Annotated in this window: 42 protein-coding genes (1 of these 42 running past the window's edge); 22 read left to right on the top strand and 20 right to left on the bottom strand. The window is 72.5% G+C overall.

Annotation, left to right across the window (positions count from 1 at the left end):
* The coding region (locus ABZ860_RS22260) for a hypothetical protein (protein ID WP_357222984.1) at nt 1-210 on the top strand (210 nt) is incomplete at its 5' end.
* A gap of 79 nt (nt 211-289) precedes the next feature.
* On the opposite strand, the gene ABZ860_RS22255 is transcribed toward ABZ860_RS22260, so the two are convergent.
* The gene (locus tag ABZ860_RS22255) at nt 290-610 is read right to left on the bottom strand and encodes a hypothetical protein (RefSeq protein ID WP_357222982.1); all 321 of its coding nucleotides are present in this window, start codon (nt 608-610) and stop codon (nt 290-292) included.
* Nucleotides 611-780: 170 nt separating this feature from the next.
* Between ABZ860_RS22255 and ABZ860_RS22250 the strand changes: the two genes are divergently transcribed.
* The 4 genes from ABZ860_RS22250 to ABZ860_RS22235 all read left to right on the top strand — a co-directional run bounded on the left by ABZ860_RS22250 (nt 781) and on the right by ABZ860_RS22235 (nt 4,171).
* Nucleotides 781-1,065 carry a hypothetical protein gene (locus tag ABZ860_RS22250; protein WP_357222979.1) on the top strand — a complete coding sequence of 95 codons (285 nt, stop codon included), beginning with the start codon at nt 781-783 and terminating at the stop codon, nt 1,063-1,065.
* Between the two features lie 109 nt (nt 1,066-1,174).
* Nucleotides 1,175-1,645, top strand: coding sequence for a MarR family transcriptional regulator (locus ABZ860_RS22245; protein WP_357222976.1), 471 nt, complete (start codon nt 1,175-1,177; stop codon nt 1,643-1,645).
* 139 nt (nt 1,646-1,784) lie between these two features.
* Nucleotides 1,785-2,618, top strand: a complete 834-nt coding sequence (locus ABZ860_RS22240) for an alpha/beta hydrolase (RefSeq protein ID WP_357222973.1) — start codon at nt 1,785-1,787, stop codon at nt 2,616-2,618.
* A 131-nt stretch (nt 2,619-2,749) separates the two neighbouring features.
* Entirely contained in the window at nt 2,750-4,171 is a 1,422-nt protein-coding gene (locus ABZ860_RS22235; protein ID WP_357222970.1) for an alkaline phosphatase PhoX, read from the top strand.
* Nucleotides 4,172-4,390: 219 nt separating this feature from the next.
* Here the strand turns inward: ABZ860_RS22235 and crcB (ABZ860_RS22230) are convergent, their stop codons facing one another.
* Genes crcB (ABZ860_RS22230) through crcB (ABZ860_RS22220) form a run of 3 tightly spaced genes read right to left on the bottom strand, consistent with a single transcriptional unit; the run spans nt 4,391 to nt 5,639 of the window.
* The gene (crcB, locus tag ABZ860_RS22230) at nt 4,391-4,762 is read right to left on the bottom strand and encodes a fluoride efflux transporter CrcB (protein ID WP_357222967.1); all 372 of its coding nucleotides are present in this window, start codon (nt 4,760-4,762) and stop codon (nt 4,391-4,393) included.
* Nucleotides 4,759-5,112, bottom strand: a complete 354-nt coding sequence (locus ABZ860_RS22225) for a DUF190 domain-containing protein (protein WP_357222965.1) — start codon at nt 5,110-5,112, stop codon at nt 4,759-4,761. The genes crcB (ABZ860_RS22230) and ABZ860_RS22225 overlap by 4 nt, the downstream gene beginning before the upstream one ends.
* Nucleotides 5,109-5,639, bottom strand: coding sequence for a fluoride efflux transporter CrcB (gene crcB, locus ABZ860_RS22220; protein ID WP_357222962.1), 531 nt, complete (start codon nt 5,637-5,639; stop codon nt 5,109-5,111). Before crcB (ABZ860_RS22220) ends, ABZ860_RS22225 begins: the two co-directional genes overlap by 4 nt.
* 477 nt (nt 5,640-6,116) lie before the next feature.
* Between crcB (ABZ860_RS22220) and ABZ860_RS22215 the strand changes: the two genes are divergently transcribed.
* From ABZ860_RS22215 to ABZ860_RS22185, 7 genes are all read left to right on the top strand, one after another.
* Nucleotides 6,117-7,268: a hypothetical protein gene (locus ABZ860_RS22215; protein WP_357222959.1), complete on the top strand. Its 1,152-nt coding sequence runs from the start codon at nt 6,117-6,119 to the stop codon at nt 7,266-7,268.
* Nucleotides 7,269-7,306: 38 nt separating this feature from the next.
* Entirely contained in the window at nt 7,307-9,112 is a 1,806-nt protein-coding gene (locus ABZ860_RS22210; RefSeq protein ID WP_357222956.1) for a BTAD domain-containing putative transcriptional regulator, read from the top strand.
* 218 nt (nt 9,113-9,330) lie between these two features.
* Nucleotides 9,331-9,543: an aroma-sacti cluster domain-containing protein gene (locus ABZ860_RS22205; protein WP_357222953.1), complete on the top strand. Its 213-nt coding sequence runs from the start codon at nt 9,331-9,333 to the stop codon at nt 9,541-9,543.
* Nucleotides 9,540-12,629: an adenylate/guanylate cyclase domain-containing protein gene (locus tag ABZ860_RS22200; protein WP_357222951.1), complete on the top strand. Its 3,090-nt coding sequence runs from the start codon at nt 9,540-9,542 to the stop codon at nt 12,627-12,629. Before ABZ860_RS22205 ends, ABZ860_RS22200 begins: the two co-directional genes overlap by 4 nt.
* Nucleotides 12,626-13,543, top strand: a complete 918-nt coding sequence (locus tag ABZ860_RS22195; protein ID WP_357222947.1) for a S8 family serine peptidase — start codon at nt 12,626-12,628, stop codon at nt 13,541-13,543. The genes ABZ860_RS22200 and ABZ860_RS22195 overlap by 4 nt, the downstream gene beginning before the upstream one ends.
* Nucleotides 13,530-14,153, top strand: coding sequence for a GAF domain-containing protein (locus ABZ860_RS22190; RefSeq protein WP_357222944.1), 624 nt, complete (start codon nt 13,530-13,532; stop codon nt 14,151-14,153). Before ABZ860_RS22195 ends, ABZ860_RS22190 begins: the two co-directional genes overlap by 14 nt.
* Nucleotides 14,154-14,264: 111 nt before the next feature.
* Nucleotides 14,265-14,549: a DUF1540 domain-containing protein gene (locus ABZ860_RS22185; RefSeq protein WP_357222941.1), complete on the top strand. Its 285-nt coding sequence runs from the start codon at nt 14,265-14,267 to the stop codon at nt 14,547-14,549.
* 7 nt (nt 14,550-14,556) lie between these two features.
* Here the strand turns inward: ABZ860_RS22185 and ABZ860_RS22180 are convergent, their stop codons facing one another.
* The 5 genes from ABZ860_RS22180 to ABZ860_RS22160 form a co-directional block, all read right to left on the bottom strand.
* Nucleotides 14,557-16,341, bottom strand: coding sequence for an IucA/IucC family siderophore biosynthesis protein (locus tag ABZ860_RS22180; protein WP_357222939.1), 1,785 nt, complete (start codon nt 16,339-16,341; stop codon nt 14,557-14,559).
* A complete protein-coding gene (locus ABZ860_RS22175; protein ID WP_357222937.1) occupies nt 16,338-16,910 on the bottom strand; it encodes a GNAT family N-acetyltransferase in 573 nt (190 codons plus the stop codon). The genes ABZ860_RS22180 and ABZ860_RS22175 overlap by 4 nt, the downstream gene beginning before the upstream one ends.
* Nucleotides 16,907-18,202 (bottom strand): SidA/IucD/PvdA family monooxygenase, encoded by a 1,296-nt coding sequence (locus tag ABZ860_RS22170; protein ID WP_357222934.1) that lies wholly within the window; start codon nt 18,200-18,202, stop codon nt 16,907-16,909. The genes ABZ860_RS22175 and ABZ860_RS22170 overlap by 4 nt, the downstream gene beginning before the upstream one ends.
* Nucleotides 18,189-19,628 carry an aspartate aminotransferase family protein gene (locus ABZ860_RS22165; protein ID WP_357223007.1) on the bottom strand — a complete coding sequence of 480 codons (1,440 nt, stop codon included), beginning with the start codon at nt 19,626-19,628 and terminating at the stop codon, nt 18,189-18,191. Before ABZ860_RS22165 ends, ABZ860_RS22170 begins: the two co-directional genes overlap by 14 nt.
* Nucleotides 19,629-19,790: 162 nt before the next feature.
* Nucleotides 19,791-20,816, bottom strand: a complete 1,026-nt coding sequence (locus ABZ860_RS22160; protein WP_357222931.1) for an ABC transporter substrate-binding protein — start codon at nt 20,814-20,816, stop codon at nt 19,791-19,793.
* 193 nt (nt 20,817-21,009) lie between these two features.
* Here ABZ860_RS22160 and ABZ860_RS22155 point away from each other — a divergent pair, with 193 nt between their 5' ends.
* Genes ABZ860_RS22155 through ABZ860_RS22130 form a run of 6 tightly spaced genes read left to right on the top strand, consistent with a single transcriptional unit; the run spans nt 21,010 to nt 27,455 of the window.
* Nucleotides 21,010-21,993: an iron chelate uptake ABC transporter family permease subunit gene (locus tag ABZ860_RS22155; protein ID WP_357222928.1), complete on the top strand. Its 984-nt coding sequence runs from the start codon at nt 21,010-21,012 to the stop codon at nt 21,991-21,993.
* Entirely contained in the window at nt 21,990-23,027 is a 1,038-nt protein-coding gene (locus ABZ860_RS22150) for an iron chelate uptake ABC transporter family permease subunit (protein ID WP_357222925.1), read from the top strand. Before ABZ860_RS22155 ends, ABZ860_RS22150 begins: the two co-directional genes overlap by 4 nt.
* A gap of 50 nt (nt 23,028-23,077) precedes the next feature.
* Entirely contained in the window at nt 23,078-23,905 is an 828-nt protein-coding gene (locus tag ABZ860_RS22145; protein ID WP_357223005.1) for an ABC transporter ATP-binding protein, read from the top strand.
* Nucleotides 23,906-23,939: 34 nt separating this feature from the next.
* Nucleotides 23,940-26,153 carry a penicillin acylase family protein gene (locus ABZ860_RS22140; protein ID WP_357222922.1) on the top strand — a complete coding sequence of 738 codons (2,214 nt, stop codon included), beginning with the start codon at nt 23,940-23,942 and terminating at the stop codon, nt 26,151-26,153.
* Nucleotides 26,150-26,731 carry a GNAT family N-acetyltransferase gene (locus ABZ860_RS22135; RefSeq protein WP_357222920.1) on the top strand — a complete coding sequence of 194 codons (582 nt, stop codon included), beginning with the start codon at nt 26,150-26,152 and terminating at the stop codon, nt 26,729-26,731. Before ABZ860_RS22140 ends, ABZ860_RS22135 begins: the two co-directional genes overlap by 4 nt.
* Before the next feature lie 16 nt (nt 26,732-26,747).
* Nucleotides 26,748-27,455, top strand: coding sequence for a (2Fe-2S)-binding protein (locus ABZ860_RS22130; RefSeq protein WP_357222917.1), 708 nt, complete (start codon nt 26,748-26,750; stop codon nt 27,453-27,455).
* A gap of 43 nt (nt 27,456-27,498) precedes the next feature.
* On the opposite strand, the gene ABZ860_RS22125 is transcribed toward ABZ860_RS22130, so the two are convergent.
* The 9 genes from ABZ860_RS22125 to ABZ860_RS22085 all read right to left on the bottom strand — a co-directional run bounded on the left by ABZ860_RS22125 (nt 27,499) and on the right by ABZ860_RS22085 (nt 38,018).
* The gene (locus tag ABZ860_RS22125) at nt 27,499-28,416 is read right to left on the bottom strand and encodes an RNA polymerase sigma-70 factor (protein ID WP_357222914.1); all 918 of its coding nucleotides are present in this window, start codon (nt 28,414-28,416) and stop codon (nt 27,499-27,501) included.
* On the bottom strand, nt 28,416-29,618 hold the full coding sequence (locus tag ABZ860_RS22120) for an FAD-dependent oxidoreductase (RefSeq protein WP_357222912.1): 1,203 nt from the start codon (nt 29,616-29,618) through the stop codon (nt 28,416-28,418). Before ABZ860_RS22120 ends, ABZ860_RS22125 begins: the two co-directional genes overlap by 1 nt.
* 117 nt (nt 29,619-29,735) lie before the next feature.
* Nucleotides 29,736-29,948: a hypothetical protein gene (locus tag ABZ860_RS22115; RefSeq protein WP_357222909.1), complete on the bottom strand. Its 213-nt coding sequence runs from the start codon at nt 29,946-29,948 to the stop codon at nt 29,736-29,738.
* Between the two features lie 43 nt (nt 29,949-29,991).
* On the bottom strand, nt 29,992-30,660 hold the full coding sequence (locus ABZ860_RS22110) for a response regulator (RefSeq protein WP_357222907.1): 669 nt from the start codon (nt 30,658-30,660) through the stop codon (nt 29,992-29,994).
* Nucleotides 30,657-33,257: a sensor histidine kinase KdpD gene (locus ABZ860_RS22105; protein ID WP_357222904.1), complete on the bottom strand. Its 2,601-nt coding sequence runs from the start codon at nt 33,255-33,257 to the stop codon at nt 30,657-30,659. The genes ABZ860_RS22110 and ABZ860_RS22105 overlap by 4 nt, the downstream gene beginning before the upstream one ends.
* A gap of 6 nt (nt 33,258-33,263) precedes the next feature.
* Nucleotides 33,264-34,127: a potassium-transporting ATPase subunit C gene (locus tag ABZ860_RS22100; RefSeq protein WP_357223002.1), complete on the bottom strand. Its 864-nt coding sequence runs from the start codon at nt 34,125-34,127 to the stop codon at nt 33,264-33,266.
* 14 nt (nt 34,128-34,141) lie between these two features.
* Nucleotides 34,142-36,265: a potassium-transporting ATPase subunit KdpB gene (gene kdpB, locus ABZ860_RS22095; protein WP_357222901.1), complete on the bottom strand. Its 2,124-nt coding sequence runs from the start codon at nt 36,263-36,265 to the stop codon at nt 34,142-34,144.
* A 2-nt stretch (nt 36,266-36,267) separates the two neighbouring features.
* Nucleotides 36,268-37,929: a potassium-transporting ATPase subunit KdpA gene (kdpA, locus tag ABZ860_RS22090; RefSeq protein WP_357222899.1), complete on the bottom strand. Its 1,662-nt coding sequence runs from the start codon at nt 37,927-37,929 to the stop codon at nt 36,268-36,270.
* Nucleotides 37,929-38,018 carry a potassium-transporting ATPase subunit F gene (locus tag ABZ860_RS22085; protein ID WP_357222897.1) on the bottom strand — a complete coding sequence of 30 codons (90 nt, stop codon included), beginning with the start codon at nt 38,016-38,018 and terminating at the stop codon, nt 37,929-37,931. Before ABZ860_RS22085 ends, kdpA begins: the two co-directional genes overlap by 1 nt.
* Before the next feature lie 324 nt (nt 38,019-38,342).
* On the opposite strand from ABZ860_RS22085, the gene ABZ860_RS22080 reads away from it, so the two are divergent.
* Nucleotides 38,343-38,789 (top strand): DUF3147 family protein, encoded by a 447-nt coding sequence (locus ABZ860_RS22080; RefSeq protein ID WP_357222894.1) that lies wholly within the window; start codon nt 38,343-38,345, stop codon nt 38,787-38,789.
* Nucleotides 38,786-39,229, top strand: a complete 444-nt coding sequence (locus ABZ860_RS22075; protein ID WP_357222891.1) for a DUF3147 family protein — start codon at nt 38,786-38,788, stop codon at nt 39,227-39,229. Before ABZ860_RS22080 ends, ABZ860_RS22075 begins: the two co-directional genes overlap by 4 nt.
* Before the next feature lie 41 nt (nt 39,230-39,270).
* Here ABZ860_RS22075 and ABZ860_RS22070 read toward each other — a convergent pair whose 3' ends face one another.
* The gene (locus tag ABZ860_RS22070) at nt 39,271-39,537 is read right to left on the bottom strand and encodes a dihydrofolate reductase family protein (protein ID WP_357222889.1); all 267 of its coding nucleotides are present in this window, start codon (nt 39,535-39,537) and stop codon (nt 39,271-39,273) included.
* Nucleotides 39,538-39,844: 307 nt separating this feature from the next.
* On the opposite strand from ABZ860_RS22070, the gene ABZ860_RS22065 reads away from it, so the two are divergent.
* Entirely contained in the window at nt 39,845-40,054 is a 210-nt protein-coding gene (locus ABZ860_RS22065) for an RICIN domain-containing protein (RefSeq protein WP_357222886.1), read from the top strand.
* 50 nt (nt 40,055-40,104) lie between these two features.
* On the opposite strand, the gene ABZ860_RS22060 is transcribed toward ABZ860_RS22065, so the two are convergent.
* Nucleotides 40,105-40,749, bottom strand: coding sequence for an isochorismatase family protein (locus ABZ860_RS22060; RefSeq protein WP_357222883.1), 645 nt, complete (start codon nt 40,747-40,749; stop codon nt 40,105-40,107).
* 93 nt (nt 40,750-40,842) lie between these two features.
* Here ABZ860_RS22060 and ABZ860_RS22055 point away from each other — a divergent pair, with 93 nt between their 5' ends.
* Nucleotides 40,843-41,469 carry the 5' portion of a TetR family transcriptional regulator gene (locus tag ABZ860_RS22055; RefSeq protein WP_357222880.1) on the top strand. 6 nt of this gene lie beyond the right edge of the window, so 627 of the gene's 633 nt are visible here — the first part of the coding sequence; its start codon is at nt 40,843-40,845; its stop codon lies off the right edge, out of view.

The following is a 41,469-nucleotide window of genomic DNA, read 5'->3' as shown; positions in this document are numbered from 1 at the left end:
GATCTGCGGGTGGCGGCCGACGCGATCCGGCTGTCGCGGCGCACGCTGCGCACGATCAAGGGCAACCTGTTCTGGGCGTTCGCCTACAACGTCGCGGCCCTGCCGCTGGCCGCCGCGGGACTGCTCAACCCCATGATCGCCGGAGCGGCGATGGCCTTCTCCAGCGTCTTCGTCGTCAGCAACAGCCTCAGGCTCCGCCGCTTCCGCTGAGTCACGCGCGGCCGGGTTGTCCACAGCCTGTGGACGACCCGGCCGCAGTCGTGTGTGGAGTGCCGTGCGGGGCGGGGCGTCACCGGCCCAGGCGGCGGCCGGTTTCCTCGGTCACCCGCGACAGGACCGCCGCGAGCTCCGGACGCTCCGTCAGGACCTCCTCGATCCGGGCGCGCCAGGCGCCGACCTCGGCGGACAACGCGTCCTCGCGAACGCCCTGCCCAGGCTGGGCCTCGTCGCGTCGAAGGCGCAGGCGGGTGCGGGTCAGGTCGAGTTCGTACGCCTGCCCGAGATGGCGTCCGAGCGTCTCACCGAGCCACCAGTAGGCGTCGCCCGTCGCAGCCGCGACGAACACCCTGGCGCTCTCCCACGCCACGCGCTCCCTGTGGATGACGGTCACGTCATCGACGGTACGTCCGGGCTTCACAGCGGGCAATGGCCGCTTCACCGCCGTTTCTCGCCGGGGTTTTGGTGCTTCGCCGGGAGCGCCCTGAGTTTGTCGCAACCTACGCACGGATACGAAGAGTAACGATCGAGCACGATTAGTTACAGCTGAGATGAGGAATCTTCATGCACCGCCCTATCCGTCTTCTGTCCCTGGCCGCCCTGACCTGTGCGGGCCTGCTCGCCACCGCACCCGCGTTCGCGGACTGTGGTTGTGGCACGCCGAAGGCCGCCAAGCCCGCGGCCGCCGCCGTGGACCTCGGCGCGAAGGTCGACGCGGGCCTCAACGTGGGCCTCGGCCTCGACGTCGCCCTCGACCTGAGCCTCGACCTCGGCCTGAACGCGCAGGCCGGCACCCGCCCGGGGACAATGAGCTGCGGCAAGCCCATGGTGCTGCGCCGGTGCCGCTGACGGGGCCGGCGTGACCCGGCGGGCGCCGGGTCACGCCACCCGAGAAAACCTCGTGCACGATTGGACCGTCCCCCATGCAGACGGCGGGCCAGGCTCCTAGAGTGGAAGGATGACCAGCACCACGAGCGAGGGGCTCCCCCGCGTCCTCGACGACAAGATGTGCTTCGCGCTCTACGCCGCCTCCCGCGCCGTCACCGGCCTCTATCGGCCGCTTCTCGACGACATGGGTCTCACGTACCCGCAGTTCCTGGTCCTGCTGGTCCTGTGGGACGGCCCCGAGGAGGGCGTCACGGTCAAGGAACTCGGCGCCGCGCTGCACCTCGACTACGGCACGATGACGCCGCTGCTCAAGCGGCTGGAGGCGAACGGCCTGCTGCGCCGGGAGCGCCGCGCCGACGACGAGCGCACCGTGCAGATCACGCTGACCGAGAAGGGCGCCGGGCTGCGGGAGCGCAGCGACGACATCTTCGCCTCGGTCGGCGACGCGATGGCGCTCGACCCCGAGGAGTTCACCCGCACGCTCGCCACGCTGCGCCGCCTGACCGCCAACGTCACCGCGTACGCGAACCGGCCGGCCTGAGGCACGGTCCTTCGCGCCTGGGGTTGAGACGTACCCGATTACCTTGCGCGCAATTTAATCGTGCCCTAGTCTCTGGGGCGTACGAGGAAACCGGTTGCAAAGGCCGGGGTCACGAACCGGAGATCAGAAGGAGCGGGTCATGGCGTACATCACCGTCGGCCAGGAGAACAGCACCGACATCAACCTGTACTACGAGGACCACGGTAGCGGACAGCCCATCGTGCTCATCCACGGCTATCCGCTGGACGGCCACTCGTGGGAGAAGCAGATCCCCACCCTGCTCGGCGCCGGCTATCGCGTCATCACCTACGACCGCCGCGGCTTCGGCCAGTCGAGCCAGCCCACCGTCGGCTACGACTACGACACCTTCGCCGCCGACCTGAACACGCTGCTGGAGACCCTCGACCTGCGTGACGTGATCCTCGTCGGCTTCTCCATGGGCACCGGCGAGGTCGGCCGTTACCTCGGCACGTACGGCTCGGCGCGGGTGGCCAAGGCCGCGTTCCTGGCCTCCCTCGAACCGTTCCTGCTCAAGACGGAGGACAACCCGGAGGGCGTCGACGGCAGCGTGTTCGAGGGCATCCTCGAGGCCGTCACCAAGGACCGCTACGCCTACTTCACCGACTTCTACAACGCCTTCTACAACACCGACGAGAACCTCGGCACCCGCCTGAGCGAGGAGGTCGTCCGGGCCAACTGGAACACCGCCGCCGGCGCCTCGTGGTTCGCCTCGTCCGCGGCCGTCCCCACCTGGACGACGGACTTCCGGGCCGACATCACCAAGATCGACGTGCCGACGCTCATCGTGCACGGCACCGCCGACCGCATCCTCCCCATCGACTCCACCGGCCGCCCGTTCCACCGGGCGCTTCCCCAGGCCGAGTACGTCGAGATCGAGGGCGCCCCGCACGGCCTGCTGTGGACCCACGCCCAGGAGGTCACCGACGCGCTCCTCGCCTTCCTGGCGAAGTGACGCGCGAGCGGCATATGCCGTCCTGAGATCGTTGTCGGGTGTTCACCCCCACGCCCGTTTCACGGAAGGAGAGGTTCAAGGCAGGGTAATGGGATCGCAGGGCCTGCCCTCAGCACCGAAAGGTACGTCCTGTGAGTTCCTCCCTCTCCCGCCGCGACCTCATGCGCTCGGCCGCCGCCGGCGGCCTCGGCATCGCCATCGCGGGCAGCATCGAGGCCATCGCCGGCCCCGCCGCCGCCCAGGCGGCCCAGGCCGGAGTCGGCAAGACGATCGGGTACGGCCCCGTCGTCGCCGACCCGGCCGGTCTGCTCGCCCTGCCCAAGGGCTTCTCCTACAAGGTGGTCGCTCAGGCCGGCAAGACGCTGCTGGAGTCGGGGGAGCCGACCCCCAGCGACGCCGACGGCACCGGCTGCTTCCGCGGCCGTGACGGCTGGGTGCTGGTGAACAACCACGAGATCGGCGGCGGCGAGCCCTACGGCGTGCCGGCCCTGCCGGGCCTGACCTACGACCCGGGCGCCAAGGGCGGCACCACGAACATCGAGGTCGACAGGGACGGCAACCGCATCCGCGAGTACGTCAGCGTGGCCGGCACGCACAACAACTGCGCGGGCGGCATCACGCCGTGGGACACCTGGCTGACCTGCGAGGAGACCGAGCAGCGGGCCGGCGGCGCCTTCCAGAAGGACCACGGGTACGTCTTCGAGGTCGACCCGTTCGACCGCGAGGCCAACAAGAACCCGGTGCCGCTGAAGTTCCTCGGCCGCTACTCCCACGAGGCCGTCGCGGTCAACCCGCGCAACTCCGAGATCTACCTGACCGAGGACGCGAGCGGCCCCAACGGCCTGTACTTCCGCTGGACCCCGCCCCAGGGCTTCCGCGGCCGCAAGGGCGCGCTGCGTGCGCTGGCCCTGGGCCCCGGCGGCGACACCGCGGGGAAGCTGCAGGCCATGCGGTGCCGCAAGGGCAACAGGCACATCGCCGACCTGTCCGAGGCGACCCAGCCGGGCACCCGCTACAAGGTCGAGTGGGTCGACGTGCCGGACCGGGACGCCAGGACGACCTCGGTGCGCAAGCAGTTCACCGACGACCAGATCACCCGTAGCCGCAAGCTGGAGGGCGCCTGGTGGGGCGACGGCGGCGCGTACTTCGTCGCCAGCTACGCCCGCCACGACGACGGCAGCGTCAACGAGCACGACGGACAGGTCTGGTTCTACGACCCCGAGTCGGAGACCGTCACGCTCAAGACGATCTTCGGCGTCAACCCCGACCCGGAGCAGGACACCGACTACGACGGGCCGGACAACATCACCGTCTCGCCGTACGGCGGCGTCATCCTCGCCGAGGACGGCGAGGGCCTGTCGCACCTGGTCGGCGTGACCGACAAGGGCGCGCCCTACCCGATGGCCCGCAACGAGCTCAACGACAGCGAGTTCACCGGCCCGACGTTCAGCGAGGACGGGCGCATCCTGTTCGCCAACATCCAGACCCCCGGCTACGTCTTCGCCATCACCGGTCCCTGGACCCAGAAGCACAACGGCCACGGGCACCACTGACCGCTGAACACCGAGCGAGCCCCCTCCGGCTCGCTCGGTGTTTCCCGCTTCGCTCATCGGGGCGCTCTTATCCGGCGTCTTCCCTCGTCACGTGCTCGCTCGTTCCTCGCTGCGCGCGTTCCTCAGTCCAGACACCGGCGCGCCCCTCCGGCTCGCTCGGTGTTTCCCGCTTCGCTCATCGGGGCGCTCGGTGTTGCCCGCTTCGCTCGCGGCGGCGCCTCAGGCGAGGAGGGCGGTCAGTGCGAATCCGGCGGCGGCGGCGACGACGCCGAGGACCAGGCTGCCGAGCGCGTTGAGCCCGGCCTCCAGGACCGAGCCCTCCTCCAGCAGCCGTACGGTCTCGAAGCCGAACGTGCTGAACGTCGTGAACGCGCCGCAGAAGCCGGTGCCGAGCAGGGTGACCGCCTGGGCGGGCAAGCCGAGGTGGTCATGGGCGCCGAGCAGCAGCCCGAGCACGAGCGACCCGGACAGGTTGACCGACAGCGTGCCCCAGGGGAACACGCTGTCGTGCAGGCGCTGCACCAGCCGGTCGGTGAGATAGCGGGCGGGAGCGCCGACGACTCCGCCGAGGAAGACGAGCAGCAGGATCACGGCTCCGCCCGTCCCGGCTCACGCCCCACATAGCGGTAGACCTCCACGGGATCGACGATCACCAGGCCCTCGGTCACCAGTTCGTCCAGTTCTGCCACGAACGCGCTGATCCTTTCCGGAACGTCCACGATGACGACGGCGACGGGCAGGTCCTCGCTCAGCGACAGCAGGCGGCTGGTGTGGATGCGCGAGGAGGCGCCGAAGCCCTCGATGCCCCGGAACACGCTCGCCCCCGCCAGGCCCATGGTGCGCGCCCGGTGCACGATCTCGGTGTACAGCGGCCGGTGGCGGTACTGGTCGCTCTCGCCGATCAGGATCGTCAATCGCTGCGCGGGTCCGTGCAGTCTCATTCGCCCCTCCTCGCGCGCCGCCGTACGGGGAGGCCCGCCAGCGTGCGGGCGAGGACGATGCCGCACCAGACCGCGACCAGTCCTGCGACCAGGCTGGCCGCGGCGTACACACCGGCCGTCGGCCACGCGCCGTGCGACCACCTGTCCACGATCTCCACGCTGAAGGTGGAGAACGTCGTGAATCCGCCGAGGAAGCCGACCGCGAGGAACGGACGGACGTAGCGGCGCGGCGGCCAGACGTCCAGCACGAAGACCATCAGAGCCCCGAGCGCGAAGCAGCCGGTGACGTTGGCGAGGAACGTTCCCCAGGGGAATCCGGTGGGCGGTGCGGGGAAGACCCGGCCGACCAGATACCTGCCCACGGCGCCGGCTCCGCCGCCGACGGCGATCACGGCGAGGACGTCCCAGGTCCGGCGGCGCGCCGGGGCCGCCGGGCGGCGGAACATGTCCCGTTCGTGGCGGAGGTCCACGTCGGGGTCGACCGGCAGATCCGCCTCTTCCCGATCGCCGCGTACGCGCCGGCTCACACCGTCCTCCTCACCTCGCCACCCGGTCTGTCGTTCGATTCGTCGCCCGGTCCGTCCGCAGGTCCGGACGACGGTCGCGAAGGGAGCGGATTCCGCACGAGTGCATCCCAGTTTAGGTGCAGTACCGAAACGGCCATACGGGCCGCCGTGGTCGTCGCGGGCAGGGCGATTCGCGATCAGCAGAGGCGTGCCCTTATTCAGGAATTGCTGATGGCCGCAAATTAGACGTCGGGACAGAACAGCAGACAGGGCTTCCGGCAGTCGCCACTTTCCGGACATACACCTATGGTGACCTGCTCAAATGCAACTCCCACATATCACGATAAATCTATCGATTAACCACATTCCGTTCTATTGACATCAAACCGGAGCCACCGTTGACTTGTGGGATATGGGCGTGATCACGAAAATGATGCCGGTGGAAGCCTCACCGGTGCGAGGTGACGGATTCGGACCGCGCACGACTGCGGTCACGCCTTGGTGAGCGCCACCGGCGTCCCGGGTCAGGCCGGTCCCGGCCGGTCGTGCGGCCCTCCCCTCACCGTCGACCTGCGCGGCTCGCCGGGCTCGGTGTCGTGGCGGCTCCCGGAGACCGGGCCGGCCGCGGACGCCGCACCCTGCGTCGTGCTGGCCGACCGCGCGGGCTGCGGCGAGTTCGCCGTCCTCCAGGACACCCTGCACCACCTCGGCGTGCCGAGCGTACGCGTCGACGCCGAGAGCGTGGCCACGCTGCGGCTGTCCGCCACGGTGACCGGCGGGGCCGGGCACGACCGCACCCGTTGCGTGCTCGACCTGGACGGCCGCCGCATCGCTCCGACCGTCGTCTGGGCGCGTCACTTCTCCCCCCGGGCCATGCCCGCGGCGGCGGACGCCGCACAGACCCTCCTGCGGGCCGAGTCCTGGCACGCGTTCGTCCGCCAGCTCTGCTCGCTCGCGCCGGCGCGCCTGCCCGGCGACCGTCCCGGCCGTCTGGAGCAGCTCGCCGGGGCCGCGGCCGCCGGCATCCGCGTCCCCCGGACGGTCGTCACCACCGCTCCGGCGGAGGCCGCCGCCGCGATGCCCGGCCGCAGGGTCGTGGTCAAGGTCGTCGGGGAGCACTTCGTCGAGACCTCTCCCGGGCTCCTGACCGGGGTGCTCCCCGAGGTCGCGGCACATGCGGAGGTCCTGCGCCGGCCCGCCCTCGACCATCCGGTCATCGTGCAGGAACACATCGAGCACGACGCCGAGCTGCGGGTCTACCACGTCGCCGGGGCCGTGCACGCGTACGCGGTCGGCAAGCGCGCCCCCGACTCGCCGTGGCGGGAGGAGGCCGAGGTCACGGTCACGCCGGTCACGGCCCCGCCCGCGGCGGCCGACGCCGTACGCAGGCTCGCGAGCCTGTGGGGGTTGACCTACGGCGCCTTCGACCTGCTGCTCAGCGCGGGCGAGGTGGTGTTCCTCGAGGTCAACACCGACGGCGACTGGCGCTGGTTCGAGGCGAAGGCCGGGGGACGCGCGGTCTCCACGGCCGTCGCGCTCGCGATCAGGACGCTCCACCTGGCGGCCCTGGAGAACGCCGGACCTCCGGATCCCCTCGAACTCGTCGACTTCCTCCTGCTGGGCACTCGGACACGCGGCTCCCGCCCGTGACCGAGGCCGCCGCGCAGGCCGCGACCAAGGAAAGCGCCATGGGTGACGTGAGCTCGCCGCGACTGCACTGCTCGATTCTCGGTTCGCTGGAGGTCCGCGTCGCGGGCCGCAGGGCCGTCATCGGCGCTCCGAAACAACGGCTCCTCCTGGCGATACTCCTGTGCCACGCGAACGCGGTCATCCCGTCGGACCAGCTGATCGACTCGTTGTGGGGCGAGACCCCGCCGCGTACGGCCCGCAAGAACCTCCAGGTCTACATGTCCGCGCTCCGCAAGATCGTGGGCGACCGGATCAGCTTCCAGGGCTGGGGCTACCGCATCAACGCCGATCGCGAGGAGCTCGACCTGCTGCGTTTCCTGGAACTGGGCAGGTCGGGGCGTGCCGCCGTCCGGAGCGGAGACCTCGCGACCGCCGCCGCGCTGTTGGGCGACGCCGTCGGCATGTGGCGCGAACGGCCGCTCGAGGAGTTCTGCCACGTCCCGCATGTGGCCGCCGAGGTGGGCCGCTTCACCGAGCTCTTCCTGTCGATCTACGAGGACTGGGTCGAGCTGGAGATCGAGCTGGGCCGCTGCGTCGAGGCCCTGGGCTCCCTCGACGTCGTCGCCGCGCGGTTCCCCGCCCGCGAGCGCGTGGCCGCGGCCAGGATGACCGCGCTGTCGCGGTGCGGGCGGGCCGCCGAGGCCCTGGCCCACTTCGAGGGCCTGCGCCGGCACCTCGCCGCCGAGATGGGCATCGATCCCAGCCCGATGATCAGGCAGCTCTACCAGGCCATCCTCCGCGGTGACGGATCCCCGCCCGCGCGTCTCCCCGGCCTGGCCGGCGCCGCCCGCCCCCGGTCCGTACGCGCCCTGGCGAACCGGCTGCCCCGCGACATCGACGACTTCGTGGGCCGGGAGACGGAGGTGCGGCGCATCCTGGACGAGCCCGCGGCCGTCACGGTGATCGCGGGCGGGCTCGGCGCCGGCAAGACCGCCCTCGCCGTGCACGTCGCGCACATGCTGGCCCCCCGCTATCCGGACGGCGCCGTGGTCATCCCGCTGCGGCGCCACGGCGTGCCCAGCCCGGCCGCGGACGTCCAGCGGGAGATCCTGGAGGGCGTCGGGCTGGAGGTCGCCGGCGTGCGCGAGGACGACGTGCTGGCCTCCGTCTGGCGGTCGTGGCTCGCCGACCGGAAGATCCTGCTGGTCCTGGACGACTCGCCGGACGAGTCGACCGTCCGCATGCTGCTTCCCGGCACCACGTCGAGCAGGGTCCTGGTGACGAGCCGGAGCAGGCTCAGCGGGCTGGAGTCGGTGGCCAGGATCGATCTCGAAGACCTGTCCACAAGGGAGGGAGTCGAGTTCCTGGGCCGGTTGATCGGCCGCGACCGGGTGGCCGGGGATCTGCCCGCCGCCCTGGGGATATTCCGCAGGTGCGGGCTGTCGCCCCTGGTCCTGCGCCTGCTCGGGGGCCGCCTCGCCGGGCTGCGGCACCTGCCGCTCGGCCTGCTGGCCGAACGGCTGGAACGGATCGAGAACGTGCTGGACGAGTTCGTCGCGGGGGACGTGTCGCTGCGCCGGCGGTTCGAGGAGTCCTACGCCCACCCGTCGTGGCCGCACCGCGCCGCGTTCCTCGCCCTGGGCGCGCTCGACGGCCCGGTCTTCGGGCACGAGGAGCTCGTCGCGGCGCTGGACGGCACCGAGGGGCCGGGCGAACGGGTCATCGAGTCCCTGCTGGAGGCCGGTGTCCTGTCGATCCCGCAGGTAGAGACCGACGCCGAGGTAATCGCCCACTCCTTGTCGTACGCGATGTCGCCGCTCGCCCACCGGTTCGCGGCCGAGCTTCGCGGAGACCGGAACCGCTGAGGGCGCGGCCGGGCCGAACAGGAGCCGGCCCGGAAGAGCCATGGCCGCCGCGACGGTAGGGACGCGGTATGGAGCCGGTATAGGCGGCGGGACCAGGCCTGATCGGGCCCAGTATGGCGTGGGCATGGCGTCGCCATACTGGCCCTGAACCCTCCGTCCTTACCGTTGGCGGCGTACCACTGTGGCCGACAGGCCCCCGCACGACCAGGAGGTGGCCGATGAACAGCCGCGAGGTTCAGGGCGGGCAGGCGCCGTTCGACCCGTTGACGGCCCTGCGCGAGGCGGGCCACCCGGTGGACCTGCTCAACGAGCGGCAGCGGCAGGTGTTCGCCGAGCTGAGCAGGCCGGAGGTCGAGCTGCTCAACTCGATCAAGATCCGCCTGGACGCGGCGGCCGGCGAGGTCGAGGGACAGGAGCTCAAACTCGTATGAGCGCCGGGGCGGCCCGCCCTGCGCGCCGGAACGTCGTCGTCGTCTTCATCGACCTGGTCGGCTCGACGGAGCTCGCAGAACGGCTCGATCCCGAGCTCCTCCGGGACGTCCTCGACCGCTACTACCAGGCGTGCACCTCCGGCATCAAGGAGCACGGCGGCGTGGTGGAGAAGTACATCGGGGATGCGATCATGGCCGCCTTCGGCATCCCCACCGGCCGCGAGGACGACGCGCTCCGGGCGGTCCGCGCCGCGCACGCCGCGCTGCAGCGGGTGCGCGAGCTGAGCGAAGAGCTGGCCCCGACGCACGGCATCCGGCTCGACGTGCACTGCGGCGTGAGCGCCGGGGAGGCGGTGGTCATCGCCACTCCGGGAGCCGACCTGCGCGTCATCGGCGACACCGTCAACACGGCCGCCCGCCTGCAGTCGGCCGCGGGCGTCGGCGAGATCCTCGTCGGAGACGAGGTCGCGCGCATGGTCCGCGCTCAGGCGCGGCTCGAACCCGTGCCGCCGCTCACGTTGAAGGGCAAGAGCAACCCCGTGCGGGCCTGGCGGGTGACCTCGCTGGAGCCGGACACCGGCCACGACGACGACCAGATCCCGCTCATCGGCCGCGCCGAGGAGATCGGGCGGCTCCGGACGGCGTACCGCGAGGCGGTGCGGGACCGCCGGAGCCGGGTGGTGACCGTGCTCGGCGTACCGGGCATCGGCAAGTCCCGGCTCGTACGCGACTTCGTCCACGAGCTGCCCGCCGAGGCCACCGTGATCACCGGCAGGTGCCGCTCGTACGGCGCGGGGATCACCTATCGCCCCATCGTGGAGATGGTCGAGTCCCTCGGCGACGACTGGCGGGACATCCAGCCGGCACTGGAGGCGTCGAGCCGCTCCACCCTGCGGGGCCTGGCGACCGCCGACGCCTCGCGCGCGCCGCGCACCGGCGAGGACGCGGGCGTCGAGGAGATCTCACGGGCGGTGCGCGCGCTGTTCGAGGCGCTGGCCCGGCGCGGCCCGCTGGTGGCGGTCTGGGAGGACCTGCACTGGGCCGAGCCGACCCTGCTCGGCCTGATCGACGACCTCGCGGCGTGGCTCGCCGACGTGCCCGTCCTGGTCGTACGGGTGGCCAGGCCCGAGCTGCTGGAGGCCCGGCCCGCCTGGGGGGACGACGCGGCGCGCGCCGTCGCGTTCGAGCTGGGGGCGCTCGACGCGGCGCAGATGGAACGGCTGGTCGCCGAGCTGGCCGCACACCGGCTGCCGGAGGCCGAGGTGGCCGCCCACGACATGGCCGGCCCGGCCCTGTGCCGGCGGGTCGCGCGGAGCTCCGACGGCAACCCGCTGTTCGCCGAGCTGCTGCTGGAGACACTGGCCGAGGAGGGGGAGGACGCCCCGCTGCCGCCCACCATCCAGGCGTTGCTCGGCGCGCGCCTGGACCTGCTCGACGAGGGGGAGCGCGACGTGCTCGAGCGCGCCGCGACGATCGGCCACGTCTTCACCCGCGACCAGCTCGGCGTGCTCTGCGCGGCCGAGCCGCAGGCCCGGCTCGACGTCGACGAGCTGCTCGGACGCCTCATCCGCACGCGCATGGTCCGGCGCGGGGAGGCGCCGGGGTCGTTCCGCTTCACCCAGACGCTGACCCGGGACACGGTCTACGCCATGACCCGCAAGGACCTGCGGGCCACCTGGCATCTGGCCCTCGCCGACCGGATCGCCGTCCGGGCCGGCGTCGCCCCGGCGTCCCGCGCCGCCCTCTCGGCCCGTGCCGGAGAGGAGAGCTCGCACGGCGACCTGGCCCATCACCTGGAGACCGCCTGCCTGTTCAAGCGCGAGGTGCGGCCGGACGACCCGCTGCTGCCCGCGCTCACCGAGCGGGCCGCCCGTGCCCTGGTGGGCGAGGGCACCCAGGCGCTGCACCGCAAGGACCTGCCCGCCGCCATCGCCCTGCTGGAGCGGGGACGCGACCTGCTGCCGGCCGGCCACGCCGAGCACCGGGTGCTGGCGGTGCGCATCTGCGACGCCGGGCTGGCCCGCGGCGAGTCCGACCGGCCGTACGCCGCGCTGGACGTGGCCGAGCGGATGCTGCCGGACGACCGGCGGGGCCGGCTCACCTGCGCCATCCAGCGCGAGACGCTGGCGGTGCGCTTCGGCACCCGGCCCGCGTCGGCCGAGCCGTTCCGCGAACTGCTGGCGGCCGACCCCGGCGACGACCTCGGCTGGTGCCGCTTCCACCATCTGGAGGCGCTGGTGCGGATCGGCGAGGGCCGGTTCGGCGCGGCCGAGGCGGCGCTGCGCGACGCCCTGGCCCGGGCCCGCTCCCTCGGCGACAGATATGAGGAGAACCGCCTGCTCAGCGGGCTCTGCGAGCTGGCGCAGTGGTCCCCCACGCCGCTGTCGGAGGGGCTGAGCCTGTGCGTCGGGGTTTCGGCCAGGTTCCGCGCCGACCGGGCGATACTCCTGCCCGTCCTGGTCACCGAGGCGCGGCTGCTCGCGCTGGCCGGTTACGTCACCGCCGCCAGGGCCGTCCTCGACAGAGCCGAGCGGCACGCCGGCGACCTCCATCTCGGCCTCGCGGCGACCGCGGTCCTCCAGGTGCGCGGACTGGTGGAGTCGCTCGTCGACCGGCACGCCGAGGCGGAGGCGCTGTTCCGCAGGGCGGCGGCGGACCTCCACCGGGCGGGCCAGTCCGCGCCGGCCAGGACGCTGGAGCTCTACGCCGCCCGCGAGCTGCTCCGGCAGGGGCGTCACCCCGAGGCCGCGCGGGAGCTGGACCGGCTGCGGGATGCGGGCGGACGGCTGCAGGCCCGCGGCGAGCTGACCCTTCTCGCGCTGAGCGCCCGGGTCTCGGCCCTCGACGGCGACCACGGCGCGGCCGGCGCCCTCGCCGCCCGGGCGGAGGAGCTGCTGGCCGGCACCGACGACCCCTGCCTGCGCGGGGACGTGCTGGCCGACCTGGCGGAGGTGCACCGCTCGGCCGGGCGCCCCGGCGCGGCGGACCGGGCCGCCGCCCGCGCGCTGCGCGACTACGCGGCCAAGGGAGCGGAGCTGCCCGCCCGGCGCGTACGCCGGTGGATCGAGGAGGAGAGGCGACCGTGACGCAGCCCCCATGGCGCCGGGAGCGGCGCGAGCACTTCCCCGGCGTGCCTGCCTGGAGCCTGGCGACCTCCCGGCTGGCCCCGGAGGAGTTCGGCGTGAGCCGCCTGGAGGACGTCACCAGGGAGTGGGCCTGGGGTGGAGACGGCGCGAGTGGAGACGGCGGCGCGGACGGCGACGGAGCGGGCCGCGCCGACGGGGCGGGCGTGCGCGTCTGCGTGCTCGACACCGGCGTGGACGCCGGTCACCCGCGGGTCGGCGGCCTGGAGCGTTCGCTGGTGGTCGCCGACGGCGAGGACCTGACGGTCGTCGACTGCGACCCGGTGGACCCGGTGGGGCACGGGACCGCGTGCGCCGGTGTGATCCGCTCGATCGCCCCGGCCGTCTCGCTGACCTCGGTGCGGGTGCTGACCGACGGGCGCTCCGGCAGCGGCGCCGCCCTCCTGGCCGGGCTGCGCTGGGCCGTCGAGGAGGGGTTCGACCTCGTCAACCTCAGTCTGTCGACCACCAGAAGCCAGTATCTGCCCGCGCTGCACGAGCTGGCCGACCGCGCGTACTTCCGGCGCTGCCTGCTGGTGGCCTCGGCCCACAACATGCCCGTGGTCAGCTTCCCCTGGACCTTCTCCTCGGTCATCTCGGTGGCCAGTCATGACGAACCCGACCCGATGACCTACTACTACAACCCCGCGCCGCCGGCCGAGTTCCTCGCCCGGGGCGTCCGGGTCCCCGTGGCCTGGCGCCGCGGCAGGGAGATCCGCAGCACCGGGAACAGCTTCGCCGCGCCGCACATCACCGGGATCTGCGCGCTCATCCTGAGCAGGCACCGGTGGATGACCCCCTTCCAGCTCAAGTCCGTGCTCTACCTGGCCGCCAGCAACGTCGTCGCATCCAAGGGAGGCGCGCATGTCCGTGCATGAACGGCGCTCCGACAGCGAAATCACCGAGCGCAAGCTGCTGCAGTCCACCGTCGAGGTCGCCCGGCACGTCTTCGCCTCGGCCGCGGCGTCGGTCTTCCTGGTGGACCAGGGGACCGGCGAGCTGGTCTTCGAGGCCGTGTCGGGCGAGGGGGAGCAGCACCTGGTCGGGACGCGCTTCCCGGCCGGCACGGGCATCGCGGGCTGGGTCGCGGCGAGCGGCCAGCCGATGATCGCCGACGAGGTGGCCGCGGTGCCGCAGTTCGCCCACGACGCCGCGGAGTCCACCGGGTATGTCCCCCGCAGCATCATGGCGGCGCCGGTCATCCGGCAGGAGAGCTGCATCGGTGTGCTGGAGGTGCTCGACAGGTCCGCCACCTGGCGCGGGGATCTCGCCGACGTGGACCTTCTCGCGCTGCTCGCCGCCCAGGCCGCGTACGGGCTGGAGCTTCTGCTGCGGCTGCGGCGGGCCGAGGCGGCGCTCCCCGCGCCCGGCGGCGACGACGTCCACGTGCTGCTGCAGCGGATCTCCGACCGGGTGCCGCGAGGCGGCGGGGCCGCCGACCCGACCGCCCTGAAGCTCCTCGCCGTGGCCGAGGAGCTGCTGCACTGACCCTTCTGTCGTGGCTTGGCCGAGTCTGGGACCGCGGCGGGGATTGCCGACCTGCTCGCCGACGGTATGAGCCAGGACGAAAGCCGCGACCGTCAGGGGGGACAGCCGCTCATGGAAATGCCTGTCGTGAACCGTTGCGAGGCCACCTCGTGCGCCTACAACCGTGACCGCACGTGCCACGCCACCGCGATCACGGTCGGAGACGCGTCACACGCGCACTGCGACACGTTCTTCACCGCGCCCGCGCAGGGGGGCGACCAGGCGACCGTGGGCCGGGTGGGCGCCTGCAAGATGTCCGACTGCCGGCACAACGTGGCGCTGGAATGCCAGGCGCCCGGCATCGACATCGGCTACTCCCAGGACGAGGCCGACTGCCTCACCTACGCCCCGGCGTAGGCCGCGCTCAGATTCGCCCGCGAACCTGGGCGAAGCGGGCGATGGGATTGACCAGCTCGCCGGCCATCTGCAGCGCGGCCGACGGGTCGGTCAGGTCCACCATCTGCCGGTTGTCGCGCAGTTGCAGGCGGTTGAGGCACGACAGGGGGAACATCTCCGCGAACAGGTCGTAGCGCAGGAACCGGTCCGCGAGGTGCGGCACCGACCGCTGGTAGGCCGCCGCGCACTCGGCGACGGTCCGCCAGAAGGCGTCCTCGTCGAGCACGCCCTCCGTGGCGAGCACCGCGTTGAGGAAGCGCAGGAAGCAGTCGAAGACGTCGGTGAAGATCGACAGCAGCCGGTGCTCCTCGGGCACCTCGGCGCGGATCCGCCGGACCTCGGGCGGCAGGTCCGCGTCCGGGTCCATCACCACGATCTCCTCGGCGATGTCCTTGAAGATCACCCGTTCCACCGCGCCGCCGTCGAGGACCAGGATGACGTTCTCGCCGTGCGGCATGAACGCCAGGTCGTAGGCGTAAAAGGCGTGCAGCAGCGGGACGAGGTACGCGTCGAGGTAGCGCCGCAGCCAGACCTCGGGGGCGAGGCCCGACTGCTCGATCAGCGCCGCCGTGAACGACCGCCCTTCGTGATCGGTATGCAGCAGGGAGGCCATCGTGGCCAGGCGCCGGCCCGGCTCCAGGCCCGCGACCGGGCTCTCCCGCCACAGCGCCGCCAGCATCTTCCGGTAGGGCGAGTGGCGGTCGGTGGCCGCCTCGAACCGGCGGTTGCGGTAGCCGACGGCCGCCCGCTCGCGAATGACCGTCAGCCGGGTCGCGCGCAGGACGTCGTCGTTCCCGATCAGGTCGGCGAGCCAGTCGTTGATCGCCGGGGTGCCTTCCATGTAGGCCGCCGACAGGCCCCGCATGAAGCCCATGTTCAGCACCGACAGGGCCGTCTTGACGTAGTGCCTGGACGGGTCGCTCGCGTTGAAGAACGTGCGCACCGACTGCTGGGCGAGGTGCTCGTCGTCGCCGTGGCCCAGGCAGACCAGCCGCCGCTCGGCGACCTCCGCCGCGAACGTCACCGAGATCCGGTTCCACCACTGCCAGGGGTGCACCGGCACGAGCAGGTAGTCGGCCATGTCGAGCCCCAGGCCGGCCAGCGTGCCCGCGAAGCGGGCCAGGACCTCCTCGCCCAGTTCGCCGCGCATCAGCCGCTCGTAGTCGATGTCGCGCGAGCAGGTGAACGTGGTGTGGTCGCGATGGGCGGCCAGCCAGATCAGCCTTATGGGTGCGGCGGCCTCGGGAGCGTACCGGTGGTGGTCGTCGATCCCGTAGCCGATCCGGCCGCTGTTGGCCACGAAGCACGGGTGGCCCTCGGTCATGGCGGCCTCGATCTCCTGGAAGCCGGCCTTCGCCAGCTCGGCCGCGCCGATCGGCGGCCGGCTCAGCTTGTACGCGAGGCTCGCCAGCGTGGAGGCGATCTCCTCCAGGTAGACCGGGAGGACCTCGTCGCTCAGCCCGAGCGGGCGGCGCATCTCGGTGACGAACCCCAGCGCGTCGAGCTGCAGGGGCTCGCCGGAGGACCCGTGGCGGGTGACCTCGCCGATGCGCCAGTGGTCGAGGGACATCACGGTCGCGGTGAAGCGATACTCCGAGTCGTCGCCGCGCACGGCGAACCGGCCGTCGCCGAGCGGGCGCGGGGTGAGCAGCCGCTCGTGGGCGAACTCGGCGAGCGCCTTGCGCACCAGCCGCCGGTTGGCCTTCTCCCACGTGGCCGGAGTGAGGTGGGAGACCGCCTGGATGGGGTTCACGCCGTCGCCTCCCGGGTCGCCGCCAGGAACCGCTCCCGGGTGCAGACGCTCAGCAGCGCGTCCTTCTCCGGCTTGGCGACGGTGCCGACGACCTCGAAGCCGACGGCCGCGTTGAGCGCGTGCACCGCCGTGTTGCGCACGTCGGGCTCGACCACCACCCGCCGGGTCGCGGGATCGGCGAACAGCAGCTCCATGACCGTGGTGATCACGGCAAGGGTGAAGCCGTGGATCGGGGTCTCGGCGGGCGCGCACAGGAAGTGCATGCCGACGTCGCCCTCCTCGGCGTCGTAGCGGCCCGCCAGCTCGACCCGGGCGGGGTCGTAGCGCTCGGCCAGGAAGGCCGGGCGGCCGTTCATCAGCCCGAGGAACGCGTCGCGGTGCGGGTGTCCGACGATCTCGCGATACTCCTTCTCCACGCGGGCGACGTCGGCGTCCTGCATCATCCAGAACACCGCCTTCGGGTGGGTGACCCAGGCGTGCACGGCGGGCGCGTCGGCCCGCGGGTCGAGCCGGCGTACGGCGAGCTCGCCGACCCGGGCGTCCGTACGGCGGAAGAGAATCGCGCTCATGCCACCACGCCCTCGGGCGCGCCGAACTCCTGGAAGGCGATGGCCTTCTCTATCGGGTAGTGCTCCCGGCCCAGGATCTGGCCGATGATCCACGAGTTGCGATAGGGGCCCATGCCGAGGTCGGGGGAGGTGACGCTGTGGGCGTGGGTGGCGCCGTTCTGCACGAAGATCCCCCGGCCGGTGACGTCGACGCTGTAGTTCCTGGCCACGTCGAACCGGCCGTGCCGGTCCCACCGGATCCGGTCGCGTACGGGGTCGAGGAAGGCGGGGGGCTCGTAGCGGTAGCCGGTGGCCAGCACGAGCCCCTGGGTGACGAGCGTGAAGTCGCGCTCCTGCTCCGCGTGGCGCAGCCCGAGCGTGTATTCGCCCCGGCCGGCGTCGTAGGCCGCCTCGCGCAGCTCGGTGCAGGTCAGCAGCCGGGTGGGGATCGGGCCGCCGACGGTCTTGGCGTACAGCAGGTCGAAGATCTCGTTGATCAGCGCCGCGTCGATGCCCTTGTAGAGGCCCTTCTGCTCGGCTTCGAGGCGGTAGCGGGTGTCCTCGGGAAGCGCGTGGAAGTAGTCCACGTACTCGGGGGAGGTCATCTCCAGGGTCAGCTTGGTGTATTCCAGCGGGAAGAACCGCGGCGACCTGGTCACCCAGTTGAGCCGGTAGCCGTGCGTGTCGATGCCGGCCAGCAGGTCGCGATAGATCTCCGCCGCGCTCTGCCCGCTGCCGACGATCGTGATGCTCTCCTTCGCCTGCAGCGCGGCCTTGGCGTCGAGGTAGCCGGCGTTGTGGACGAGGTCGCCGCCGAGGCCCCGGCAGGCCTCCGGCACGTAGGGCGGGGTGCCGGTGCCGAGCACGAGGTGCGGGGCCCGGTGCTCGGTCTGCTCGCCCCCGTCGGTGACCGCGCGTACGACGTAGTGGCCGCCGGCCTCGTCGTACGTCACCGAGGTCACCCGGTGGCCGAAGCGGACGCTCCGCAGCCGCGCGGCGGCCCACCGGCAGTACGCGTCGTATTCGGCGCGGAGCTGGTAGAAGCTCTCGCGGATGTAGAAGGGATACAGCCTGCCGGTCTCCTTCAGGTAGTTGAGGAAGGAGTAGGGCGAGGTCGGGTCGGCGAGCGTGACGAGGTCGGCGATGAACGGAGTCTGCAGCGTCACGGAGTCGAGCATCATCCCGGGGTGCCAGGCGAAGCCGGGCCTCGCCTCCAGGAACACCCCGTCGAGCTCGGCGATGGGCTCGGCGAGGCAGGCCAGGCCCAGGTTGAACGGCCCCAGCCCGATCGCGACGAAGTCATGAGTGGACATGCGTTACCTCCGGGTGGTCGGCGGGCGGGGCGAGGTCGTCCACGTACCGCTGGGCGTGTCCGGCGAGGAGGTCGAGGACGTGCGCGACGTCGTCCAGCGTGGTCTCCGGGTTGAGCAGGGTGAACTTCAGGTAGTGGCGGCCGTCGACCGTGGTTCCCGCGACGACGGCCTCGCCGGAGGCGGCCAGCGCCTCGCGGGCGTACAGGTTCGCGTCGTCGGCGAGCTTGCGGCCCGGACCTTCCGGCGGCAGGTAGCGGAAGACCAGCGTGCTCAGCGGCGACCGCGTGACGACCTCGAAACGCGGGTCCGCCGCGACCAGGTCGTACGATGCGGCCGCACGGTCCACGACCTCGTCGAACAGCTCTCCGATCGCGTCCGGGCCCATCACCCGCAGCGTCAGCCAGAGCTTGAGCGCGTCGAAGCGGCGAGTGGTCTGCAGACTCTTGTCCACCTGGTTGGGGATCCCCCGCTCGGCCATCCGCCGGGGGTTGAGGTAGTCGGCGTGGTGGGCCGCGTGCCGCAGCGCCGCGCCGTCGCGCACCAGCACGGCGCTCGAACTAACCGGCTGGAAGAAGGACTTGTGGAAGTCGACGGTGACCGAGCCGGCCCGCTCGATCCCGTCGAGCAGGTGCCGCCGTCTGCGGGAGACCAGCAGCCCGCAGCCGTAGGCCGCGTCCACGTGCAGCCACACCCCGGCCGATTCGCACAGGGAGGCGATCTCCGGCAAGGGGTCGATCGAGCCGAAGTCGGTGGTTCCGGCGGTGGCCACCACGGCCATGACCACCAGCCCGGCGCGGCGGCAGCGGTCGAGTTCGCGGGCGAGCGCGGCCGGCCGCATCCGCCGTTCGTCGTCGGTCTCCACGGTGACGACGGCGTCGGGCCCGAGCCCGAGCAGGTTCGCCGCCTTGCGCACGCTGAAGTGCCCGGCCTCCGACGTGATCACGCGCAGCCGCGACGGAACGGCGCCGACGTTCGCGCGGGCCTCCTCACTGGCCTCCTCGCGGGCGAGCAGCAGGGCGTGGAGGTTCGACTGCGTGCCGCCACTGGTGAAGACGCCGTCGGCGGCGGGCCCGAAACCGATCCGGCCGGCCGTCCACTCGATCAGGCGGCGCTCGATGAGCGTGCCGCCCGCGCTCTGGTCCCACGTGTCGAGCGAGGAGTTCACCGCCGACAGCACCGCCTCTCCCAGCAGCGCGGGGATCACCACCGGGCAGTTGAGGTGCGCCAGGTAGCGGGGGTGGTGGAAGTAGACGGCGTCGCGCAGGTACACCCGTTCGAGCTCGTCGAGGGCGGCGGCGTGGTCGTGCAGCGGCCGTTCGAGGTCGATCGCGGCGATCTCCGGCGCGAGCCGCTCCGGGGACACGCCGCTGAACGGCCGGTCGGCCCGCCGGATCCGCTCGGCCACCCGCTCGGTCCCCTCGGCCATCGCCCGCCGGTATCCCTCCACTGTGCGGTCGTTGAACAGGTACGGCCGCGCGGCCCCGGCATGGGGATAGGTCATTGTCATCCTTACCGTTGGAAGTTAGGTTAGGCGAACCTAACTTTTGGGAGTCGACACGTGTCCCCGGGTGATTTCTCCGACGTGTGGTCAGGCGAGCTTCTTGGCGTCGCGGATCGCGGCCGCCAGGTTCTCCAGGATCGGCGCGGCTCCGGCGTACGAGAAGCGCGGCACGGGGTCCCAGCCTGCGACCTGGCCGGCCTTGACGGCGGGCAGCTTGACCCAGGAGGGCTTGGACGTCAGGTCCTTGGGCTGCAGCGCGGTGCCGCGGTTGTCGAGCAGGATCAGGTCGGCGTCGTACTTGTCGGCGTTCTCCCAGCTCAGGTTCTCGTAGTAGCCGCCCTCGCCGGGCTTTTCCGGCGTGACGACGTCGACCCCCAGCTGGGCGAAGTACATAAGGTCGGTGTTGACCTCAGGGTTGGACACGTACAGCACGTCGGGGCTGCCAGAGGCGGCCAGCACCCTGATGCCGGGGTTCTCGGCGACCGCCTTGCGCACGCTCTCGGCGGCGGCCTCGAACCTGGCCTTGGCCTCGGCGACCTTGGGGGCCTTGAGGTCCGCGCCCAGCGACTCGGCGAGGGCGGCGTAGCGCTCGATCGGCTCGGTCATCGGAACGCGGGCCGCGCTGATGGCCACCGTGGGAGCGAGCTTGACGATCTTGTCCTTGCTCTCGTCCGGGACATACCACAGGGCCCCGGGGTCGTACATGTGCGTGACGAGAAGCTCCGGACGCAGCGCGGCGTACTTCTCGATGTTGAACTCGCCCCAGACGTTGCCGAGGATCGTGACCTTGTCGACGTCGAGGTCGCCGGCCTGCGGCTCGGGCGAGCCGTCGGCGCGCTTCGTCTCACCGAAGACGCCGGCGACCTTCTGCTGCAGGCCGTAGTCGGCGAGCACCGCCGCCGTCCCGGTGAACGCCACGATCCGCGAGGGGACGGCCGCCGCCGTGACCGTCTCCTTCCTGTCGTCGGTGAAGGACCACGATTTCGCGCTCTGACCTGCGGTGGAGGGTGCCGGATCGCTCGACCCGCAGGCGGCCAGGGCCAGGGTGAGTACGGCGGCTCCGCCCGTCGCGAAAAGGCCGCGACGGGACATGGGGGAGTTCAGGTTTCGCACGGTTCGTCTTTCTCTCACGGGGGCAGGCTCTGCCGAATCCGGCCTTGGGGTTGATCGCTAGTTAGGTTACCCTTACCTAAGTTATTGTCCAGAGGGGCGGTGGAAATCGCCCCCCCGCCCCCCACCGGAGCCGGTCGTGGTCGTCATGGAGTCCTCGCAGATCAGCGGGCCTGCGAGGCCACCGCGAAAACGCGTGGAAAACGGCCGGCGCGCCGCGGCGCTGCTGGGCTCGGCGATCGCACTGGCCGCCGTCCTCGTGCTCAGCCTCGGGCTCGGCGCCCGGCAGCTCTCCCCCGCCGAGGTCTGGCACGGGCTCCTCGACGCCGACTCGGCCGCCTACACGGTCGTCCACCAGATGCGGTTGCCGCGCACCCTCCTCGGGCTGCTCGCCGGAGTCGCACTGGGGGTCGCCGGCGGCGTCATGCAGGCGCTGACCCGCAACCCGCTGGCCGACCCCGGCCTGCTGGGAATCAACGCGGGCGCCTCGGCGGCGGTGGCCACGGCCGCCGGGATCTTCGGAGTGGCGACGTTCCAGGGCTACGTCTGGTTCGCCCTGGCCGGCGCGGCCGCCGTGTCCGTGCTGGTGTACGCCGTGGGCGGCGGGCGCGCGGCCACCCCGGCACGGCTGGCGCTCGCGGGAGCCGCCGTCAACGCCGCGCTCTACTCGTACGTGAACGGGACGATGCTGCTCGACGCGGCCTCGCTGGAGACCATGCGCTTCTGGACGGTCGGCTCGCTGGCGAGCGCGCAGGGCGAGACCGCGGCCATGACGGCGCCGTTCGTCGCGGCGGGCCTGCTGCTGGCGCTGGCCCTGGCCAGGCCGCTCAACGCGCTCGCGCTCGGCGACGACTCGGCCCGCTCGCTCGGCGCGCACCCCGCCCGGGTCCGGGCGGGCGCCATCGTGGCGGTGACGCTGCTGTGCGGGGCGGCGACGGCGGCCTGCGGGCCCATCGTCTTCGTCGGGCTCATGGTGCCGCACCTCGTCCGGGCGCTGACCGGCCCCGACCAGCGATGGATGCTCCCCTGCTGCGCGCTGCTCGCGCCCGTGCTGCTGCTCGGCGCCGACGTGCTCGGGCGGCTGGTGGCCAGGCCGGGCGAGCTGCAGGCGGGCATCGTCACGGCGGTGCTGGGCGGCCCACTGTTCCTGTACTTCGTGCGAAGGAAGGTCCGGGCATGAGTGTCGGACCCATGCCCGTACGAAGGATCGCCGGCGGTATGCCCCTGCGGTTCAGGGCCGTCGCCGTGGGAGCCGGCTGCCTGCTGCTCGCGCTCGTCTTCGGCGTGCTCACGGTCGGCGGCGGCGACTACCCGATGAGCCCCTCCGACGTCGTACGCACCGTCCTCGGCGGCGGCAGCCCGGCCGAGGACTTCATCGTGCACGAGCTCCGGCTGCCCCGCGTGGTCACCGCGCTGCTCGTGGGCGCCGCACTCGCACTGGCCGGCGCGGTCTTCCAGTCGCTCGTACGCAACCCGCTGGGCAGCCCCGACCTGCTCGGATTCACCCAGGGCTCGTCGGCGGGCGCGCTCCTGGTGGTCGTCACGGGAGGCGGCAGCGCGGCGCTCGCGGGCGGCGCGGTGCTCGGGGGCGTCGTCACCGGAGTGGTCGTCTACGCGCTGGCCTGGCGCGGCGGCCTGCACGGACACCGCCTCGTGCTGGTGGGCATCGGCGCCACCGCGATCCTCACCGGCGTCAACGGCTACCTGCTGACCCGGGGACGGCTGATGGAGGCGGCGCGGGCCATGCTGTGGCTCACCGGCAGCCTGGACGGGCGCGGCTGGGAGGACGTCCTCCCACTGCTCGCCGCGATGGCAGTGCTGGCGCCGGTGGTGCTGCTCGGCTGCGCGCGCCCGCTGGCGATCACGGAGATGGGCGACGACCTGGCACGCGGCCTCGGCGTACGGGTGCAGGGCCTGCGGCTGGTCCTGCTGGCGGCGGCCGTGCTGCTCACCTCCCTCGCGGCGGCGACCGCCGGGCCCGTGTCGTTCGTCGCGCTCACCGCCCCGCACCTGGCCAGGCGGATGACCCGGACGCCCGGGCCGAACCTGCTCGCCGCGACGTGCACGGGCGCGGCGCTGCTGACGGGCGCCGACCTGGCCGCGCAGCGGCTGTTCGCGGGCCACCAACTGCCCGTCGGCGTGGTGACGGGGGTGCTCGGCGGCGGCTACCTCGTCTGGCTGCTCGCCGCCCAGCGGAAGGCGGGACGGATATGACCCTGACGATCGCGGACGAAACCAGCGGGCACGGGAACGGAGTTGCGGGCATGCACGACGACGGGCCGCGCCTCAGCGGCAGCGCGCTGACCCTCTCGTACGACAAGAGGGTCGTCGCCGAGAACCTCGACGTCGCGATCCCCGACCGGTCCTTCACGGTGATCATCGGGCCCAACGCCTGCGGCAAGTCCACCCTGCTGCGCGCGCTGGCGCGCACGCTCCGGCCGGCCGCCGGGACCGTGCTGCTCGACGGGCGGGACATCACCTCCCTGCCCGCCAGGAAGGTCGCCAGAACCCTCGGCCTGCTGCCCCAGACGTCCGTCGCGCCGGACGGCATCACGGTCGCCGAACTGGTCGGCCGCGGGCGCTATCCCCACCAGCGGCTGCTGCGCCAGTGGTCGGCGGACGACGAGCGGGTGGTGCGCGAGTCGATGGAGGCCACCGGGGTCGCCGACCTGGCCGGACGCCTGGTCGACGAGCTGTCCGGCGGGCAGCGCCAGCGCGTGTGGATCGCGATGGCGCTGGCGCAGGAGACGCCGCTGCTGCTCCTGGACGAGCCGACGACCTACCTGGACATCGCCCACCAGATCGAGGTCCTCGACCTGTGCGCCCGGCTGCACGAGGAGCGCGGGCGCACGCTCGTGGCGGTGCTCCACGACCTCAACCACGCCGCCCGCTACGCCACCCATCTGATCGCGATGCGCGACGGCCGGGTCGTGGCCGCCGGGGCACCCGGAGAGGTCATGACGGCCGACCTGGTGGAGGAGGTCTTCCGGCTGCCCTGCCGGGTGATCGACGACCCGGAGACCGGCACTCCGCTGGTCGTTCCCGCCGCCCGCCGCCGTGCCGTCACTCCGGATGGGTCGGCGGCGCGATGACCGGAGCATCGCGCCGGGTGCCGGGGACGGCGTCGTGAGCAGGGTGTACCGGGACGCCTGGGGCATCCCCCACCTGCGCGCCGGCGATCCGTACGAACTGGCCTTCGCCCAGGGACGTGTCACGGCCCTCGACCGGGCCTGGCAGATCGAGGTCGAGCGGCGCCGGGCGACCGGCACGTCGGCGGCGATCCTCGGGCCGGACGCCGTTGCGTGGGACCGCTTCGCCCGGCAGGCCCGGCTCGCGGACACCGCCGAGCGCTGCCTGCACGCGCTGGACGACGACACGGCGCGCTGGCTGAGCGCCTACGTGGACGGCGTCAACGCCGGACTCCCCGAAGGGGCGCATCGCGCGCCGGAGTTCGCCGCGACGGACGCGGCATGGCACGACGCGGAACAGCACGACGCAGAACAGCACGGCACGACACGAGACGACGCGGCCGGGCTCGCGCCGGGACGGTGGGAGCCCTGGACGCCAATGGCGATCTGGCTGTCCCACCACATCCTCTTCGCGCACTTCCCGGCCAAGCTGTGGCGCGAGGCGGTGGCCGAGCGGCTGGGCCCCGAGGCGGTCGCGCTGTTCGCGGCCGACGGGCCGGGCACGGGCGGGAGCAACGGCTGGCTGGTCCCCGCGGATCGCACCGCCACCGGCGCGGCCCTGATCGCGGGTGATCCCCACCGGTTCATCGAGGACCCCGGCTTCTATCAGCAGATCCGCCTGGCCTGTCCCGAGTTCGACGTGGTGGGGCTGGCCGTGCCGGGCGTCCCGGGCATCCCCCACTTCGGGCACGCCGGCTCGGTCGCCTGGGCGATCACCAACGCCATGGCCGACTACCAGGACCTCTTCCGCGAGCGGCTCTGGCGCGTGGACGGCCGCGTCGAGGCGCTGGGGCCTGACGGCTGGCGTCCCTGCGCCGCACACGTCGAGGTCGTCGAGGTGGCGGGGGAGGCGCCGGTCGAGGTCGAGGTCGTCGAGACCGGGCGCGGCCCGGTCGTCATGGCGGACGCCCGCGTCCCTGGGGAGACCGGCCACGGACAGGTATGGGAGGCGGTGAGCCTGCGATATCCGCCTCGGGTCCTGCGCGACCTGGGATTCGCGGCGCTGCCGGCGCTGCTGCGCGCGAAGACCGTGGCCGACGTGGACCGGGCGCTCGACCGCTGGGCCGAGCCCGTCAACGTCGTGCTCGCCGCGGACACCGGCGGCGGGCTGCTGCACCGGGTCGCCGGGGTGGTGCCCGTCCGCCACCCGGACAACCTGCTGCGGGCCGTGCCCGCCTGGGAGCCCGGCCACGAATGGCGCGACCGGCACGCGCCGATGCCACGGCGTGACATCCGCGGCATCACGGTCATGGCCAACGAGCGGGGGATCGCCGCGCCGCTCGGCGTCGAGTTCGCCCCGCCCTACCGTGCCGGCCGGATCAGCCGCCTGCTCGACGGCTCGCCGCGCTGGTCGGCCGGGGACATGGCGGCCGTCCACACCGACACCCTGCAGCCCGCCGCCGGCCCTCTTCTCGACCTGCTGGCCGGGCTGGACGGGCTCGGTCCCGAGGCCGTACGCCTGCGGGACCGGTTGTCGGCCTGGGACCGGCGCATGGACGCGGGCAGCACCGACGCGGCGGCGTACGCGCAGGTCCGCGCCGAGGTGGTGCGCCGCCTGGCGGCCCATCCCGCCCTGGCGTCCCTGGCCGGACTGGACGCGGGGGCTCCCGAGGTCTTCCGGCCGTGGCTCGCGCTGGCTCCCCGGGTCGCGTACGCCCTGGAGAGCCTGCTGACGACCGGTCTGCTGCCCGGGCTGGACCGGGCGGCGATCACGGAACTGGCCCGGGCGGCGCTGGAGGACGTGGCAGCACGCCGCGAAATGACCGGCGTCCGCTGGGGCGACCTGCACCGGCTCGCCCCCTGGCGGGCGCTGCCGTCCCCTGCGATCTCGTCCCCTGTGGACGACCCGGGCCCTGTGGACGGCGCGGCGCCGATGGAGGCGGGCTTGGCGGGCGACCACGACTGTGTGCTGTCCACGTCGAGCGTGCCGGGCGTCACCCATCACTGCGCCCGGGGCCCGGCGGCGCGCTACGTGTGGGACCTCGCGCGGCGCGAGGGGAGCCTGTGGATCGTCCCGTTCGGCGCGAGCGGCGTCCCCGGCGACCCCCACCGGCGTGACCAGCACCCTCTGTGGCTGCGCGGCGAACTCGTGCCGGTGATCACGGACTGGAACCGGCTGACCCTGGAACACACAGACCGAGGAGCGATATGACCCCTGACGCACGGGCCACGGCCCCCGCACGGCGCGAGGCCGTGTGGGAGCAGGTGGTCGAGGGATTCGGCGCCTTCCGCGTCGTGCCGGTGGACCCACAGGCCGACGCCGGCCTGATCCACTCCTGGGTCACCGAGGAGCGGGCCCGGTTCTGGGGCATGCTCGGCGCGAGCTGCGAGCGGGTTCTGGAGATCTACGGCTACCTGGACGGTCTCGCCACCCACCACGCCTATCTCGTCCACCGCGACGACCGGCCGGTGGCGCTGTTCCAGACGTACGAGCCTGAGGCCGACCCGGTCGGGGAGTGCTACGACGTCCAGCCGGGCGACTTCGGCGTCCACCTGCTCATCGGGCCGGCGGCGGGGGAGGGCGAGCGTGGCTTCACCGCCGCCCTGCTGTCCGTGCTCCTCGCGTACGCGTTCTCCGACCCGCGCCACACCCGGATCGTGGCCGAGCCGGACACCCGCAACGACAAGGTGATCGCCCGGATGCTGCGGACCGGCTTCACGCTCGGGCCCGAGATCGACCTGCCGGACAAGCGGGCCCGGCTGCTCTTCCTCACCAGAGATCACCGCTGACACCAAGGAGTGCGGAGTGCTGCTCGACGCCCTTTCCGACCATCTGGAAGGCCTCGCGGCGGAGCGGGGCGGCGTGCTGGGAGTCCTGCCCCGGCTGGTCGCCGACGACTCCCCCGGCTGGATCCCCGCCGCCGGCCTCGTGCGGGAGCCGTACGACGGCCTGCTCGCGCTGGTGGACGAGACGGCCGGACGCTGGAGCGCGCCGCGTCACGTGGCGGCGGCGCTGCTGTGGAAGACCTACGGCTACTGGCACACGATGCCGATGGCCCTGGGCTGGGGTCTCGGCCGTCGAGTGCCGCTGATGCGCCTGGAGGACACGCTGGTCAGGCCCTCCGCGGCCGGTGTGACGGTGGCGGCGTCGCGGCTGACCGTGGCCGTGCTCCCCGGCGACCCGCTGGCCGGGACGGAGGGCGCCGTCGTCGTCCCCGACCTCGCGGCGGCCATCAGGGAGGCGCTTTGGGAGAGCCAGTATCCGTTCGTCAGGGCGCTCGGCACCCTCACCAAGGTGGGCGAGCGCACGCTGTGGGGTTCCACCGCGGAGGCGTTCGCCCACCCGCTGCTCACGCTCGGGTCGTACGCCGAGGCGGCCCGGCTGCTCGACGAGATCGGGCCGCCGGTGGCCGGGCTGCTCACGCCCGACGGTGACGGATACCGCCGCCGCACGTGCTGCCTGTGGATCACGCTGCCGGACGCCGACCCCTGCTCCACCTGCTGCGTACGCTGATCTCGCGGCGGTCGTCACCGCCGCGCCCCGCCGGGAGCGGTGCTCAGCGGGTGCCGAGGCTGCGGGTCGTGCCATCGGCGATCGCCTGGAGTTTGTCCGGGTTGGCGACGTTGTGAATGGTGGTGATCCGGCCGTCGGTGTCGAAGTCGAAGGTGACGGTCGCGACCACACGACCCGGGCCGCTGAAGACGATGCCGGGCCCGCCGTTGATCTCCACGAGTTCCGCATGCATGTCGGCGGGCTCGATGCCCTGGTAGCTGACGGTGCCGACGGCCGCGAACCAGGCGGCCACCGTCGCCGCGCCCACGACCGGGCGCAGGGCCTGACGGACCTTGCCGCCGCCGTCTGTCCACAGGGTGACGTCCGGGGACAGCAGCTCCATCAGGGCGTTCATGTCACCGCCGGTCGCGGCGGCGAAGAACCGCTCGGTGACCTCACGCTGCCGCGACCGGTCCGTCGTGAAACGCGGCCGCCGGGCCCGCACGTGCTCGCGAGCGCGGTGCGCGGCCTGCCGCACCGCGGTTTCGGAACGTTCGACCGCCTCCGCGATCTCGGCGTGGCTGAAGTCGAAGACCTCCTTCAGCACGAACACCGCGCGCTCCAGCGGGCTCAGCGTCTCCAGCACCACGAGCATCGCCATCGACACCGACTCGGCGTCCGCGACGGTCTCGGCGGTGTCTCCGCCGGTCAGGATGGGCTCCGGAAGCCACGGCCCCACATAGGCCTCACGCTTGCGCTGGGTGGAGCGCAGCCGCTCCAGCGCCACGTTCGACACGATCCGCGTCAGGTAGGCCTTCGGGTCGGCCACCTGGGAGCGGTCGGCCGCCGACCAGTTGATCCAGGCGTCCTGCACCGCGTCCTCGGCGTCGGCCGCGGTGCCGAGGATGCGGTAGGCCACCGAGAACAGCAGGTTCCGGTGCTGGACGAACACCTGCTGGTCGAGGTCGGGAGGCTGGGTCATCACGCCTCCCGCACCCGGGTGAAGCGGCCCCCGCGGGGCCAGAACGCGCCCGAGGCGGGCATCTTCTTCATGCGGCCCCATGTGGGCCAGGGTGCAGCGGTCACCGTCTCCTTGTATCGGACGGCGATGCGGCCGGTCAGATACAGCCGCCTGGGACTGTCGTCGGGGTGGGTGAACTGCACGACCGCGTCGTGCCGGCCGAGGCTGACCGGAGTGTGGTAGTAGCCGAAGCGGAACGGCTTGGGCCGCTTGCCCTTCAGCTCCCGGACGATCGACACCGCGGCGTGCACGCCGGTCGGCATGCCGCCCTGGCAGGTGCCGTGCATGACGCCGTAGCCCTGGCGGATCGCGGCCGCGTCACCCACGGCGTACACCTCGGGGTGGGACACCGACCGCAGCGCGGTGTCGGTGACGATGCGGCCGTGCTCGTCGACGGTCAGCCCGGCGGCGGCCGCCAGCGGCGACACCCGCGTACCGCTCGTCCACAGGACCACGTCGGCCGCCACGCTCTCCCCGCCGGCCAGCTCGACCGTGCCGGGCAGCACCTTCACCACCTCGACCCCGCTGCGGACCTGCACGCCCAGGCGGTCGAGCGCGGCGCGCAGATACGCCCTGGCCTTCGGGTTCATGGCCGCGCCCGGTTCACCGCGGCCCAGCAGCACGACGTTCAGCTCCGGGTGCCGCTCGGCGATCTCCGCGGCCGACTCGACGCCGGTCAGTCCGCTGCCGACGACCGCCACCGTGCCGCCGCCGAGCCGCGACAACCGGTCGGCCAGCACCTCGGCGTCCTGAGCGCTGTTCAGGGTGTACGCGTGGTCCTCGACGCCCGGGACCGCCGCCGTGTCGGCCACGCCGCCCAGCGCGTACACCAGCGTGTCGTAGGGCAGCACGCGTTCGTCGTCGATCCGCACGGTCTTCGCGTCCGCGTCCACCGCCGTCACCCACCCGCGCTCGAAGTGCGCGCCCGTGCCCTCCAGCAGTTCGGGGATGCTCAGCTCGGCGAGCCGCTGACCCGTCGCCGTCATGTGCAACCGCAGCCGCTCGGTGAACCGCTCCTGCGCGTTCACCAGGGTCACCCGCACGTTCTCGCTCGGCTTGACCCGGCACCCGAGCTGGACGGCCGCGGACAGGCCCGCGTACCCCGCTCCCAGGATCACCACTCGGTGGGTGGTCGCCACGCCGGCTTCGTGCTGTGCGCTCATCGTTCCGCCTCCTCGTCTCACCGTTGACGACCAGCAGATGGAAGCGACCCGCCCGTACGTGACACGCGTCCGATGTGATCCCCGCCACAGCCCCTTCACCGGCTGCCGAATGAGGCGTTACCGACCTGCGGTGGACGCGGCTTCGTTCCGCCGTACGGCGGCGGCCCGGGCGGCGAGGAGCACGGACAGGGCCTCGCAGTCGTCCGGGGTGAGCGGCGCGAAGGGGAGCAGGTAGAGGCTGCCCCCCGGGCCGTCGATGAGCTCGACCGGCAGGGGACGTGCGGGCACGTCTGCCGGTGCGGTGATGGGCGGCGCGGTGGTGGTGGTCATGATGAAGGCGATTCTTCCGCACCCGACCGACAGTTCCGTGTCGTCAGGGGGTGAAACGGTAGCCCATGCCCGGCTCGGTGATGAGGTGGACGGGGTGGGCGGGCTCCTTCTCCAGCTTGCGCCGGAGCTGGGCCATGTACTGCCGCAGGTAGTGCGTCTCCTTCACGTACTGCGTGCCCCACACCTCGCTCAGCAGCTGCCGCTGGCTGATCAGCTTGCCGGGGTTGCGGACCAGGAGTTCGAGGATGTGCCACTCGGTCGGGGTCAGCCGTACGTCGCCGGAGACGGTCTTGTCGGCGAGGTCGACCACGTGCTCCCCGATCCGTACGCGGGCGGGCTCGCTGTCCCGGGAGCCGGTGCGCCGGGTCACCGCGCGCACGCGGGCCAGCAGCTCGTCCACCCCGAAGGGCTTGGTGACGTAGTCGTCCGCCCCGGCGTCCAGCGCGTCGATCTTGTCCTGGTTGCCGGTGCGCCCCGACAGCACGATGATCGGCACGCTGCTCCAGCCGCGTACGCCGTGGATGACCTCGACTCCGTCCATGTCGGGCAGCCCGAGGTCCAGCACGATCAGGTCGGGACGCCGGTCCGCGGCCTCGCGCAACGCGGAGCCGCCGTCCGCCGCGACGGCGACCTCGTATCCGCGCGCGGCCAGGTTGATCCGCAGCGCGCGCAGGATCTGCGGCTCGTCGTCGACGACGAGGATCCGGCTCACGGCGCCGCACCGCCCATATCCAGAGAACCACCGAGATCCATCGGGCCCCTCAGCACGTCGTGGGTGTGCTCGGCGACGGGCAGGGTCAGGATCATGGTGAGCCCTCCCCCGGGCGTCTCGTCGGGCGTCAACGCTCCTCCCATCGCCTCGGTCAGTCCGCGCGCCAGGGCCAGGCCCAGCCCGACCCCGCTGTGGTTGTCCCGGTCCCCCAGCCGCTGGAAGGGCAGGAAGATCCGGTCGTAGGCGTCGTGCGGCACACCGGGCCCACGGTCGATTATCCGGATCTCGGCCCGCTCGCCGTACCTGCTGGCGGTGACGAGCACGCTCTCGCCCGCGGGGGTGTAGCGGACGGCGTTGGCGACGACGTTGGCGAGCACCCGCTCGAGCAGCGCCGGATCGGCGACGACCTCGGGCAGGTCGTGCGGGATGTCGATCTTCACCTCGGCGGCGAGCGGCCCGAGGTCGTCGACCGCCCGGGGCACGATCTCCTCGACGGCGACCGGCTGGGCGGCCACGCCGAGCACCCCGGCCTGCAGGCGGCTCATGTCGAGCAGGTTCGCCACCAGGCGGTCGAGCCTGGCCAGCGACTCGTCCGCGGTCTCCAGCAATTCGGCGCGGTCCTCGGCGGACCACTCGACGTCGGTGGCGCGCAGGCTCTCCACGGCGGCCTTCGCGGCGGCCAGCGGGGTGCGCAGGTCGTGGCTGACCGCCGCGAGCAGCGCGGTGCGCATCCTGTCGGCCTCCGCGAGCGGCCTGGCCTGCTCGGCCTCCTCCTCCAGCCGTTCCTGCCGCAGGGCGACGGCCACCTGCGCGGCGAACGCCTCGATCACGCGGCGCTCGGAGGCGTCGAGCAGCCGTCCGCGCGCGGCGAGCACGAGGTCGCCGTCGATGTCCACGTCGGTGCCTGCGGCGTCCGGGCAGGTGCACGGCTCTCCCCCCGAGGTCGCGACGATCCGCCATGAGGCGGGGTCGGACCGGTCGTCCGGCCCCTGCCCCGCCTCCGGCCGCCGTTCGAGCAGGGTGACCGAGACCAGGCCGAACGTCTCCCGCGTACGCGCGAGCAGGGAGGGCACGGCGGCCTCGCCGCGCAGCACGTGCCCGGCCAGCGCGGACAGGATCTCCGCGTCCGCCCCCGCGCGGGCCGCCTCCCGCGTACGGCGGGCGGCCACGTCCACGATCATGCTGACCGCCGCCGCGACGAGGACGAAGACGACCAGGGCGAAGAGGTTCTCCGGGTTGGCGATCGTCAGGGTGTGCAGGGGCGGGGTGAAGAAGAAGTTGAGCAGCAGCGACCCGGCGACCGCCGCCGTGATCGCCGGCCACAAGCCGCCGACCAGCGCCACGCCCACGACGGTGGTCAGGAACAGCAGGATGAAGCTCGGCAGCGCCAGCGTGCCCCGGAAGGGGAGCAGCGCGGCGGTGAGCAGCGGCAGGCCGGTGAGCGCGACGGCCCACCCCGCCAGCCTGCGCCGCCGGGTGAGCGCCGCCCGCGACCGCTGCGGGTGCTCCCGTCCCTTCTTGACCTGCTCGTGAGTGATCATGTGGACGTCGATCGAGCCGGACCTCGCGGTCGTCTCGACGCCCACCCCTCTGCTGAAGATCTGGGCGACCCGGCCGCGCCGGGAGGCGCCGAGCACGAGCTGGGTGGCGTTGACGCCGCGGGCGAACTCCAGCAGCGCCCGCGGCACGTCGTCGCCCACCACCTGGTGGTAGGTGCCGCCCATGCTCTCCACGAGGGCGCGCTGGCGCGCCAGCAGCGCCGGGTCGCCGCCGGCCAGCCCGTCGGCCCGGGTGACGTGGACGGCGAGCAGGTCGGCGCCCTTGCTCCTGGCGGCGATGCGGGCCGCCCGCCTCACGAGGGTCTCTCCCTCCGGTCCCCCGGTCAGCGCGACGACGACCCGCTCGCGTGCCTCCCACGTGTCGGCGATGCCGTGCTCGGCGCGGTAGCGGTCGAGCTGCTCGTCCACCTCGTCGGCGAGCCACAGCAGGGCCAGCTCGCGCAGCGCGGTGAGGTTGCCGACGCGGAAGTAGTTGGCCAGGGCGGCGTCCACCTTCTCCGGCATGTACACGTTGCCGTGCGCGAGCCGCCGCCGCAGCGCCTCCGGGCTCATGTCGACCAGCTCGACCTGGTCGGCCCGGCGTACGACCTCGTCGGGCACGGTCTCGCGCTGCGGGATGCCGGTGATGTGCTGCACGACGTCGTTGACCGACTCCAGGTGCTGGATGTTCACCGTGGAGATCACGTCGATCCCGGCGTCGAGGAGCTCGTCGATGTCCTGCCAGCGCTTGGCGTTGCGCGAGCCGGGCACGTTGGTGTGCGCCAGCTCGTCGACCAGGGCGACCCGCGGACGCCGGGCGACGACCGCGTCGACGTCCAGCTCGGTGAAGGCCGCGCCCCGGTACGTGAGGGTCCTGCGGGGGACGATCTCCAGCCCCTCCAGCAGTCGCGCGGTGCGTACGCGGCCGTGGGTCTCCACCAGGCCGACCACGACGTCCGTGCCGCGCTCCCTGCGGCGGTGCCCCTCGCAGAGCATCGCGTACGTCTTGCCGACCCCGGGTGCCGCGCCGAGGTAGATCCGCAGCCGCCCGCGTGGCATGGCCGCTCACCTCTCCCTGTCGAGGGCCAGATTGAGCTCCAGCACATTCACCCCGGGCTCCCCCAGGAAGCCGAGGGCAGGGCCGGTCGTGTGCTCCCTGATCAGGGTCCGCACCCTGCCCACGTCGAGCCCCCGTTCCCGTGCCACCCGGGGAGCCTGCAGCTCGGCGTACGCGACGGAGATGTGCGGGTCGAGCCCGCTGCCGCTCGCCGTCACGGCGTCCGGGGGGACGACCGCGCGGGCGTTTCCCCGGACCGGCACCGTACGGCCGGCTGTGTAGTCCTCGCCGGGCCTGCCGCACTCGACCTTCACACCCTCGTAGGCGGCGACGAACGGCGTGGCCGGGCACGCCTGGTTGACGCTGACGACCCTCGTGGGCCTGCCGACGGCGGGGAAGACCTTGAGCACCGCGCCCACCCCGTCCGCCGTGCAGTACGGCCTGGCCCCGCTGACCCCCTCCAGTTCGCCGACCGCCGTGGAGCGCGCGCACACCTGGGTGAGCAGGGAGACCCTGCCCTTCCTCGCGGCCTGGCCGGCCCCCCGGGGGTCGGGCAGCCGGTCGACGACGTCCTGCGGGCCGAGGTTGCTCGCGCCCGAGGCCAGCGGGTCGTGGCCGCCCGCGGAAGGGCGGCTCTGGAAGTACCTGCGCACCGGGTTGCCGTCCTTGCCGGTGAAGCTCTGCCCGATGAGGGCGCTGCCCACGTCCCTGCCGTCCTCGCGCAGGATCGAGCCGCCGGCCCGGTGGGGGAGCAGGACCTGGGCGATGCCGGTCACCAGCAGGGGATACAGGCCGCCCAGGATCACCGTGAGCACGGCGACGGCCCGGACCGCCGCGAGATGCCGGCGGAGCGTGTTCGGCAGGCGTTCCATCACGTGCGCAGCCATCAGGACATCCCCGGAAGGAATTGGACGAACAGGTCGATGAGCTTGATGCCGGCGAACGGCGCGACGACGCCGCCCAGGCCGTACAGGCAGAGGTTGCGGCCGAGCAGTTTGGAGGCGCTGGAGGGGCGGTAGCGTACGCCGCGCAGGGCGAGCGGGATCAGCGCGACGATGACCAGGGCGTTGAAGATCACCGCGGACAGGATGGCCGACTGCGGGCTGTGCAACCGCATGACGTTGAGCGCGTCCAGGCCCGGATAGACGGCCGCGAACATGGCCGGGATGATCGCGAAATACTTCGCGATGTCGTTGGCGATCGAGAAGGTCGTCAGCGCCCCCCGCGTGATCAGCAACTGCTTGCCGATCTCGACGATCTCGATGAGCTTGGTCGGGTTCGAATCGAGGTCGACCATGTTGCCGGCTTCCTTGGCGGCGGAGGTACCGGTGTTCATCGCCACCCCCACGTCGGCCTGGGCCAGCGCCGGGGCGTCGTTGGTGCCGTCCCCGGTCATCGCGACCAGCCGCCCGCCCTCCTGCTCCTTGCGGATCAATGCGAGCTTGTCCTCGGGAGTCGCCTCGGCCAGGAAGTCGTCCACCCCGGCCTCCCTGGCGATGGCCCCGGCGGTCATCGGGTTGTCCCCGGTGATCATCACGGTGCGGATGCCCATCCGGCGCATCTCGTCGAACCGCTCCCGCATGCCCTGCTTGACCACGTCCTTGAGGTGGATCACCCCGAGCACCCGGGCCCTGCCGCCGCTCACCTCGCCGACGACGAGAGGCGTGCCGCCGGAGGCGGAGATCCCGTCGACCAGCTGCCCGACCTCGGCGGTGGGATGGCCGCCGTTGTCGCGCACCCACTTCATGACCGAGGTCGCGGCCCCCTTGCGGACCCGCCGGCCGTCCACGTTCACCCCGGACATGCGGGTCTGGGCGGTGAAGGCGACCCACTCCGCGTGGGCCAGCTCGCCCGGCTGGCGTTCACGCAGGTCGTAGGCGCGTTTGGCGTGAACGACGACGGAACGTCCCTCCGGGGTCTCGTCGGCGAGGCTCGCCAGCTGCGCCGCCTCGGCCAGGTCGAGCTCGGAGACGCCTTCGGCCGGGACGAACTGCGACGCCTGCCGGTTGCCCAAGGTGATCGTGCCGGTCTTGTCGAGGAGCAGGGTCGTGACGTCGCCTGCCGCCTCCACCGCCCGTCCGCTCATGGCCAGCACGTTGCGCTGCACGAGGCGGTCCATGCCCGCGATGCCGATGGCCGACAGCAACGCCCCGATCGTGGTCGGGATCAGGCAGACCAGCAGCGCCACCAGCACCACCCCGCTCACGCCGTCGGCGCCGAGCGCGGTCGTGTCCGGTACGCCGGGGTTCTGGGCCTTGGAGTAGATCGCCAGCGGCTGCATGGTCACCGTGGCGATCAGGAAGATCACCGTGAGGGCGGCCAGCAGGATGTTGAGGGCGATCTCGTTGGGCGTCTTCTGCCGGTCGGCGCCCTCGACCAGGGCGATCATCCGGTCGATGAAGCTCTCCCCCGGCTTCTGGGTGATCCGCACCACGATCCGGTCCGACAGCACCCTGGTGCCCCCCGTGACCGCCGACCTGTCCCCGCCCGACTCGCGGATCACGGGGGCGGACTCGCCGGTGATGGCCGACTCGTCCACGCTGGCGATGCCCTCGACCACGTCGCCGTCGCCCGGAATGACCTCCCCGGCCTCGACGACGACATGGTCGCCCTGGCGCAGCTCCTGGGCGCCGACGACGTCCCACCGGGCGGGGTCGCGCGGGTCCGCCAGGCGCCGGGCCGTGGTGTCGCGCTTGGCCGCCCGCAGCGTGGCGGCCTGGGCCTTGCCGCGGCCCTCGGCCACGGCCTCGGCGAGGGTGGCGAACAGCGCGGTCAGCCACAGCCAGACCGCGATCGCCCAGGCGAACGCCGAAGGGGCCGCGACCGCCAGGCCCGTGGTGAGGAACGCGCCGATCTCGACGACGAACATGACCGGGTTGCGCCACAGCGTCGCCGGATTCAGCTTGCGTACGGCGTCGGGCAGCGACCTCACGAGCTGGCGGGGATCGAGCAGACCGCCGCCGATCCTGCCGCCGCTTTCGCGGCTCGCGCGCCGTGGTGACGTCGACATGACTAGGAGAGTCCTTCCGCGAGCGGCGCGAGCGCGAGAGCCGGCAGGAACGTGAGGGCGACGAGGACGACCGTGACGCCGGCCACCATGCCGACGAACTGGGGCCGGTGGGTGGGCAGCGTCCCGGCGGAGGCCGGCACCGGCGCCTGCCGGGCCAGCGATCCGGCCAGCGCGAGGACGAAGACGATCGGCAGGAACCGGCCGAAGGCCATGCACAGGCCGAGCGCGACGCACCACCAGGGCGTGCCCGCCGAGATCCCGCCGAAGGCCGAGCCGTTGTTGTTTGCCGCGCTGGTGAAGGCGTAGAGGATCTCCGAGAGCCCGTGCGGGCCGCCGTTGAGCATGGCCGCGAGACCCGCCCGGTTGCCCATCGCCGCCGCCGTGCCGGCGAGCACGAGGGCAGGGGTGACCAGGAAGTAGAGCGAGGCCAGCTTGATCTCGCGCGAGCCGATCTTCTTGCCCAGATACTCCGGCGTGCGGCCCACCATGAGACCGGCGACGAAGACGGTGATCACCGCCAGCACGAGGATGCCGTACAGGCCCGAACCGGCGCCGCCCGGCGCGACCTCGCCGAGCATCATGTTCAGCATCGTCATCATGCCGCCCAGGGGCGTGAAGGAGTCGTGGGCCGAGTCGGCGGCGCCGGTCGAGGTCAGCGTGGTGGCGGCGGCGAACGTCGCGGAACCGGGCACGCCGAAACGGACCTCCTTGCCCTCCAGCGCCGCCCCGGCGGCCTGCGGGACCGTGGCGCCGCCGGAGATCTCGAAGACGTTCGTCAGCAGCACGCTCGCCAGGGCGATCACCGCCATGACGGCGAGGATCGCGTGTCCCTGACGCACCTGCCCGGCCATGCGGCCGAAGGTGCGCGGCAGCGCGACCGGGATCGCCAGGAGCAGGACGATCTGCAGCCAGTTCGTCCACCCGGCCGGATTCTCGAAGGGATGGGCGGAGTTGGCGTTGGAGAAGCCGCCGCCGTTGGTGCCGAGCTCCTTGATGGCCTCCTGGCTCGCCACCGGGCCCCCGGTGATCGCCTGGGTGCCGCCGGTCAGCGTCGTCACCTCGTGCGGTGACGCGAGGTTCTGCACCACGCCTGCGGCGACCAGGACCAGCGCGGCGACGAACGCGATCGGCAGCAGGACCCGGAACGTGCCGCGCACGAGGTCCACCCAGAAGTTGCCGATCGTGTCGGCCTGCCTGCGGGCGAATCCGCGCACGAGCGCGACCGCCACGGCCATGCCGACCGCCGCCGACACGAAGTTCTGCACCGCAAGGGCGGCCATCTGCACCAGGTGACCCATGACCGTCTCGCCCGCGTACGACTGCCAGTTCGTGTTCGTCACGAAGCTGACGGCCGTGTTCCACGCGACGTGGGCGGGGACCGGGGGCCGTCCGAGGCCGAGGACCAGCCGGTCCTGCAGGCGCTGCATGCCGTACACGACCAGCACGGAGACCGCGGAGAAGGCCAGCAGGGCGCGCGCGTAGACCGCCCAGGGCTGCTCGGCGTCCGGCCGCACGCCGACGAGACGGTAGACGAGGCGCTCGGCCGCGCTGTGGCGGGTGCCGGTGTAGACCCGGTAGAGGTAGTCGCCCAGCAGCAGGTAGACGACGGCGAGCACCGCGACGACGGACAGCACGAGCGCGGCCCCTGCCGCTGCCGCGCCCATCAGAAGCGCTCCGGGAACAACAGGGCCGCGACCATGAAGACCAGCAGTGCCGCGGCCACGCCGAGACCGGCGGCGTTGATCACGCTCACAGGCGCTCCACCGCCCTCACGACGAGCCCGAAGATCGCGAACACCGCGATCGTCAGAGCGACGAAGATGACGTCCGCCATCCCCACTCCTCGGTTGTGTTTACGTCCGCCGGTCTACGGCGGCCTCAGCACAAGCAAAGTCCGAGATCGGGGGCATTTGGCCGCTCTTGACGGCTTCCATACGGGTTCGAACCGAGTATTGACGGGCTCTGTACGCGGTCCGCGCCTGGGGGTTTCGGGCGTACCCCTGCCGGAAATCAACGCGGTTCAACCGGCGATCGGCGCCCCCCGGACATCTGTGTCGGTTCGGGGGAGGGGACGCGGCGTGGGCGAGGTGACCGACCAGATCGTGACGGTCGTCCTGAAGTCGCTGGCCGGAGGCGTCTTCGTGCTGGCCTTCGCGGCGCTGGCCGAGACGCTGACGCCGAAACGGCTCGCCGGGGTGTTCTCCGCCGCCCCTTCGGTCGCCCTGGCCAGCCTCATCGTCACCGCCGGCATCGCCGGCGTTCCCGACGTCCTCGCCTCGGCCCGGGGCATGCAGATCGGCGCGGTCGGTTTCACCCTCTACTGCCTGATCGCCGTTCCCCTGTTGGGCAGGTGGGGCGTATGGCGGGGGGCGCTGACCGCGCTCGCCGTCTGGGGCGTCGTCGCGGCGGCCGGGTACGCTCTGGCGCCGCAGGGCCTGCTCGGCGTCCGGACCACAGCGGTCCCCGCTCCGCCTCCCCAGCCGGCTGCCCTGGAACTCGTCCCACCACCGGCGCGCCCGTCGTGAGCGCCCGTCGTGACGGCGGCCCGGCTCCCGGCGACGGGCGGCCGTCTCAGGACGGACGGAAGGTGCGGCTGCGGCTCGGTGAGCTGAGGCGGCCGCCCATGCGCGACTGGGCGGTCCGGTTCGCGTTCGGCGCCGGAGTGTCGGCGCTCGCCGGGGTGGTGTCCGTGCTGGCCGGCCCGCGCGCGGGCGGGCTCTTCCTCGCGTTCCCGGCGATCCTGCTGGCGAGCGTCACCCTGATCGCCAAGGAGGAGGGCGTGCGCCAGGCCGGGCAGGACGTGGGGGGCGCGACCTTCGGCGCCCTCGGCCTGATCGGCTTCGCCGTCGTCGTGGCGCTCACGGTGACCGTCTGGCCGCTGTGGCTGTCCCTCACGATCGCCACCCTGACCTGGGCGGCCCTCTCCCTGGCCCTGTACGCCGCCGTGACCCGGCTCCGCCGGTGACCGGTTCACCCGCGGTGCCCGGCCAGGACGCGCCCGATTACTTAGGTGGCCTCGGTCAGCGTGGTCGACACGACGTACTTCGGCAGGGTGTTCATCGCGTCCGCGTAGCCCACCTCGTCGGTCATCGACGGCCAGGAGGCCGCGAAGCCCTCGTAGGTGACCCGTCCGAGGAGCAGCGCCCGCGCCACGCGGATCTGGTCGAGGCCGGCCTGCATCGAGTCCTCGCCGACGAACCCGAAAGCCCACTCGTGCGGGTTCTCGATGACGCCGTCAAGGGTGGTGAAAACAGACAGAACTACGCGTCCCATGGTTCGTATCCCTCATGTCGAGTGAGATGCGGCGGCGGACGTGCGCCAGTCGCCCGCGGAGAATGCGTGCGCCGCCACCCGCTGCCGCGATGGGCGCTCACGTCCGCCGCCACGGCCCGCCCTCGCGACGCCGCCCCCGAGCACCTGCGTGCTCCGGCGCCGACGGGCCGTTGTGCAAGGCCACCGTGGCCCAGCACGCGGGCTCACGTCCACACATCGGCGGTGTCCCGGACACTTCCGGACGATCTCGGACACCCCGGCGCCGTCGGATCTGGCCGCCCGGGCGGGCGGGCCGGCGCCGGACCGCATGCTCGAGCCCTGGAGCGACTGCACCGGCGCCCGGCCCAACCAGCGTTTCCGGCTCGAACCGGCGGGTGGGGACGGCTACCGCATCCGGCCGGCGTCGAGCGGCCGGTGCCTCGCCGTCAACGGCGACGAGGGCCGGCCGGGGGCGGAGGCCGTCGAACGGCCCTGCGCCTCCGCGCCCGGACAGACCTTCCTCATCGACCCCGAGTAACCCGCCGCGTCCCCGCGTGTTTCGAGCCCCCGCGCCTCAGGCCCCGCGTTTCAGGCTGCCGTGGGCGCGAGCCGCCCCTCGTGCACACCGGCGAAGAACGTGCGGCCCGCCATCGTCATGGCCGGCTGGAACTCGCCCATCAACTGGGTGCGGTACGGCGCGTCGGCGAAGCGCGGCTCCAGCTGGAACTCGGCGGCCAGCGACCACCAGGTGACCGGCACGACGCCGGACATCGCCATCCGCTGCACCGCCGCGTCGTGCGCCTCCCTGCTGAGGCTCGCCGTGGCGTCCACCACGACGTACGCCTCGTAGCCCTCACGCAACGCGCCCAGCGCGGTCTGCAGCACGCAGCCGTCGGTGGCGATGCCGCCGATGACCAGCCTGCGGCGGCCGGCGGCGCGCACCGCCTCGGCGAAGGCCGGGTCGAGGAAGGAGTTGAACGCGGTCGTCCGCTCGATCACCGGCCGGTCGCCGATGACGTCCAGCAGTTCCGGATAGAGCGGGCCCGAGGGCTTGGACGCCTCGCCGTTGGTCACCACCAGGCCGCTGCCGTACAGCACGGCGGTCTTGGCGAGGCCGGCGACGTTGGCGATGTGCTCGCGCAGGTCGTGCGAACGGAGCAGGTTGGCGAAACCGACGGCGTAGTCGACCAGGACCACGGTGGTGTCGTCGGGGGAAAGCGGGGCGAGGTTCATCGCGATCACTCCTGGTGTGCGCGGCCCTAATGACCATCTGGTCAGTAATGTACGCCCGCGTCGCCACTAATGTCCACGTGTACAGTAAGCGGCATGGTGTCTGACGCGTCACAGTCCAACGCCGCGGCGCCCGTGCCCCCGAGGAAGCGGGTGCGCGACCCGGAGGCGCGGCGAGCCGCCATCCTCGCCGCGGCCCGCTCCGTCTTCGCCGAGCGCGGGTACGCGAAGGCGACCATCAGGGAGATCGCGCAACGGGCCGGGGTGACCCACGGACTCGTCGTGATGCACTTCTCGTCCAAGGAGCAACTGTTCCTCGCCGCCGTGCCGGGGACGCGCGACCTCGCCGACAGCGTCCGAGGGGACGCCGAGGGCCTGGCCGAGCGGGTCGCGCGCGCCTACGTCGCCCGCATGGAGTCGGCCGACAGCGCCGATCCCTTCGTCGCCCTCGTACGCAGCGCCGCCGGCGATCAGGAGGCCGCCAAGGCGCTGCTGCGGGCCATGCGCGAGGAGAGCATCGCCGCCTACGGCACCGTGCTCACCGGACCGGACGTCGCGCTGCGGGTCGACCTGCTCGGCGCGCACCTCATCGGGGTCACGTTCAGCCGGTACGTTCTGGCCGACGGCCCGATCGCGGCCATGTCGGCAGACGACCTGGCCCGCTACCTCACCATGACGCTCGACGGCATCCTGTCCGGCTCCGCCGGGACGACCCCCGCGTCC

Source organism: Microbispora sp. NPDC046973, assembly GCF_040644495.1.
Classification (GTDB): domain Bacteria; phylum Actinomycetota; class Actinomycetes; order Streptosporangiales; family Streptosporangiaceae; genus Microbispora.
The sequence above is the reverse complement of the archived record's forward strand: the minus strand, read 5'-3'. Positions and strand labels throughout refer to the sequence as shown.

Excerpts from the sequence above, each read along its gene's own strand:
- ABZ860_RS22105 (WP_357222904.1), bottom strand. The coding sequence starts at position 33,257 with ATGCCACGCGGGCGGCTGCGGATCTACCTCGGCGCGGCACCCGGGGTC.
- ABZ860_RS22100 (WP_357223002.1), bottom strand. The coding sequence starts at position 34,127 with ATGGAACGCCTGCCGAACACGCTCCGCCGGCATCTCGCGGCGGTCCGG.
- ABZ860_RS22125 (WP_357222914.1), bottom strand. The coding sequence starts at position 28,416 with ATGACCCAGCCTCCCGACCTCGACCAGCAGGTGTTCGTCCAGCACCGG.
- ABZ860_RS22135 (WP_357222920.1), top strand. The coding sequence starts at position 26,150 with ATGACCCCTGACGCACGGGCCACGGCCCCCGCACGGCGCGAGGCCGTG.
- ABZ860_RS22145 (WP_357223005.1), top strand. The coding sequence starts at position 23,078 with ATGCACGACGACGGGCCGCGCCTCAGCGGCAGCGCGCTGACCCTCTCG.
- ABZ860_RS22245 (WP_357222976.1), top strand. The coding sequence starts at position 1,175 with ATGACCAGCACCACGAGCGAGGGGCTCCCCCGCGTCCTCGACGACAAG.
- ABZ860_RS22205 (WP_357222953.1), top strand. The coding sequence starts at position 9,331 with ATGAACAGCCGCGAGGTTCAGGGCGGGCAGGCGCCGTTCGACCCGTTG.
- ABZ860_RS22185 (WP_357222941.1), top strand. The coding sequence starts at position 14,265 with ATGGAAATGCCTGTCGTGAACCGTTGCGAGGCCACCTCGTGCGCCTAC.
- ABZ860_RS22150 (WP_357222925.1), top strand. The coding sequence starts at position 21,990 with ATGAGTGTCGGACCCATGCCCGTACGAAGGATCGCCGGCGGTATGCCC.
- ABZ860_RS22070 (WP_357222889.1), bottom strand. The coding sequence starts at position 39,537 with ATGGGACGCGTAGTTCTGTCTGTTTTCACCACCCTTGACGGCGTCATC.
- ABZ860_RS22210 (WP_357222956.1), top strand. The coding sequence starts at position 7,307 with ATGGGTGACGTGAGCTCGCCGCGACTGCACTGCTCGATTCTCGGTTCG.
- ABZ860_RS22250 (WP_357222979.1), top strand. The coding sequence starts at position 781 with ATGCACCGCCCTATCCGTCTTCTGTCCCTGGCCGCCCTGACCTGTGCG.
- ABZ860_RS22200 (WP_357222951.1), top strand. The coding sequence starts at position 9,540 with ATGAGCGCCGGGGCGGCCCGCCCTGCGCGCCGGAACGTCGTCGTCGTC.
- ABZ860_RS22120 (WP_357222912.1), bottom strand. The coding sequence starts at position 29,618 with ATGAGCGCACAGCACGAAGCCGGCGTGGCGACCACCCACCGAGTGGTG.
- ABZ860_RS22165 (WP_357223007.1), bottom strand. The coding sequence starts at position 19,628 with ATGGCCGAGGGGACCGAGCGGGTGGCCGAGCGGATCCGGCGGGCCGAC.
- ABZ860_RS22225 (WP_357222965.1), bottom strand. The coding sequence starts at position 5,112 with ATGAGACTGCACGGACCCGCGCAGCGATTGACGATCCTGATCGGCGAG.
- ABZ860_RS22115 (WP_357222909.1), bottom strand. The coding sequence starts at position 29,948 with ATGACCACCACCACCGCGCCGCCCATCACCGCACCGGCAGACGTGCCC.
- ABZ860_RS22065 (WP_357222886.1), top strand. The coding sequence starts at position 39,845 with ATGCTCGAGCCCTGGAGCGACTGCACCGGCGCCCGGCCCAACCAGCGT.
- ABZ860_RS22175 (WP_357222937.1), bottom strand. The coding sequence starts at position 16,910 with ATGAGCGCGATTCTCTTCCGCCGTACGGACGCCCGGGTCGGCGAGCTC.
- kdpA (WP_357222899.1), bottom strand. The coding sequence starts at position 37,929 with ATGGGCGCGGCAGCGGCAGGGGCCGCGCTCGTGCTGTCCGTCGTCGCG.
- ABZ860_RS22060 (WP_357222883.1), bottom strand. The coding sequence starts at position 40,749 with ATGAACCTCGCCCCGCTTTCCCCCGACGACACCACCGTGGTCCTGGTC.
- ABZ860_RS22170 (WP_357222934.1), bottom strand. The coding sequence starts at position 18,202 with ATGTCCACTCATGACTTCGTCGCGATCGGGCTGGGGCCGTTCAACCTG.
- ABZ860_RS22190 (WP_357222944.1), top strand. The coding sequence starts at position 13,530 with ATGTCCGTGCATGAACGGCGCTCCGACAGCGAAATCACCGAGCGCAAG.
- ABZ860_RS22240 (WP_357222973.1), top strand. The coding sequence starts at position 1,785 with ATGGCGTACATCACCGTCGGCCAGGAGAACAGCACCGACATCAACCTG.
- kdpB (WP_357222901.1), bottom strand. The coding sequence starts at position 36,265 with ATGTCGACGTCACCACGGCGCGCGAGCCGCGAAAGCGGCGGCAGGATC.